This window comes from Nonomuraea sp. NPDC049419 (assembly GCF_040676995.1).
Classification (GTDB): Bacteria; Actinomycetota; Actinomycetes; order Streptosporangiales; family Streptosporangiaceae; genus Nonomuraea; species Nonomuraea salmonea.
This window is the reverse complement of record NZ_JBFAQB010000021.1, coordinates 39,230-95,869: the sequence shown is the minus strand read 5'-3', so window position 1 is coordinate 95,869 and position 56,640 is coordinate 39,230. Positions and strand designations below refer to the sequence as shown.

Sequence of the window (56,640 nt, the reverse complement as noted above, 5' to 3'; positions counted from 1 at the left end):
GGTGGACGTACCCCCTGGCCGCCGTCATCGTCGCCGGCGCCACCCTGATCGGCCTCGCGGGATAAATCACTCGCCGATCGGGCGGGATTCCGATGTAATCCCCTGCCATGCGCATCACCTCGGACACCGTGACCGACGGCATCCGCGAGCAGCCGTTCACCATCGGCGAGATCCCCGGGGTGCTGTGGACGCCCGCCGGCGCCTCAGGGCCCCGTCCGCTGGTCCTCATCGGGCACGGCGGCGGCCAGCACAAGAAGGGATGGGAGGTCGTCTCCCGGGCCTTCCCTTACGTCACCACCTGCGGCTTCGCGGTCGCCGCGATCGACGCCCCTGGCACCGGCGACCGGCCCGAGCACCCGGAGATCCGGCGGCTCGTCGCGCAGATCCAGGAACGCGAGGCCGCCGGTCTGCCCTTCGGCCCGGCTTGGCCCGCACTGAACGAGACCGTGGCGGCGCAGCTCATCCCCGACTGGCGCACCACCCTGGACGCGCTGCAAAAGCTGGACCACGTCGGCGACCGCCATCCGGTCGGCTATTACGGCTTGTCCGCGGCCGGCGAGATGGGCATCCGCCTCGTCGCCGCCGAGCCCCGCATCACCGCCGCCGTCCTCGGCCTCATCGGCAGCGAGTGGCTCATCGACACCGCGGCGCGGATCACGATCCCCGTCGAGTTCGTGCTGCAGTGGGACGACGAAGGCCAGCCGCGAGACTCGGTCATGAGGCTGTTCGAGGCGCTCGGCTCCGCCGAGAAGACCCTGCACGCCAACCCGGGCGGTCACTTCCGGGTGCCGTCCTTCGAGATCGACAGCTCGATCCGCTTCTTCACCCGGCACCTGACCTAACGGTGAACGGCCCGGCGGGCCTCGTACCAGGTCTCGCCGACCGGTTCGCCCGCCATGTTCCAGCTCCACGAGATCGTCGGCGTGATGCGCAGGTAATGGCCGGGCCCGACCATGCCCACCCGCTCCACCGGCCCGTCCGCCTCCCCGTAGACGCGGACGCCCCGCGCCACGAACGGGTTGAAGGACACCATGTCGTCCACGACGAGGGAGACCTTCGTACGGCCCTGGCCGACGTTGCGGAACTTGCGGGTGTGCAGGACGGACTCCCCCGAACCTCCCACCCAGAACAGGCTCCCGTCGAACTCGAAGGCCACCGGAACCACGTCCGGCTGATCATCGGCCGAGACGGTGGCGAGCCGCGCGAGCGGCTGCGACTGCAGGAAAGCGATCTCTTCCTCGGTGAACGACACGACCTATCCCCTCGGACTGTTCAGGATCACGCCAGACTAGCCGAGCCCTCTGACGATCCTGGCGCGCAAGGAGTGCAGGGCCTGGCGGAGTTCGGCCGGCTCGATGTCGGTGAGGTCGGAGTCGAAGGTGAGCAGCAGACCGGCGATGCCCGGCCAGGACCAGGCGCCCAGCGTGAGGCGGCAGGTGGTCTCCGTGACGGAGGTGACCATCGACCCGCCGGGAGCGTAGCGGGCGACGGTGGCGGCGGGCAGCGCGAGGGTGGCCGAGCCCCGGCACGGCCAGTCGGCGAGGGCGTCGCCCCGGTCGGGCGCGGTCATGACGAAGGCGACCGGATCGCCGTGCGGGATGTCGCGCCGGTCGAAGGGGATGTGCGTGGGAGCGTGCGCCTGGATGCGGTCCATGCGCATGGCCCGCCAGCGGCTGCCTTTCAGGTCGAAGGCGACCAGGTACCAGCGCGCCGCCCACACCACGAGGTCGTGGGGTTCGAGCGTGAGCGTGACGGGCCGCTCGCCGTCGCCGGTGTAGTCGACGCGTACGAGGTGCCGCCGGTTGATCGCGCTGCCCACCGCGCGGACGGTCTCGGCGTCGATCGGCGGAGCGGGGAACTCCCAGTAATTACGGGCGGATGAGACGGTGAACGCCTCGGCGTGCAGGCGGCTGCGCGCGGGCATCGCCTGGTGCAGCGTGGCGAGCGCGCGGGCCGCGTTCTCCCTGATGCCGGACAGCACCGCGGGGACGGTCTGCAGCGCGACCGCCGTCGCGACGGCCTGCTCCTCGTCGAACACGACCGGCGGCAGCCGCGCGTCGGGGCCGAGCCGGTAACCGCCGCCCGTGCCGCGCACGGCCTCGATCTCGTACCCGAGCTCCCTGAGCGTGTCGATGTCGCGGCGCACGGTCCGCACCGACGTGCCGAGCCGGGTGGCGAGCTGCTCGGCGGTCAGGGTCGCGCCGATCCCGAAAATGGACAGCAGCTTGAGCGTACGCGCGGAGGTGGCAGCCATGGTTCTCCGATTCTCTCCCCAATAGTTGCCACTCGGCGGCAACTATGTCCGCCATGGTTCCGGGTCATGACTACTTCTCGGACTTCGTCCGTACCCATGGCGGCGCTGCTCGTGGTGCTGTTCGGGTCGTTCATGGACCTGCTTGACGCGACGATCGTCACGGTCGCCGCCCCGGCGATCTCGCGGGACATCGGCGCCGACGACGCCCAGATCCAGTGGACGATCGCCGCCTACACCCTCGCCCTCGGCGCTGGCCTGATCACCGGCGGCCGGCTCGGTGACCAGTACGGCCGCAAGCGGCTGTTCCTCATCGGCCTGGCCGGGTTCATGGTGACCTCGGCGCTGTGCGCGCTGGCCGCCGACCCGGCGATGCTCATCGGCATGCGGGCCGCGCAGGGACTCACCGGCGGCATCATGGTGCCGCAGGTGTTCGGGATCATCCGGGCCTCGTTCCCCCCGGAGGAGCGGGCCAAGGCGTTCGGCGCGTACGGGGCCGTCCAGGGTCTCGCCTCGGTCGCGGGGCCGCTGCTCGGCGGGCTGCTCGTCGAGGCCGACCTGTTCGGACTGGGCTGGCGGACGATCTTCTGGATCAACGTGCCCGTCTCCGTCGTGGCCCTCGTCGTCGGCGCGAAGGTGCTGCCCGAGTCCCGCTCCGCCTCGACCGCACGCCTTGACCTGGCAGGCGCGCTCCTGGCCGCCGCGGGCATCCTGCTCCTGCTGCTGCCGATCATCCAGTCCGAGACGTGGAGCTGGGGCTCCTACGCGCTCCTGGCGGCCGGGGTCGTCGTGCTCGCGATCTTCCTCGCGTACGAGCGCCGCCTCACCGCCCGCGGCGCCGAGCCCGTCTTCGACCCCGCCCTGCTGCGCATCCGCGCCTTCGCCGTCGGCTTGGCCGCTTCCGTGCTGTTCTTCGGCGGCATCGGGCCGTACTTCCTGACCCTCTCGGTCTACCTGCAGAACGGCACCGGCCGCACCGCCCTGGAGGCCGGTCTGGTGATCCTGCCGTACGCGCTCGGCTCGATGGTCACCTCCGGCCTCGGCGTCGCGCTGGCCGCCAAGGCCGGCAGAACGCTGCTGGTCGCCGGCTCGCTCACGATCGCGGCCTCGCACCTCGTCCTGTGGTACGTCGTCAAGGACGGCGACGATCCCGGCTACTGGCTGCTCGCCCTGGCCCTGTTCATCGGCGGTCTGGGCCTCGGGCTCGCCGCGCCGATCCTCGTCAACGTCGTCCTGGCCGGCGTTCCAGGCCGCAACGCGGGCGCGGCGGGCGGCGTCCTGTCCACCGTCACCCAGCTCGGCGGCGCCGCCGGCATCGCCGTCCTCGGCACGGTGTTCTTCACCGCGGCCGCCGGTCCGGCCGGCTTCAGCCACGCCCTCGCCGTCGTCCTGCTCGCCTCAGCCGCGCTCTACCTGATCACGGCCGTGGTGATGCTGGCACTCCCGAAGACCGCTTAGAGGCCGGCGCCCCCGGCTGGTCGGTCGCCCGAATGCGCTCGATCAAGGCGTGCAGCCGTTGGGCGTCGCGGAAGCTCGGGGCGTGCCGGGTGTCGTCGTGCACGTCGGCGGCCCGTCGGCCGGCCGTACCGGAGATCTCCGGCCGGGTAGCCTGGCCGCCGAACCCGACCGATGGCGACGCAACCTCGCCGTCACCCTTCACGGCCTGCGCCCGTCATCGTCCAGCACCGCATGACGCGTCTGCACAAGCCGGCGCGGCCGATCGCTTCAGCTCCTGGTGGTGGTCAGCCATCGGCGTACGTCGGACATGGCGGTGCCGTCGCTGTCGGCGTCGATGCCGGCGGCCAGGTCGGCGATGGAGATCTCGGCGAGTGCGCGTGACCAGGCGTCCTGGGCGGCGGCCATGGCGCGGGCGATCGCACACGGTCGTGCGCACCGTTCGGCGGGGATGCCGAGGGGGCCGCGCTGCCTGATCTCGGCGCATCGGTACGCGGGCTCGTCCCCGTCGATGGCCCGCACCACCTCCAGGGCGCTGATCTCCGCGGCGGGCCTGGTGAGGGTGTAGCCGCCGACCTGCCCCATGGTGGAGCGGACGATCCCGGCCCGCGACAGCGCCTGCAGGTGCTTGGCCGTGTACGCCGGCGGCGTGCCGTGGAGTTCGGCCAGCCGTGCCGCCGGCACCGGTTCGTGGCTCTGGCTGAGCGTGACGCAGCTGTGCAACGCCCACTCCACCCCGCTCGACATCTTCATGCCCCCACCCTACCCATCCCGGACAACAGATATCCGAGTTGTGATATGAACTCGGATAGAAAACATCCGAGAAGAAGGAGCGGAGTGCCCATGACGCAGACAGCACGGCAATCCAGCCGCACCTCGCTGGGAGTGGCGGCCTTAGCGTTGTTCGTCGCGGCGGCGAACCTGCGACCGGCCATCGCGGCCGTCTCGCCGCTCGTCGACCAGATCCGCGCCGACCTGGATCTGTCGGCGACCGGGGTGTCGCTGCTGACCACCGTCCCGACGCTGGCCATGGGCGTGTGCGCGCCGCTGGCCGCATACGCGGGCCGCCGGTACGGCCTGCAGTCCGGCGTGCTCGCCGGGCTCGTGATCATCGCCCTCGCCACGGCGGCGCGCCTGCTCGGCGAGTCCACCTGGCTCCAGCTGAGCAGCGCGGCGATCGTCGGAGCGGGGATCGCCATCGCCCAAACCCTGCTGCCCGCCGTGGTCAAGACGCGCTTCGCCGCCCGCGCCGGGCTGGTCACCGGCCTCTACACCGCCGGGCTCGGCCTGGGCGGCGCGGTGGCGGCAGGAGTGAGCGCGCCGCTGGCCGGCGCCCTCGGCTCCTGGCCCGGAGCGCTCGCGTCCTGGGCGGTGCTCGCGCTGGCGGGCATCGCGTTGTGGTCGGCCGCCAAGGGTCCCCTGGGCCTGGACGACGTCCCCGCCCCCGCCGGGCCCGTGACCCGGCAGATGCCCTGGCGCAGCGGCGTGGCCTGGCACATCACCATGTTGTCGGCCGTCAACTCCGCCCTGTACTACTGCGAGCTGGCCTGGGTGACGCCGCTGCTGCACGACGACGCCGGTCGCGACGCGGCGGCCGCCGGAGGCATGCTGACCGTGATGATCTTCATTCAGGTCGTGGCGATGCTGGCCGTACCGGCGCTGCTGGGAGAACGCCGCGGCCCATGGGCGGGCCTGGCGCTCACGATGACGCTGACCGCCGCCGGCTTCCTGGGGCTGGCGTACGCGCCGGGCACCGCGACGTGGGTGTGGATCGCGGCGCTCGGCGTAGGGCACGGCGGGCTGTTCACGCTGGTGCTGACCCTGCCCGTGCTGGCCGGCCGCGATCCCGGCGAGGCCGGACGGATCAGCGCGATGGCGTTCTTCGTCGGCTACGGCTGCGCCGCGCTGGCCCCCCTTCTGGTGGGCGCACTGCGCGACGCCACAGGCGACTTCACCCTCGCCTTCAGCGTGCTGGGCGTGCTCGGCCTGCTCATGCTCGTGCCCATAGCCCGCCTGCGCAGCACCGTGGAACGCTGACATGCAGGCCGACCGCGTGACCCTCGAACGTCTCACCGGCCAGGAGGCCCTGGCCCGCACCTGCCACCTGGCGAACATCTACCGGGCCGCGTTCGGCGGCCCGCCCTGGCACGAGGACGAACGCGCCGCCGCCGCCTTCGCCGCACGCCTGACCGCAGACGCGCGACGCCCCGGATTCGCGGCGGTGCTGGCCTGCGACGACGGCGAACCCGTTGGTCTCGGTACGGCATGGCGCACCCCCAGGCCCTTCCCCACGGGCCGCGCCTACGACCTCGTCCGCGCCGAACTCGGTGACGCGGTGGAAACGCTGCTGGTCGGAGCGGTGGAGGTGGACGAACTGGCGGTGAGCCCGCACGCGCGCGGACAGGGCCTCGCGGGACGCATCCTCGACCTCCTGTGCGGCCGCACCGACCCTTGCTGGCTGCTGACCGCCCCGCACGCGACCGACGCGATCAGGCTCTACGAACGGCTCGGCTGGCGGCGCCTGACCGGGCCGAGGGCGACCATCGCGGTGTTCCGGCGTTCGCCGTGAACGCACTCACGCTGAGCCTTGCGCCGAGGCCCGGCCACCTCCCCGGCTCAGGCCGCCGACCGGAGCCCGGCGGGACGACGCCGGAGCGCCGGGTCGAGCAACGCCGGGGGCTTGTACTCCTGGTCGAGCGCGGTGACGTCGGTGCCCGGCGGGACGATCTTGTCGATCCGGTCGAGGAGGTCGTCGGACAGCTCGACGTCGGCCCCGGCCAGAAGGTCGTCGAGGTGCTCCATGGTGCGCGGGCCGAGGAGCGCGGCGGTGACGCCCGGGTGGGCGATGGCGAACGCCATGGCCAGGTGCGTCATGGGCAGGCCGGCCTCCTCGGCGAGCGGGATGAGCTGTTCGACGACGTCGATGCGGCGCTCGTCGGACAGGTGGCGGGAGAACTGGACGCGTTTGAGGTCGTTCGCACCGCCCTTGCGCACCCGGCCGGTCAGCAGGCCCTGGCCGAACGGGCCCCACACCATGACGCCCATGCCGTACTCCTGCGCCAGCGGCAGGACCTCCCGCTCGATGCCGCGGTTCAGGATCGAGTACGGCGGCTGCTCGGTACGGAACCGCTGCAGCCCGGCGCGTTCAGCCACCCACTGAGCCTGGACGATCATCGAGGCGGGCGTCGTCGAGGTACCGATCACGCGCACCTTGCCGGCCCTGACCAGGTCGGTCATCGCGGAAAGGGTCTCCTCCAGGTCGGTGTCCGGGTCGGGCCGCTGGAGCTGATAGATGTCGATGTAGTCGGTGCCGAGCCGGCGCAGGGAGTTCTCGACGGCGGTGGTGATCCAGCGGCGGGAGGCGCCCTGCTGGTTCGGGCCCTCGCCCATCGGCATGCCGGCCTTGGTGGCCAGGACCACCTCGTCACGGCGGCCCTTCAAAGCCCTTCCAACGATGTCCTCGGAGTCGCCATAGCGGTCGGCGGTGTCGATGAGGTTGATCCCGGCATCCATCGCCTTGTGGATGATCCGGACCGATTCGTCCGGATCATTGCCCATCTGGCTCGCGAACATCAACGTGCCAAGCGCGTAAGGGCTGACCTTGATCCCGGTCCGCCCGAGATTGCGATACTTCATGAACGTGCTCCTTGGGTCCCGGCGGCGAGTGGTCCCCGCCGGCCGGCACGCCCACCTTCCGCGGACCCGCGGGAATCAACCAGTACCCGCCTCAACCAGTGGACCCGGAGTACCACGACGGGACGCTGCCGAGTGCCCCATACTGGGGAAATGACCGGATCCACGGATCTTGGCAAGGCCCTGCACGCCTGGCGGGATCGTACGAAACCGGCCGAAGTCGGCCTGCCGGACGAGGGAGGCCGGCGCGCGCCGGGCCTGCGGCGTGAGGAGCTCGCCCAGCTCGCCGGCCTGTCCGTCGACTACATCGTGCGGCTCGAACAGGGCAGGGCGACGAACCCGTCCCCCCACGTGCTGTCCGCGCTGGCTCGGGCCTTGCGGCTGACGACGGCGGAGCGTGAGCACCTCTTCGTACTCGCCGGTCAGGCGGTGCCGGGCTCCGGGCAGATCTCCGACCATGTGCCGGCCGGCGTCCAGCGCCTGCTGGATCGGCTGACCGGCACCCCGCTGAGCGTGTACGACGCCGCATGGAACCTCATCACGTGGAACCGGTTGTGGGCCGTGCTGTTCGGCAACCCGCCCGCGTCGCGCGGCTTCGCGAGGAACGCGGTGTGGTGGTCCTTCGTGGAACCGCCCGCCGGATACCCCCAAGCGGTGAGCAGGGAGACGGGCCACCAGGCGGCTTTCGTGTCCGACCTGCGGGCGGCGTCGGCTCGCTATCCCAAGGATGCCGGACTTGCCGCACTGATCGACGAGCTCCGTACCCGAAGCGGTGACTTCGCGGCGCTGTGGGACTCAGGCGTGGTAGGCGTGCACGAGCCCCTGACCAAGACGGTCCGGCACGCCAGCGTCGGCGAGCTCACCCTCGACTGCGACATCCTCGCGGCGCTCGGCGCCGACCTGCGGATCATGGCCTTCAGCGTGGCGGAGGGCAGCGAGACCGCCGAGCGGCTACGACTCCTGGAGGTCGTCGGCGTCCAGCTCTGACGGACGTCGCCGCGTCCGGAACGGACACGGCGCTTGAGAGCGGGCAGATCAGGCCCTGACGCCCCTGGCGACCAGCATCACCTCAGCGCCGGCACTCGTCGGCAGGATCACCGGCAAGGAGATCGACCGCGAGTGGCTGAACGGCAGCCACCCCTGCATGTCGATCTATGTGGCGATGTGCTCCGGACGGACGCCCATGCCGATGAAACGTCCCAGGAGGTAGCGCAGCGGCGGCAGCGTTCGAAACGCTGTGAAGATCGGGGGCGCGTGCTGGGTGGGCACGGCTGACGCAGGGCCGGACTGGCATGTTGCGCAAGACAGGCTGCCGGGTTCGACGCCGGCAACGCCGCGCACACCTCGATGCCCACCAGGCTCGCTGGCTATTTGGAGCGGATGTACGGCGTCGCTGAACGCCTGGCCGACTCCGGGGTGGGGGCGAAGCGCGGCGGGCGGTAGGTCGTTCCTGCCTCAGCGGCTCACTGCGGTCTCCCGCTCCACGCGCGACAGCTTCTCGGGATTGCGCACGTGGTAGGCGCCGGTGACGTAGCCGTTCTCCACTCGCACCGCCACCACGCCGTCGATCTCGCCGTTGACGCGGACGAGCAGCCCAGGGCCGCCATTGATCTGCACCAGCTCAGTCGACCTTTCCGCGTCGCGTTTCCACCACCCGAGGGCCAGCAGGCGTGCCACGTTGTCGATCCCCACGACGGGCCGCAGCAGGGCATGCTTGACTCCGCCGCCGTCGCTCAGGGCGACGACGTCCGGCGCGAGGACGTCGAGCAGGCTCTGCAGCTCGCCGGTTTCGACCGCTCGCTGGAAGGCCTCAAGCGCGGTTCGGTGCTCGGCCGGGGAGCCGGTGCCGCGTGGCCGTCGCGCGGAGACGTGTGACCGCGCCCGGTGGGCGATCTGGCGTACCGCCGCCTGGCTCTTGCCGACGGCCTGGGCGATCTCCTCGTAGTCCAGGTCGAACACCTCGCGCAGCACGAACACCGCCCGCTCGGTCGGGCCGAGCGTCTCCATGACCAGCAGCATCGCCATCGAGACGCTGTCGGCCAGCTCGACATCCTCGGCCACATCCGGCGCAGTCAGCAGCGGCTCCGGCAGCCACGGCCCGACATAGGACTCCTTGCGCCGGCCCAGCGTACGCAGCCGCTTCAGCGCCTGCCGGGTGACGATCCTGATCAGGTACGCGCGCTGGTCCAGCACCGGGTCCAGATCGACGCCCACCCACCGCAGCCAGGTCTCCTGCAGGACGTCCTCGGCGTCGGCGGCGGAACCGAGCATCTCGTAGGCGAGGGTGAACAGCAGGTTGCGGTGGACGACGAACGCCTTGGTGGCCGCGTCCATAGCTGGGCCCGTCGGTTGCTCGCTTCGTTCGCTCGTCACTGCTTCCTGCCTGTTCCTTCGCGACGGTGGCATATCCATACGATCCCGGCCCCCCTTGCTTTGTGACACCAACGGCCGGTGGTCTATGTCACATGGGCCTGCCTGTCACAAGGATCGAATCGCCGGGATCTCTTGCTCGTAACGACGTGACACCACGAGTAAGGAAGTCCATTCCATGTCCCAACGTTCGCGTATGCCCAACCCCCTGTCCTTCCTCCCCGAGATGGCGGAAGTCGCCGGCCCCCTGCACCAGTCCCTCACAAATGGTCCGATTCCCCCGACGACCATCAGCCTGCTGCAGCTGCGCGCCGGGCAGATCCTCGGCAGCACGTACTTCACCATCCGGGAGACCAACAACCTCCGCAAGATCGGTGAAGCAGAGGAGCGCATCACCGCGGTGGCCACCTGGCGTGACGCCACCTACTTCACCGATGCGGAACGGGTCGCGCTGGAGCTGGTGGAGGCGGTCCTCACGCCGAACCCGTCCGGGGAGCGCGTCCCTGACGAGCTGTACGCCAGGGCGTCCACGCACTACGACGACCGGGCGATGTGGTCGCTCATCATGGCGATCGCCCACATCGGCTTCTTCACCCCCGCCGCCCTCATCGCCAAGCCGATCCCTGGCATGCCCCCCGGCCAGAACTACAGCGACTAGGCCCTCCGGCCAGAACTACAGCAACCAGAAAGGGATGGACATGAGCAAGATCGCAGTGGCCGGAGCAACCGGGCGGCTGGGCCGCCACGTCGTCGACGTCCTGGGAGAGTTGGGATACCAGGTCGTGCCGATGTCCCGAGCCACCGGCGTGGACATCATCACCGGTGAGGCTCTCGCCGAGGCCCTCACCGGGGTCGAGACCATCATCGACGCCGCCTCGTGGCACGCCTCCGACCAGGAGGCGGCGACGGAGTTCTTCCGCACGTCGGCCCGCAACCTGCAAGAGACGGGTCAGCAGGCGGGGGTGGCTCGGATCGCCATGGCGTCCATCATCGGCGTCGACAAGGCCACCGCCGGTTTCCTCGCCGCCAAGAAGGTGCACGAAGAGGTCCTGCTGTCCGGCCCGCTGCCCGTCCGCATCCTGCGGGCCGCGCAGTTCCACGAGTTCGTCGGTCAGCTCCTGGATTGGCAGCAGGGCGGCGACGTCGCCTACATCCCCGCCCTGCCCACCCAGCTTGTGGCCTGCCGCACCGTGGCCGAGACACTGGTGGACCTTGCCCTCGCCCCCGACGCGCCCGCCCCGGGAACACCGATCCCCGAGATCGCCGGTCCCCGCAAGGAGACCATGGCGGAGGCGGCCCAGCTCCTCGGCGCCCGCCGCGGCATCAAGGTCGTCGGCGTCGACGGCTCCAGCATGCCCGATGCCCAGATCGCCGCCAACGGCGGATTCCTTCCCAGCCCGCACGCCAAACTCGCCGGACCCACCTTCCAGGAGTGGCTCGACGCCCAACCCTGAACAGGCGTACGGCACCACCTCGCCCTTGTCCTCGAAGCTCCACGACCCGGAGCCTCGAGAACAAGGGCGGCGCCAGGATTCATCAGAAAGAGGCACACTCATGCCCATCACCACGATGGACACCACAACTGCACTGGTTCTCATCGACCTGCAGAACCTCGTCGCCGGCCTCCCCACCACCCCCTGCACCGCCTCTGAGGTGGTGGCCCGTGCGGTCGAACTGGCTGACGCCTTTCACCACCACGGTGCTCCGGTCGTCCTGGTCCGGCTCACGGCCAGCGCGGACGGATCAGATGCTGCTCCAGGACGCACCGAGATCCCCCGCCCGCCCGGCCCCCTGCCCGCAGCCTGGGACGCCATCGTCGATGAGCTGACCGGCCACCCCGGCGACATCACCGTGACCAAGCGCACCTGGAGCGCCTTCCACGGCACCGACCTCGACCTGCGGCTGCGCCGCCGCGGCGTCACACAGCTCGTGCTGGCCGGGATCGCCACCAGCATCGGCGTGGAGTCCACCGCCCGCGCCGCCTACGAACACGGCTACAACGTCACGCTGGTGACAGACGCCATCGCCGATCGGGATGCCGAGACGCATCGCCACAGCATGGAACGGATCTTCCCGCTCCTCGGCGAGCGCGCCTCCACAGCCGAGGTCATCGACCTGCTGGCCAAGACCCGCACCATCACCAGACGAAAGGACAGATGATGACAGAAGCACTGGAATTGCCGCTGCACATGTGGCGGAACGGGCTCAACCCGGTCGAGGAGCTGGCCCGGCTTCGCGACGGCGAGGGTGTGGTGCGGGTGGAGACCCCGTTCGGCCTGCCCGCGTACCTGGTCTGCCGCCACGAGGACGTTCGCCAGGTGCTGGCGGATCCGGCCCGCTTCAGCAGCGCCCTGACGCCGTTCCCAGGATCGGGGCAGATGAACGCCGACGAGCTGGCCAAGATGCGGGCCGGGCAGCTGATCGGATTCGACCCGCCCGAGCACACGCGGTTGCGCCGGATGCTCACCCCGGAGTTCACGGTACGGCGGATGCGCAGGCTCGAGCCGCGGATCACCGAGATCGTCCAGGCGGCTCTGGACGATCTGGAGCGCGCGGGCAAGCCGGCCGATCTGGTGGAGCACTTCGCGCTGCCGGTGCCGTCGCTGGTGATCTGCGAGCTGCTGGGTGTGCCGCATGCCGACCGTGACGAGTTCCAGGAGCGTTCCGTGCGCATGCTGGACACCTCCTTACCGATGGAGCAGCGCGTCGCGGCGCAGCGGGAGGACCGCGCCTACATGGCCGGCTTGGTGGGCCGCGCCCAGGCGGACCCAGGTGAGGACATGCTCGGCATGCTGGTGCGCGAGCACAGCGACGATCTCAGCACCGACGAACTGATCGGCATCGCGAGCCTGCTGCTGCTGGCCGGGCACGAGACGACCTCGAACATGCTCGGCCTGGGCACCCTGGCTCTTCTCCGGCACCCGGACCAGCTGGCGATGATCCGTGAGGATCCAGCCCAAGTCGAGCCCGCCGTCGAGGAGCTGTTGCGCTGGCTGTCCGTTGTGCAGTCGCTGCCGCCGCGCACGACCACGACGGAGGTGGAGATCGCCGGGCATGCCATCCCCGCGGGATCGCTCGTGATCTGCTCGTTCCCCGCCGCCAACCGCGACCCCGCCTTCGTCGGCGATCCCGAGACCCTCGACATCACTAGGGGAGCCGCCGGTCACGTCGCCTTCGGCCATGGCGTGCACCACTGCCTCGGGGCGCCGCTGGCGCGGATGGAGATGCGCATCGCCTTCCCCGCACTACTTCGCCGTTTCCCCGGCCTCGCCCTGGCCGATCCGAACGAGCAGGTGGACTTCCGCGTCTTCAGCCTCGTGTACGGCGTGCACACGCTGCGGGTGACCTGGTGAGCCCACGGCGGCCGAAAGCCGACACCGCACCCACCCGGTTCTTCGGCCTGACGAAGCGAGCACGGTGTTCCTTGCCGCCGCGCTGCTGATGCCGGGGATCACCGCCGGACAGCCCTTGTCCGGCGACGCCAGCCGCCAGTTGCACCATGCCACGGGCGGCGTCGTCTCGGCCGCGATGCTCATGCAGATCATCACCGCGCTCCTGGTGTGGCGGGCGGGCCATGGATCGGCGCGGTACCTGGCCGTCCGTGCGCTTCTGTTGGTGCTGATCGGCGTCCATGCTCATCGGGCTTCCGGGTACAAGAACCTGCGCACCCTCGGCATCTACGTCCGACCCAGCACCGATGCCGTCGCAACTGCGCTTGCCGACCTGGACCCACCCCGGCGACGACGCCGTTGACATAGGCCGGCTCAATCGCGTGTAGCGGGTGGTTCGATTCTTACCGACGCCCGCTACACCCTTAAGGCCAGCACCAGCCAGGGCGGGCATTGGGAGAGCTGTACCGAAGTGCTGTGATCCAACCACCCTCTCAACACCCACGAGGCCCTGTTCGACCCGCTTAGCGAAACTCCGTACCCAGCGCCGCGCCAGCGGCACCATGTAACGAAATGCCGTGCGAGGCTCCCGAAGGCGGGCTCATCGTGCGCCAGCCTGCGACGGGACGTCGCCGTCGCTACTGCCCGCGGGTGTGGCAGGGGCTGCCCGCCGGCGCGGCACACATCGGGCAGTCGAAGCGTTCGACGGCGGTGGCCGGGTCGGCGGACGCGGTCACGTCGCAGAACCTCTTGCCCGCCGGGGATGGAGGCGGCGGCACCCAGCTCAGTGCGGATGAAGGCCTTGCGGTTCACATCCCCCACTTTCATGACCGCGGGCGCGGCAACTGTCCTGCCGGTGCGGCGGACGCCGAGATCCGCGTCGGTTCACGCCGGCGTCTGCGCAGTGTCAGCAGGGTGCGCACGCCGGTCGCGTAGATGAGCACGCTCAGCCCGATCAGCAGGATCGCGACCGGAACGGGCAACGGCTCGGGCAGCCGCGTCGCGAAGGTCCACAGCGTCCGCGAGGTACCGCCTTGGGAGATCAGGATCAACGAGATCACGCCGGAGGCCATCGGAACCCACCCACCGCCGAGACACAGACTGACGGTGAGGCGCATGCCGGTCCCGCCTGACGGCTCGACCAGGACGACCTTGGGCTCCCCGGGCCGCAGGCGGAGGTTCGGGTTCCCGCCACGCAGCTTCTCCAGCAGTTCGGGCCCGTTCGTCTCGAGCCTGCGGTAGGCCAGTCGCCCGAACAACCACATGCACAGTCCGCCGATGGCCAGGCCGAGGGGGAGACCGGACCACCGCAGCAGCGGGTCGTCGCGTAACGTGCCCACGAGCACGAGCGCGGCGACGGGCAGCGCGGCCGCGACCGAGGCGCCGATCATCGTCCAGACCAGCCCGGTGAGGTTGCCGCTGTCGGTGGCGGGGTTCGCGCTGCGGCGGTGGGCGTCGGGCATCCGAATGGGTACCATGACCGACAGCAGCGCCAGCAGGCCGGCTCCGGTCCCGATCGAGCTGGCGAGGATGCCGAGTGTCCACGGCCAGAGCCAGCTCTGCCCGTCGATCAGGACCCCGATCACGGTGAGCGTCACGGCCACCGGCACGGTGACCAGCAGCCACGCCGTCTGGCGGCCCCGCACGTCCGCCCGCTCGACGCCCGGGGTCATCAGCGTCAGCCACAGCGCGCTGCCGTCGGCGCTGTAGAGGTTCGCCGAGCACGCCGCGGCGATGACCACCAGCGCGACGCCTGCCCAGGGCAGGTAGGCCGTGACGCCCGCGAGCAGCGGCAGCGCCGTGTAGGCGATGCTGAACCACAGCGCGAAGAACCAGAAGTATGTCCGCAGCATGTCCCTCGCCCACGTCCGCAGCTCCTTGCCGATGACGGCACCGAGCCTGGTCGAGGGCAACCGTCCGAGCAGGGACCGGGTGGACACCTTCGGCCGGACGGCCGGCGCGCCAAGCGCACCCGTGATGCGGCGATGCAGCAGCCTCGACCACAACGACAGCAGGCCGCCGACCAGCGCGATGAGCGAGACCAGGGCACCGCCCGCCACCAGCCAGTCGGATCGGCTCGCCGCCTCCACGGCCGCGATGCCCCAGCCGGAGGGCAGCACCCGCAGGATGATCGGCAGCCAGGCCGGCCAGCCGCCACGCAGCAGCTGGGACTGGCCGAGCACGACGAGCAGGATGCCGATGTTCGAAGCGCACGCCACGATCACCGCCCACGGCACGGCGATCATCGCCGCGCCGAGCCGGGAGCGCATCGTCTCGCCGACCAGCGCGACCACGACCCGGGAGCAAAGCACCAGCGTCGCGAGCATGGCCGGCACCGCAACCACCGCGACCAGCGTCGGCCCGGGACCGAGCCGGGCGCCGAACACGACGAGGGCGAGGAACGCGAGCAGCGTGACCGCGGCCCCGATGCTGCACAACGACACGCCGAACAGGCCGCTCGCCATCGTCCTGGACGTCATCGGAACGCGGCTGAGGTGCTCGGGGCGCACGTCGTTCTTCTCACCGCCGGCGAACATCGGGCCAAGGACCCAGCCGAGCGCCCACCCGGCGAACACGGCCGCGAGCACATCGGCGGAGATGGCCGCGTCGTTCACCGCCACCATGATCGTGCCCGCCGCGGTCAGCAGGCCCAGCACGGCACCCAGGGTCATCTCTGCCGCGTGTCCCGCGGTCATCGAATTCCGGAGCATCGCGAGCTTCATCCGGATCAGAACGCCAACCACGAGAGTCCCTGCTCACCCGGGCTCGACGCGCCGACCAGTCGCACGAAGGTGTCCTCCAGGCTGGCGCCGTCGCGCACCTCGTCAAGGGCGCCCTCGGCGACCGTCCTGCCCGCGGCGATCACCGCTACCTGGTCGCAGAGCAGCTCGACCAACGCCATGGAGTGACTGGAGACCACCACGGAGCCGCCCCGGCGGACGAACTGCTGGAGGATCGCCTTGATCGTCATCGACGAGACCGGGTCCACCGCCTCGAACGGCTCGTCCAGGACCAGCAGCCGAGGACCGTGCAGCAGTGCGGTGGCCAGGCCGATCTTCTTGCGCATACCGGCGGAGTAGTTGCCGACCAGCGTCCGCTCGGCGCCGTCCAGCTCCATCACCGTCAACAGCTCGTCGGCGCGCGCGGCGACCACGGTGGCCTCCAGACCGTGCAACAGCCCCAGATACGTGAGCATCTCTCGGCCGGTCAGCCGTTCGGGCATCGCCAGGCCGTCCGGCAGCACGCCAAGCATCGTCTTGGCGCGCACGGGGTCGGCCCAGACATCGACGCCGAACACCCGTGCCGCCCCGGCGTCGGGCCGCAGGAGCCCGACCGCCATGGACAAAGAGGTGGTCTTGCCCGCCCCGTTCGGCCCGACCAGCCCGAAGAACGAACCACTCGGCACCGTCAGGTCCACCCGTGTCACGGCGACCACGTCACCGAACGCCTTTCGCAGCCCCCGAACCTCCAACGCGGGTGTCTGCTCATCGCCCGCTGGCGGTTGGGCATTCGCACTACGCTCTTCAGTCATATGGCCACCGATGGGGTTGTGGCAGTCAATTGACGAACATCCGATACCAGAGCCGGCTGGCGCCATGATCGGAGTGTCTCCACTGTAGCGAGCACCCGCCGCGGCGAGGATGGCACCGGCACGCTGCCCCACCGGGGTAGGCCTCTGCCGAGCCTCAGATACCCCCTCTTCCTTGGAGAACTTCCGCTTCAACAGTCCCTGGACCGCGCAGCAATCACACTCACCTCCTGCGGAAGACTTCGCCGGCCTTCGACGGGCGGCGCGGTTGGAGCCCGTGGAGCAGTGCTAGCTCATGACCCACTTGCTCAACCCCTCCGGCGACACCGAGACCACCCGTCGCATTGTGTTGCCCACCGAGCTGTTCGCGCCGTTCTTCTTCGGCGGGCGCGGCATCGCCGTCGCCTTGCCGCTGCTCGGCGCCGCCTGGATCCAGGTCCAGGTGTCGGTTCATGTCCAGCTCCAGCCTGCCGTACAGGTTCAGGTGGGTCCAGAACAGTGCGGAAAGGCCGCGCAGATCGATCGGGGTCGGTTTCCTGCGCCCCTTCGCATCGCGCACGACGGTCTGGATCAGGATGGTGTTCAGGTAGGTGATCGAGGCCTGGACCAGATGCGGCGCGAGCGCGGACACCTCGACGCTCTCGCGGTCGTCGCCGGTCAGGTCGCTGCCTTGCCATAGAAGATGTTCGCCGCAGCGCCGCCTCGCTGTCGGCGTTCTTGCCGGGGGCGGACGCGGCCACCCTTGTGCGTCCAGCACAGCCCGGCCAGCAGCGTGATCCGCACCCTGCCGGGGGCGGCCGCGAAGTCGGAGGGGTACATCTTCATCGCGCGGGCCCGCCACCCGGCCACGATCTCCTCCGACACGGGTCCCGGTAGCAATAAGGAAATTCCGAAGAAGTACCACCTAACCTGCAGAAACGGCCGTGTTTGACTCGTTGGTGATCACTGCCGAAACGTTCGTTCCGGTTTCGTCCGGTACGGCAGGTAGAGGTGGTGCGTGGTCCGAGAAGATGTTCTCCGAGGAGCAGCTGGAGCATCTGCGCTCGTACCCGGAGATCCACGGCATGAACTTCGAGGCGCCGGCATGCCGGAGCTGCGCTGGGCCTACGGCTACCCGTTCGCCCTCGGCCTGATGGTGCTCACCTGCCTCGGCCTGTATGCGATCTTCAACGCCGCAACTGGCTGTAAGCCGCATACGGGCGGTGCCGGGTGCTGCCTGCCCTCCTGGCCGGGCTCCAGCGAGGTGACGACCTGCCAGGTCTCGGCGTGCGGGATGGGGCGGGCGACCAGCATGTGGCCGTCGGTGCCAACCCACAGGTGCGTGCCGCTATCGCGGTCCAAGCCGTCGATGCGCACGTCGGCGATGAGCGCGCGCATGTCCTCGGCCGTGGAGCCGGCAAAGGGCAGGCCGAGCGTGCGGCGGATCAGACTGCGTCCGCCGTCCGCGGCGACCAGGTAGCGCGCCCGGAGACGCTCGCCACCCTCCAGCGTCGCAGTCACGCCCTCATTGTCGGCGTCGAATCCGGTCAGCCGCCGCCCGAACTCCACCTTCCCGCCGAGCTCGGCGAGCCGGTCGCGCAGGATCGCCTCGGTGCGCCACTGGGGCAGCGCCACGGTGTTGGGGTATGGGCGCGCGGGGTCGGCCGGGGCGGGTGGCAGGCGCAGGTCGAAGAGGGGTTCGGTGCCAAGGTGGAAGCGTAGCCAGCTGCGGATGTCGCCCGCCGCCAGGATGCGATCAGCTCTGTGGCGTGAGGGGGCCAAGCTCGCGGACGACCTCGGCCAGGGCGCGGATGGGTTCGTTGTCCGTTTCGCTGCTGCGCCATACCAGCGCGTACGGCAGCGGTCCCATGTCGGTGACGGGCAGGTAGGTGATGTCCGGCCGTATCCAGTAGCGAGTCATGTGGGAGGGGAAGAGCACGACGATCTCGGCCATGCTGGCGAGGGTGATGGCTTCTTCGGTGTTCCGCACCACGGGGCCGCGCTCGATTGTGCGGCCGCGACGGGTCTCGCGTGGGATGAAGGCGTCGTACCAGTAGTCGGGCGGGGTGTCGGAGTGCGGGTGCTGGAAGTCGGCGGCCATCTCCAGGGAGACCGAGGTGCGGCGGGTGAGCTCGTGGCCGGTGGAGACGGCCAGCACCCGGGGTTCGGCGAGCAGGACCGGTCCGACGGTGAGGTCGGGCTCGTCGATGGGCAGCCAGGTGATCAGGACGTCGATGTCACCGCGGCGCAGCGTGACGAAGGAGTCGCTGAACTGGGTGCTCTGGACGCGCAGCCTCCACTGCGGGTGCCGGAGGCGGAAGACGTCCCAGTAGGCGCGCAGGTCGTAGGCGTTGGCGGGCAGCATGCCGACACGCAGGATGCCGGTGATGCCCTGACCGGCTAGCTGAGCCCGCTCCACGCTGTGCTTCAGCCCGGCGTAGAGAGGCCGCAGGTCGTCGCGGAGCTGCCGCCCGACCGGTGTCAGCCCTACCGTGCGGTTGGTGCGCTCGAACAGTGGCGCGCCGATCTGCCGTTCCTGCTTCTGGATCGCCTGGGTGACGCGAGCGGGAGACAGGCACAGCCGGGCGGCGGTGCGGCCGAAGTGCAGTTCCTCGGCCAGGGTCAGGAAGATCTCGATGTCGCGCAGCTCCACGCCCGACCTGCTCCGTTTACTCCCGCTGAAGGTGATCTTTCAGCATTCATCATTGTTCTGGGTGCTCACCGTACTTGATCCTCGAACCGCACGATTCATTGGTTCGATGGAGCAGGGTGATGGACGTCCTCATTTCCGGCGCCGGCCTCGCCGGGACCGCTCTGGCGTACTGGCTGCGCCATCACGGTTTCACCCCCACCGTGGTCGAGTGGGCCCCTCGACTGCGTGCGGGCGGGGGAGTGACGGGCTTGCGCGGCGAGGCTCTGGACGTGCTGGACCGCATGGCCCTGCTGGAGCGGATTCAGCAGTTGAACACGCGGCCGGGCGGCGCGGCGCGTGCAGACCGTGACGGGAGCCCGTACCACCTGGAGATCCTCAGGGCCGACCTGATCGGCCCGCTGTACGAGGCCACCCGCCAGGAGGTGGAGTACATCCTCGGCGACTCGATCGCCTCGGTGGAGCAGGACCCTGCCGGCGTGCGGGTCACCTTCGAACGCGGCCGGCCGCGCCGCTTCGCCCTGGTGGCCGGCGCCGACGGGCTGCACTCGCGCACCCGCTCGCTGGCCTTCGGGCCGCGCGAGCGGTTCTTCCGGCACCTGGGCATCTACACGGCGACCTTCAGCCTGCCCCTCGACCTCGGCCTGCCCGGCTCCGACCGGCTTCCCGGCATGCCGGGCAAGGCGGCCGACATCCTAAGAATCCGCGACAACGCCAAGGCGTACGCAGCGCTGCACTTCACCTCCGGAGCGCTGGCCTACGACCGTGACGACGTCGCGCAGCACAAGCGCATCGTGGCCGGACAGTTCGCCGGCGAAGGCGGGCCCATCCCGCTCCTGCTGGAGGAGATGAGCAGGGCGCAGGACTTCTTCTTCGACGCCAACGCCCAGGTGGAGATGTACCGCTGGTCCTCGGGCCGGGTGGTGCTGCTCGGGGACGCCGGCTACTGCGCGGCGCAGATCTCGGGACTGGGCGCCTCCCAGGCGCTGATCGGCGCCTACATCCTGGCCGGCGAGCTGGCCGTCGCCGGCGGCGGGCACCCGGCGGCGTTCGCCGCCTACGAGCGGGAGATGCGCGGCTTCGTCGCCGAACACCAGCAGATAGGACGCGAAGGCGCCGACCGGTTCTTCATGGGCATGCCTACCCAGGAGGCGCCGGGCATGATCGCAGCCGGCACACGGGAGACGGCCCGCACGCACCTCGTCAGGCTGAAGGACTACGCGCCCAGCTTCGCCGCACGGTGGCCGCCGTGACCGGTGGCAACCGAAGGCCCGGTCCCCACCGGCGTGCACGCGCTCCCCCACGGCGCGGACAGCCATCGTGCTTACCGCCGACCAGACGCTGCCATGTCAGCGGCGACGCCAGGACGGCCACCGGGCGGTATCCCTTCGGATCCAGACCCCGCTACCCATCAGCACACCCTTCCATCATGTGTCCGTTCATGTGAAATTTCACCTTTAGAAGGAATACGTCACCATGTCCCTCACCCTTACCGAGCAGGACCGGCTCACCCTGCAGACCGCCGCGTGGGGCGCCGTGTCGCTGATGTCCGCGGCTGGTGCCGCCGGCTCGGCGCACCGGGCCGCCACCGAAGGATCTGTCGCCCTGACATCGGCGACCGGCCGCATCGGTCATGTGCTCGCCAAGGCGCCCAAGGGCGTGAAGTACGGCAAGACCGTGGCCGACCTCGCCGACCAGGTGCTGCCGGCCCTGACCGCGGCCATGACCCTGCTCAAGCAGCAGGATCCGGCCGAGGCCGGCGATTTCCGCCGCACCGTCCTGATCGCCGTCGAGGCAACCACCAGGGGCGAAGCCGGCCCCGCCATGACGGAGATGGCTCGCAAGATCACCGAAGCCCTCGACGTCGCCTCGGCCACCTCCGGCAGCAGGGGCGTGCCGACGGACGCTGCCGCCCAGGATCGCCCGGAACTGCAGAAGGTCATCCAGGAGATCGTCGATTCCGGTTTCACCGGAGTGTCGCTGCGAGTGCACGACAAGCGGGGTGAGTGGGCCGGCAGCGCCGGAGTGGCCGAGCTGGGCCAGAACACCGAGCCTCCGGTTGACGGGCATGTGCGGATCGGCAGCAACACCAAGACCTTCACCGCCACCGTGGTGCTGCAACTCGTCGCCGAGGGCCGGATCGCCCTGGACTCCTCCGTGGACGACTACCTGCCCGAGTTCGGGCTGGACCGGCGCATCACCGTGCGGATGCTGCTGCAGCACACCAGCGGGATCTTCAACTTCACCGGCGACTTCGACCCCGACGGCACGTTCGCGCCGGGAATCCCCGCCACCCCCGCGGGCAAGGAGTGGGTGGACAACCGCTTCCACACCTACCGGCCAGAAGAGCTGGTCCGGCTGGCGCTGTCCAAGCCGGCCCGGTTCGAGCCCGGCACCGACTGGAGCTACGCCAACACCAACTACGTGCTGGCCCGCCTGCTGATCGAGAAGGTCACCGGCCGCCCGGTCGCCGAGGAGATGCACCGGCTGATCCTGGGGCCGCTTGGTCTGACCGGCACCGTCCAGCCGGCCGGCGAGACGGACATCCCCGAGCCGCACGCGCACGCCTACTACCGCTACGAGGAGGACGGTCAGACCCAGACAGTCGATGTCACTCGGCACAACCCGTCCTGGATTTCCAGCGGCGGGGACATGATCTCCACCACCCGTGACCTGCACACGTTCATCTCCGCCCTGCTGGGCGGCAAGCTGCTACCGGCCGAGCTGCTGGCCGAGATGTGCACCCCGGAGGCCAAGGCCGGCTACGGCCTGGGCGTGTTCGTGCAGGAGGCGCCCGGCGGCGGCACCGTCATCACCCACAACGGCGGCATGGCCGGTCACGCAGCGCTCCTGTACAGCACCCCTGACGGCAGCAAGACCCTGACCGCCGCGCTCAACTACGTCGACGACGCCGCCCTGTCCCTGGGAGCGGCCTTCCAGCAGGCGACCCAGCGCCTCGTCGCGGAAGTCTTCGGCAACGAGCAGACCGGACCGGCTCAGTAGCCCCATCTGAGCGCCAAACACGCCGGGCACGTGTCGGCAGGCGAGCCGACGAGCACGCGGCCGCCTACCGGCACCCGGCCTGCCCGCCCCCGCAGTGCCCGGCGAACGGTTCGCCCTGAGCACGATAGTGAAGACGAGGAACCATGAAACCCAACCCCCACCCACGATCAAGGCCCTGCGGCGCGTAGCCATCACAGCGCTGGCCGCCGCGCTGCTGGCCGGGACGGCCACCCCCGGGCCAGCCACCGCGGACAGCAGCGCGACCGAGCCGAAGGCCGCTGCCAGGGAGGAGCGCCCGGAGCTGCTGAAAGCCATGCAGGCGTTCGTCGATGCCGATTTCACCGGGGTGCAGCTGAGCGTGCACGATGAGCGCGGCGAGTGGACCGGCAGGGCGGGGGTACCCTCCCAAGAGGAGCTGGTCGCCCGTATGGTGCGCACGGTCGTCGAGCATGACTGGACGGAGTACGGCGGCGAGCACCCCCTGGTCGCCATGCTGCGTTCCTCGGCCCACGAGGACGCCCGCCAGCGCATCCGCACCGAGGTCTGCGACACCTACGTCAACGCCCTGCGGGACCTGGCCGAGGGCGAGGACGCCGAGCTGCGGGCCGAATTGCTCAGCGCCTGGATGGTCGGCATCGGCATCCTGCGCTCGGTCGTGGCCACCCCCGCCCTGGCCGAAGCGCGGGCCTCCGGCCTGGCCCCGCATGTCGCGACCGTTGCCACGGGCCTGCTGGGCCGTCCCATGTCAGGAACGGTGGATCAAACGGGCGAGTCCAGCCGAACCTGACGACTCCCGGCGCGAGAGAGTGTTCTCCGCGGGGCCCGTTGCGCGAACCTCGTGGTAAGCCTGCATCAGCTCCGCGCTGCAAAGCCGGCCGCTCCGCATCGAGGCCGGCCTGCACCAACCCCGCGCGACGGGGCCGGCCCGCTCCGCACGGGGCCGGCCCGCATGGCCGCACGCGACAGAGGCGGCCACATCGCATAGATGTCGGCCTGCGTAACGGCACGCGGGCCGGCCTGGCCGCTCTCGCGCCCGGCGTCCCCAGGAGCGGACGCGGGACCTCGAGTGTCTTGAGATTTCTCGCGTTGACCCCGATGCCCCGCGTGCCGGCCCCGACGGCTCGTGCCCGACCCCGGGCAGGCCGCCTATGACGACCGCAGTTCCGCCGCCACCGCTCGTTCGCGCAGTTGCGCGGCCTCGCCCCGTACCGTCTCCAGCTCCGCCCGCAGGTCCTCCAGCCGTACCCGCTCCAGCCGCAGCTCCGCTTGGGCCCGGTCGCGTTCCTTGACCGCCGCATCCGCGCGCGACCGCTCCCGCGACGTCAGCTTGCGCTCGCGCGTCAGCGCGGCGGTGCCTTCCTCCTCCAAGGACGCCAGCCGCTCGGCAAGCTGCTCGGCTTCGGCGGCGGCTCGGGCGGTGTCCTTCAGCGCCACCGCCCGATCCCGCTCTGCCTCGGCAGCGGTACGTTCCGCGGTGACGGCGCGCTCGACGGCCCGTTCACGCTCCTGCACCGCCACCTCCTCCCGCGCCTTGGCGCCGGCGGCCTCCCGCTCGGCCTGCTCCCGCTCCCGTACGGCCGCCGCCGCCTCGTCCCGCGCCCGATCCCGCTCCTCACGCGCCGACGCCACATCCTCCTTCGCGCGTACGACCTCCGCCCGCGCCTCGTCCTTCACCCGCGTGACCCGCGCGTCCGCCTCCTCCCGCGTCCGAGCGACCTGCGCCTGCGCCCGTTCCTCAGCCTGTACGACCTGTGCGTCCGCCGCCTGCCGCGCCCGCAGGACCTCAGCCTGAGCCTCCTCACGCGCTCGCTCGATCTCGGCCCGGGCCGCCTCCTGGGCCTGCGCGACCTCGATCCGGGCCGCCTCCTTGGCTTGCGCGATCTCCACCTGCGCCCGTTCCTCGGCCTGCTCGATCTCGGCTTTGGCGCGCTCCATGGCCTCGGCGGCCTGGGCCTGGGCCTCGGCGATCTGGCGGTTGGCCAGCTCGACGCGTTCAGCGAGCTCCTGGACGGCTTGGTCCCTGGCCAGCGCGTTCTGCTCCGCCTCACGGAGCGCCTCAGCGGCGCGCCGCTCGGCCAGCTCAGCCCGCCGCTTGGCTTCCTCCGCCGTCTGCAGCGCCTGCCGTTCGGTGCTGGCCGCCTCCCGCAACGCCGCCAGCGCCTGCTCCCGAGCCCGCTCGGCGTCACCCAGCGCGGTCTCCCGCTCGCTCTCAGCCTCCTCCAGCCGCTGCCGCATCTCCGCCGTCTGCCGCCGGGCGTGCTCGGCCGCCTCACGTGCCAGGCGTACCTGCTCGAACGCCTGCTCACGCTCCGTACGCGCGATCGCCACCCGGGTATGCGCCTCGGCCTGCACCGCACTCAGCTTGGCCTCGACCCCGGCGGGGCTGAGCTCCTCGGCCAGCGCCTTGGCCAGCGGCTCAATGGCCGCCGCCAGCCCGCTCTCCATCCGGTCGTACAGCTGCTCGGCCCTGGCCAGCGCCCCCTCAAGCCCTGGGGTCGCCCGCCGCAACTCCCGCTCCCGCTTGGCCGCCGCCTGACAGTCCTTCTCCGGACAGTACGCCTTCGGCCGCCCTCTCCCCCGCCGCTGCTCGATCGGCGCTCCACAGTGCTTACAAGGCGTTACGACACTGGTCTCCGCAGTCACCCAACCAGCGTACCATTTTCGATTTTCCAGAAAATAAAAATCAGAAAACACGATCTGTTGCGCCGCACTAGTCTCCGAGCTACTTGCGAGAAGGCAGAATTCCCGCAAGTAGCTTGCAGTGAGCTTCCCGCTACGGGTTCGCGCTAGGTCGCTGTCGTCCTGTCCCGGGATAGAGCAGCATGCGAACGAAAAGTCGCGTTAGCGGACGGAGCTGATGCGGCTTGGCGTGACATTTCGGTTCGGACTCTCTGGACGATGCGTTCTTGGAGGGTGCCGACCAAGAACGACGGCAGGAGGACCCGAGCGGAGCAGGTTTGCTCAGCGGCTCGTCCGGACGCGATGGACGCCGGCGTCATCCGGGTGATCAGTAACCGAACGCCGCGGTGGCGCGAGGCCAGCGTGCCGCCCGGCAGGCGGCGATGGGGTTGTCCTACGCTTCGTTCAGTTGGTCCGGTTCTGACCGGTCATGTCCGCGCCCATGTCCATCATCTGGTGGCAGTCGGCCATCATGCGGTCGTGTTCGCCGGTAGTCGGCGGGTCAGCTGGCATGTGGGCGAGCGTCCAGGCTGCGGATGGGACTCCAGTGAGGATGCCCACGGCTGCTCCGATGGTGAGCGCGGCGGCGGTGCTGCGGATGTGCATGCAGACCATCCCCCTCCTGTAGTCCATGCTAGTTGGCCAGGTCACAACAGGGCAGTGCTGGCAGGTAAGGCTGGTTCGATCAGCGGCTCGTCCTGGCGCGGTGTCGGCGTCGGCGACTTCGTCGTCCAGCAGCGCGTACAACTGCGTGGTCTCGGTGGAGGCGTGGCCGAGCCGGCGTCGCATGGCCTCGATGGACACGCCGGCGTTGACGAGGTCGGTGGCGTGGGCGTGACGCAACTGGTGCATGTCGATCTCGACGCCGGCCTGTGCACAGTAGGTCTGCCAACGGTGGTGGGCGGCGTCGTAGGGGTGCCGTTAACCAACGCGCCATCAGCCGCCAAGTAGACGCTGACCTGGGATCTAGCCGCCCGTCTCCAGTTCGACTCGTGCTGCTGATTGTTCGATGGCAGGGCGGCCCGTGGCGAGTTCGGGCACGTACTTGTAGATCGTGGAGCGGCTGACGTTCAGCAGCCGGGCGATCGAGGAAACGGTGGCGTCGGGCTGGGTGAGCAAGGCGCGGGCGTGCCGGACCTGCTCGGGGGTCATCGCGGGCGGGCGGCCGAGCCGCACGCCGCGAGCCTTGGCGGCGGCCAGGCCCTCGTGCGTGCCCTCGACGATCAGCTCGCGGATGAACTCGGCAAGGGCGGCGAAGACGTGGAAGACGAGTCGACCGCCGGGGGTGGTGGTGTCGAGCGCCTCGTGCAGGGAGCGGAAGCCGATGCTGCGCTTACGCAGCCCGGCCACGATGGAGATGAGGTCTTGCAGGGAGCGGCCGAGCCGGTCCAGCGAGGGCACCACAAGGGTGTCGCCGGCGCGTATGTAGTCGAGGGCCTTCCACAGCTCCTCACGTTCGACGTTCTTACCAGACTTCTTGTCAGCGAAGATGCGAAGGCAGCCCGCTTCGGTCAGGGCGGCCAGTTGCCGATCCAGGAGCTGCCCGGCGGTGGAGACGCGGGCGTAACCGATCAAGGCGCCGGTGACGCCAGCGGGTTCGGCAGTCAGAGAGTCATCGACGACAAGAGCTCCACTGCGGTTCCCGGCGCCGGGCGGAGTGATCGTCACCCCGGAATCGTACGAGAAACGGCCATGGTGAAGTTGTTGGACACCCCGACTTCTCGACACGTTTCTTGGACACTCTGGCAGCGTCGATCACTGGACCGAAGCCGTTGTCAATTTCCGAAGTCGTCTGCACCAATGTCAGAAGTGGTCTGCATCAACGCGAAGGCATGGATGGCTGCCCCTTCCCGTTCAGAGGAGGAAGGGGTCCGCCCGCCAGGCGTAGTGCTCGGGTGGGCGGAAGTCGGTCAAGGGGATCACTCGGCTGGTGGGCGCTGTGCCGCGCAAGATGACTGGTCTCAGCCGCTTCTGGCATAGCTCGGTCGGAGGTTGGCTCAGGACGAGATTGGTGTAGCCCTCTTTCTGCAGTTCGAAGCAGAGCGCCGTGATCAGCCGAGCGGGCTGCTTCGGACGGTGGTGACGCGGTTGGACCAGGTGGATGTAGCGGAGTTCGCAGGCGTCGGGGGTCGGATGCCCCAGAACGGCGCCGATGACACCGAACAGCTCGCTTCGATGGTCTTGATCGAGGACCAGCAGGAGGCGCTGCTTGCCGGTGCCGGCGTCTTGGAAGATCTGATGGCGTAGTTCAGCGACGCTGCTCGCGCCGGTCAGCTCGGTCACCAGCGGTTCGTCCTAGGACGTGTTTCAAAGGATGATGAGCCAGTCGTTGATGGCGGCGATGTGGATGGTGGCTTCGTAGCGGACAGCGAGCTTGTCGAAGCGGGTGGCGATGGCGCGGTGTCGTTTGAGCCGGTTGATGCCGCACTCGACGGCTGAGCGGGCGCGGTAGTCGATGGGGTCGAAGGCAGGTGGCCGGCCCCCGCGGGCACCGCGCCGTTTGCGGGCGGCGATCCGGTCGGCCGGTTCGGGGATGGTGCAGCGGATCTTGCGGGAGCGCAGGTGCCGTCGGATGGCGCGTGAGGAGTAGGCCTTGTCGGCGCGGACGGTTTCGGGCCGGGTACGTGGTCGGCCGGGCCCGAGCCGGGGCACCCGGATCGCGGCCATCACGGCCGGAAACTGCGGCGCGTCGCCGCGCTGCCCGCCGGTGAGCGCCACCGCGAGCAGGCGCTGGCCCTGCTCGCAGGCCAGATGCAGCTTGGTCGACAGCCCGCCCCGGGAGCGTCCGAGAGCATGGTCGGCAGGCTCGGCTCGCACGCCGCCGGGCGGCTCGGCCTGGAGCTCGCCGTGCCGGGCGGCGCCTGCGGCGTGCTGATGGGCCCGGCAGATGGTGGAGTCCACGCCGACCTGCCAGCCGAGCAGGCCCCGCGCGTCAGCCTCCGCCTGCAGCCGGGTGAGGATCTGCTGCCAGATGCCGGCGCGCTGCCAGCGGCGGAACAGGCTGTAGACCGCCCGCCAGGAGCCGTAGCATTCGGGAACGTCACGCCACGGCGCGCCGACGCGTACCCGCCAGCGGATTCCGTCGATCAACTGGCGTTTGCTCCACTGCGACGGACGACCTGGCCTTTTGGGTGCAGGCAGGAGCGGTTCCAGCCGCGCCCACTGCGCATCGGTGAGGTCGAAGCGCCGCGTCACCGCTAAGGTGGCCACGAGGTCTCCGGTTACAGGTTCTTCTTGGTCGATGAACCCTTTACCGGAGGCCTCTTCGCCTGTCCGGCTCCGACACGCCGTTGATCAACACTTCGAGACAGACCCTAGGGCTCGTAGTCGCGGACGCGGTCTGCGTAACCGAGGCGGAGGTCCAGGTACTCCTCGTGAGCGCAGGGCATCATTAACCCGTGCTTACGACTGCAGGCGGGGTCCCCGGGGTCGAGGAACCTGCGGACAGCCGTTGGCGGTACCCGCGAGTAACTCAGCGCCTGTCTTTGAGCCCGGACTTCGATCTCTAAGTGGTCACCTCCTGTACAACCGACTCCTCCTCGCGGCGGTGGCGGTGAGGGTGACGATGAGCGCTCGGTCATGGTGTTCTCTTTTGGGTGGGCGGTCAGATGGCCTGACGGCCCTCGCGGTGCAGGTTGGTGAGCATGCGCCGCAGCAGCTCGGTGGCCAGTTTCTGCTCATCCGCCGAGAACCCGGCCATCAGCCGCTCTCCCGCCTGCCCGAAGACGGGAAAGACACGGGGCAGTAGGTCCTTGCCCTGATCAGTGATCTCGACGATCTGTGCTCGCCGGTCAGACGGATGCGGACGTCGCCGTATGAGTCCCTTGGCCGCCAACCGGTCGAGCAGCCGTGTCATGCCCGCCGTGTCGGTGCCGACGAGCGCGGCCAACTGGTGCGGGGCGTTCTCCCCCAACGCCACGCGCATGAGTACCGCGCCCTGTTGCGCGGTCAGGCCCAGGGGCGCCAGGGACGTCTCCACTCGCGCGCGGAGTTCGCGGGCCAGCTGCGGAATCAAGGACGGAACTCCCTCTCCAAGCATGCCTAGACATTAGCTGTCATGACAGTTACCGTCCAAGCATGAATATTGTGATCATAGGTGCGGGAATCGGAGGGCTTTGCCTGGCACAGGGACTCAACCGGGCCGGCATCCCCGCCACCGTCTACGAACGCGGGTACGACCAGAATCAGGGGTGGCGCCTGTCGGTCAAGCAGGACGGCAGCCAGGCGTTGCGCGAATGCCTCCCCGATGAGCTGTTCAACGAGATACGCGCCAGCGCCATCGCACCCGCCACCCGACTCGTCTTCACCGACCACTTGCTCAATCCGAAGTTCAGCAAGCCCATCCCACCGGCCGAAGGGCACTTCGGCATCAACAGGCAACGGCTGCGCGATCTGTTGACGACCGGACTCGACGTGCGGCTCGGCAAGCAGTGCGTCGGCTTGTCCGGCAACACGGCCTCCTTCGCCGACGGCAGCACCGCGACGGGCGACCTGATCGTCGGCGCCGACGGCACCCGATCTGTGATCCGAGCCCAGGTGCTTCCCGAGGCCGCCTTCGAAGATTTGGGCAGCGCTCTGTACGGCGTGACGCCCTTCAGCACCCTCGACTGGGTGCCGGATGTCCTCATGGACACCTTCAACCGGATCACCGACCCGGCCGGCACCTCCATGGCCATCGCCACCTGCCGCCCCGGCGACTACTTCACCTGGACCATTACCCCGGCTGACGGCGCCATAGAGGACTGGCATCCGGCCGTCCGCCGCATCGTCGCCGAGGCCGGCACCACCTTTCCCATCCAGTTGCACAGCGCCCTGCCAGTCCAGCGCTGGCACAACCCGCACGTCACGCTCCTCGGCGACGCGATCCACACCATGACGCCGGGCCGCGGCGACGGAGCCAACACCGCCCTACGGGACGCGCGCCTGCTCACCATGGCCTTGACCGAGGTCGCGGCCGGACGGGTTCCGCTCGGCCCGGCCAAGAAGCTCTACGAGCAGGAGATGCTCCGCTACGGCTTCGAGGCAGTGGCCGCCTCGCGATCGATGCCGTTCACCCCAAGATCCAGCGCGTTTAGCTGAGACAGCGAATCGCGCAGAACGCGCCGGACGGTGACGTTATCCGCAACCCCCTCTTAGCTGGACGCTCCGGCCGGGCCCTCGATCGGGATGGGCACGGGTCGACCCGGCTGGCCGGGTAGGAGCCGACCTGTCGTTAACGAAGCTGGCACCAGGTACACGCGATCGCATTGGCCCTGGTCAACCCGTCGGAGCGGTGCCTGGCATCAGCGTCGGATGGAGCAGGTTTGCTCAGCGGCCCATCCGGTCGCGGTGTCGGCGGGCGGCGCGGATCTCGGCGTCGGCGATCTTGTCGTCGAGCAACGCGTACAGCTGGGTGGTCTCGGTGGAGGCGTGGCCGAGGCGGCGGCGGACGGCCTCGATGGAGACGCCGGCGTTGATGAGTTCGGTGGCGTGGGCGTGGCGCAGCTGGTGGATGTCGATCTCGACGCGTGCGGCGGCGCAGTAGGTCTGCCACCGGTGGTGGGCGGCGTCGTAGGACAGTGGTCCGCCGCGGCCGTTGATGGAGGCGCGAAACAGCGGTCCGGCGGTGTAGCCGGCGCGGGCCAGGTAGAGCTTGAGCAGGGTGACGTAGCCGCGGTCGTCGAGCAGGACGGTGCGCACGCTGCCGCCCTCGCCGTGGATGCGGACGTGTTCGTCGTCCAGGCGCAGGTCGAGGTCTTCGACGTAGAGGCCGCAGACTTCGGAGGCGCGGGCGCCGCACACGTAGGCGGTCTCGAACAGCACCCGGTCGCGCAGCCGGTCCAGCGGCGTCTCCTTGCGCGGCCGCCGCGAGCAGATCACCGCTAGCACCTTGGCGACGTCGGCCGCGCTGGCGGGGCGGGGCAGGTTCTTGGGCACCTTGACGGTGTCGATGCGGTCCATCGGGTTGGCGGCCAGGAGGTCGTGGCGGACGGCCCACTTGGTGAAGGAGGCGACGGCGGCGCGCTTGCGCTTGCGGCTGGCCGGCGACAGGTCGGCGAGCTCGGCCAGAAAGGCGCGGACCGGCGCGGCGGTCAGCTCGCCGATCTCCTCACCGTGGTGGGCGGCGAAGGCGATCAGGTCGCCGCGGTAGGCGCGCCGGGTGTGCGCGGAGGCGCCGGCGTTGGCCAGGTCGGTGAGGAAGTCGTCGAGATGGCGGGCGAGCGGGTGGGTGCGGCCGAGCTGCTCGGCGATGACCGGATCCACCGTGCCGACCTCCACCACTCGCGCAGTTGCCAGATAGGGGTGTAGCCAAGGTAAGCCCAAAAGCCACAATCGCGATCTTGAAGGTTCCCCCGGTTGCGGTTTGGTGACTTTGGGGCGGGCGGGATGAGACCGCCGCTACGGTGAGCGCGGTGGATCGGGGGTTGAGGCCGGGCTTTGGGGAGATTGGCGGCGGCGGGTGACCTCGATCGAGCGGACGGCGTATCCGCGGTTCAAGCGGCTGATCACGGCGCGTGAGCTGCATGTGTTCTTCTCGCCGAGCCAGGCGGAGGCCGAGTGGGCGGCCGAGCGCACCCAGTCGGAGGACCATCAGCTCGCGCTGCTGGTGATGTTGAAGTCGTATCAGCGGATGGGCTGCTTTCCCAAGCTGGCCGATGTCCCGGAGATGGTGGCGGAGTTCGTCCGGCGGGTGGTGGAACTGCCGGAGGGAGCCGTACCGGTGCACGCGTCGCCTCGCACCGGGGAGCAGCATCGGGCGTTGGTCCGCCAGCGAGTCGGGCTCACCTACGATCAGGCGCAGGCCCGCAAGGTCGCCGATGAGGTGATCCGGACCGAGGCCGCCGCGAAGAACGACCCGGCCGATCTGATCAACGCCGCGTTGGAGAAGCTGGTGGAGACCGGGCTGGAGCTGCCCGCGTTCTCGACGCTGGATGCGATGGCGTCGGCGCTGCGCGCCGAGGTGAACAAGGTGATCTGTGGAGGAATCTACGAGCGGCTGAGCGAGGCGCAGCGCGAGCGGGTGCTGAAGTTGCTGACTGAGCGTGGCCCGGATGGCAAGACGCTGTTCAACCGGCTCAAACAGAGCGCCGAGCGGGCCAGCTGGTCGCATTTCAAGAATCTGGCCAAGCACCTGGCTTGGGTCGATGGGCTGGGTGACAGCACGGTGTGGCTGCAGGAGGTGGCCGCGGGCAAGGTCACCGACTTCGCCGGGGAGGCGGCCGCGGCCGATGCCGGAGTGCTGGGCGATTATGCGGTGATGAAGCGGGCGGCGTTGCTGGCCTGCCTGGTGTATAAGGCGCGGATGCGGGCCCGGGACGAGCTGGCCACGATGTTCGTCAAGCGGGCGGCGGCGAAGGTCAAGCGGGCCAAGACGGAACTGGAGGAGATTCACCGTCGGCAGCAGGCTCTGGTGGAGACGTTGATCGCCAACTATCACACGCTGCTGCGGCAGGTTGATGACAGCGGTCCGGTGCAGGCCGGGCGGGCCAAGGCCGCAGAGCTGAGCGGTGAGGTGGTGCAGGCGCTGGCCGGGCTGGACGATGGGGCCGACGTGGCCGAGGCCGCGCGCCGGTTGAACGGCCGCCTGGTGGAGGCCCTTATGGCGTTGACCGGTGCGGTGCGGGCCCAGGCCGGCGCGCTGGGCGCGGTGAGCGCCGCGGTGGACGGGCTGGGCGGGTTCGCCCAGCAGTACGAGCAGATCGAGAAGGTCTCGGCCCATCACGGGGACAATTGGGAGGTGCTGCTGTACGGGCAGCTGCGCAAGGACCGGGCGGTGATGTACGAGCTGACCGATCTACTGGAGCTGCGGGCCACCAGCGCCGATGACCGGGTGCTGCGGGCGCTGGAGCACGCGCGGCGGCATCGCACCGCCCGCGACTACCTGCCCGAAGTGGACGCCGACGGCCAGGTGATCGACGTCTCCTTCGCCACCCAGAACTGGCAGAAGGCGGTGCGGGACCGGCACCGGCCCGGGACGCTGGTGCGCCGCCATTTCGAGGCGATGGTGTTCTGCTACCTGGCCGAGGAACTGCGCACCGGAGATGTGGTGGTGATCGGGTCGGAGGAGTACGCCGACTGGAGCCGGCAGCTGCTGAGCTGGGAGATGGTGGAAGCCAAGCTGCCGCAGTACCTGGTGGACGTGGGCCTGCGCGAGGCTGGCGATGTGCGGCCGTTCGACGCCGCCGCCTTCACCGCCGAACTGCGCGACAAGCTGACCGCGGCGGCGGCCGCGGCCGACGGCGACTACCCCGACAACGAGGACCTGTTCATCGACCCGAAGACCGGCGTGCCCACGCTGGCCGCCCACAAGGCCGATGAGCAGCGGCCCTCGGCCCGCAAGCTGGAGCAGGCGATCAAGGCTCGGATGCCGGAACGCTCGCTGCTGGGCATCGTGGCCCGCACCGCGTACTGGATCGAATGGTGGCACCGCTTCGGCCCGGCCTCGGGCAGCGACCCCAAGTTGAGCGACCCGTTCGGCCGGTACGTGATCACCACGTTCGTCAAGGGCACCAACATGGGCCCGTACGAGGCAGCCCGGCACATCCCCGGGGTCAGCGGGCACGAGCTGTCCATGGCCGCCAACCGGCACTTCTCCATCCCCAAGCTGAACGAGGCGATCGCGGATGTGGTCAACGCGCACGCCCGGCTGGACATGTCCCAGGCGTGGGGCAACGGCACCACCGTGGCCGCCGACGGCACCCACATGGACACCTACCTCAACAACCTGCTCGCCGAGACCAGCGTCCGGCACGGAAAGCCCGGAGGGATCGCCTACCACCACGTCGCCGACACCTACATCGCCTTGTTCACCCGATTTATCCCCTGTGGGGTGTGGGAGGCGGTCTACATCATCGACGGGCTGTTGCAGAACGCCTCGGAGGTCAAGCCGACCACGATTCATGCCGATACCCAAGGTCAGAGCTTCCCGGTCTTCACGTTGGCGCACCTGCTGGGGTTTGAGCTGATGCCGCGCATCCGCAACTGGAAGGACCTGACCTTCTACCGGCCCGGCCGCGCCACCCGCTACCGGCACATCGACGCGTTGTTCGGCGAGCCGGGCAAGAACGTCATCGACTGGACGCTGATCGAGACCCACTTCCGGGACCTGCTGCGGGTGGCGGTCTCCATCCGGGAGAACGCCATCTCCTCCACATTGCTGCTGCGCCGCCTGCGCTCCGGCCCCGCAAGAACGCCCACTACGCCGCCTTCCGCGAGGTAGGCCGGGTGATCAGGACCGTGCAGTTGTTGCGGTACTTGTCGGACGCCCCGCTGCGCCGGCGGGTGACCGCGGCGACCAACAAGGTCGAGGCCTACAACGGCTTCGCCGAGTGGCTGCACTTCGGCCAGCGCGGGGTGATTGCCGACAACGACCCCATTGAGCAGGAGAAGGCGATGAAGTTCAACTCGCTGCTCACCAACTGCGTGATCTTCCACAACACGCTCGACATCGCCGACGTGGTCCGGCAGTTGCAGGCCGAGGGGTGGAAGATCGAGCCGGAAGACCTGGCCGAGGTCTCCCCCTACCTGACCGAGCACATCATGCGATTCGGTGAATATTCCACCCACGAGCTCGGCATTACGCCCGAGGCGTATGAGTCCCGCCTGGACATCGACTTCACCCGGCTGCACGATGGGTCGGCTGACACGGCTTGAACGTCAGCCAGACGTCGGCTCCAGTGATCTGTGCCAGTTCATCAGATCAGAGGCCGGTAGACGAGCCGGTGGCGGTGCTGGGTCCGAATGGGCCATGCTGTTATGCAAAGGCTACTTCCGGGCGTTGCCGGATTCGGGCGTGTGAGGCTGGCTGCCGGGAAACGCGGTCATGAGATCCAGGGTGCGGCTTGAAACCGTCCCATGGAACGGGACCACGGCTTTCGTGTTGTTGCCGGGAGCCGATGACACTCGCGACCGGCCGCCTTTTCCTGAACGGCGGCCGGTCGTCATTCAGTTACCCGTCCTGTGACGTCGGTAGTCGAGTTTTCGTCCGATCACCATGGACCGGTGTCCGGCATGGTCGCGAGCCTGTCGTTGTACATGAATCCCGCCTCCCATCCATTCCGATCGTGACTGACAAGCTAATCTGCACCTCTCATTGTGTCAAGGAATTGGATCATGGCATACCAAACCCATTTGAGTTTGATTCATGTCGACTATGGAGTAGACCATGGCACACAGCGAGCAGCCAAAGAGGGCGTTACGGACAGTCCTCAATCCTCATAAATGCGAGCCGGAAATACAATGGAGGATGGGCGGAGTATGTGGAAAGCCGGACGGAGGATTCCCGTTCCCGACGTCACGGTGCATAAGCTGGTAGAAGAGCAGGTGCGCCGGCGGCTGTCCGAGGTGGCACTGGTCGGCAGCGCGAAGCGGACGACCTATGGGCAGCTCAACAACTACGCCAATGGCCTAGCGGCGACATTGCTGCGAAGAGGGGTAGGGCAAGGGAGCATAGTGGCGATCGCGCTGCCGCGCGGTCCGCACATGGTCGCCGCGATGCTGGCGGTGCTGAAATCGGGAGCTGCCTATGTGTTCCTGGATCCGACATATCCGCAGAGTCGCCTGAAATTCATGCGAGAGAACTCTTCCGCCAACGTTCTCATCACGGCCGAGGAGGCGGCTTCTCACATGCCCTTCGCTCATCCCAACACCATTCTCCTCGACCTGGATGCGGCGCCCGGCCACGCACCGGTAGTGCCCGATCCGAAAGAGAAAATTCCGCCCGGCCGCGTTGCCTACATCGTATACACCTCGGGTTCGACGGGGGACCCAAAAGGGGTGCCGATAACACATCGCAGCCTCGTAGACTACCTGGTAGCAGGTGCGGATGAAACCGCACCGCATGCTGCGGACACTGTGCTGCAGCTCGTCAATCCTTCCTTCGACCCATGCCAACGAGAAGCATTCGGAGCCCTGTCGGCAGGGGCGAGCCTCTACCTCCTCGATCGGTTGGACGAAAGAACACCAGAAGCGGTGGCGAGACTTCTCTCCTCAGGGGAGATCACCGTCCTGGCGGCGATGGCGCCGACCATGCTCGAGGCGATGTTGGCGGTGGCCGAGGAAGAGGACCTCCGATGGCGGTTGCGGGTGATCGCTATTTCCGGCGAACCGCTGTACATGCCTACGCTTCGCCGGCTGAGGTCACGGGTGACGGATGATTGCAGGATCTTCAACCAGTACGGCATGGCGGAATGCACCATGATCTCGACGCGGTGGGAGGCCCTCCGGTCTGATCCTCTCATCGGTTCGCAGGCACCGATCGGACGGCCCATCCCCAACGTGGAGATTGTCTTGTTGGACGATGAGGGCAGGCCGATCGGACAGGGCACCGGCGAGGCTGGTGAGCTCTTGGTGAGCGGTGTCGGCGTGGCCGGCGGCTATCTCGGCGATCCGGTGTTGTCCCAGCGGAAGTTCGTCGCCGATCCTTTCGGCTCGGGAAATACGGTGTACCGGACGGGTGACCTGGCGCGTTGGCTGCCGGATGGAAACCTCGAATATGCCGGACGGACTGATCTTCAGGCGAAGCCGCGTGGCACACGCTTGGAGATGGGTGAGATCGACGCGGGGCTGCTGTCATACGACAAGATTCAGCAGGCCGTTGCGACCACGGCTCCGGACCCGCACGGCGATCTGCGACTGGTGGCATACATCGTACCCGCTCCCGGCAGCGGCCCGCTTTTCGTGGACGAACTACGTGCATATCTGCGGACAAGGCTGCCGTCGTCGAGGATCCCCGAGATCTTCGTGGAGATCAGTGAGCTCCCGGTGACTCCGCACGGAAAGGTTGACCGATCGAGACTCCCGGAACCGGCGAGAGAGCGGCCTCCTTTGACTTATCCCCTTGTGCTGCCGTCCACTCGGGTGGAGGAGACGCTCAGGTCGATCTGGTCCGACGTGCTCGGGAGGGACTCCATCGGCGTAACCGATGACTTCTTCGACTTGGGCGGTCATCCCTATCTTGCCGCGCGCATCGCCATGAGGGTCCGCACCTGTCTACGCGTGTCGATCACCACAGGAGACGTGCTCCAGGCGCCCACGATTCAACACTTGGCGAAGTTGCTCGAAGAGCAGGCATAGGCAACCCCTCATGCAATCGGGCCCCCACGAGAAACACCTGCCGGTCGAAACCTCCAGTGCGCGAACCGGCGCGCCGCCCAGACCCCGTCACCTGACAATCACGCCCGTCGTCCTCGGCGTGGTTTTCGGAAGTTGTCTCAGTGCGCTCAACGTCATACTGGCCTTCAAAGTGGGGACTGGGTTCGGCGGTGCGATCGTCACCGTCCTTCTCGGCGGCGCCGCTCTGCGCCTGCTGCGGAAGCTGAACTGGCGGACCTTGTTCCTCACCTACGCGATCGCCTCGGGGGGCACCTTGGCGGTCACCGCGATCGACACGAGCATCGGCGCCGGCCTCCTGGGGGGTGCCCCACTGCCATCTTGGATGTTTCTCATCGGCGCCGGACTTCTGGCGAACCTCCTGGGCCTCCTTCTGGGCATCGCCTTGGCCCCTTCGATCATCAACGACCGCAGCCTGAAGTATCCGGCTCTGTGGCCGGTCATCGACCTCATGCACGCTCTTACCGGTTCAGGCGACCGCGAGGCCGGTGTCAAGGAACAGCGTCTCATTCTTGTCGGCGCCGTCGTCGCGGCCGGCCTCTCGTTCGCGGCCGCACTCGTCGGCCGCGACTCCCTGCCGTTGGCTCCCGGCGTGTCGCCCTACCTCGCTCTGTCGTTGTCGCCGATGCTTTTCGGGCTCGGTATGCGAATATCCGGGAGCGCCACGGTCTGGATCGGTGTCGGGGCGGTCTACTCCCTCATCGTCTGGTCCGCCAATGTGTTGTGGGGATCACCTCGACCCGGGGCTGCCTATATCGAGCATCTGGGTTCGCCCTGGATCCTCGCCGTCGGAGTAGGCCTGCTATTGGGCTACGCCTGTGGCTTTCTGGCAAAACTGGTAGGCGGGAAGCGCAGTGTGGTCACGGGGGCGATACGTGGGAGAAGCGTCCGGTGGAGGGTCACGGCGGCGGGTGGAGCCGCCGTGATGGCGGGATGTGTCGTGGCACTGTCCCACTGGCTGCCGCTGACCTACCTGATGACCGCCCTCATCTTCGCCGTCCTCGCCCCTCTCTTCGCTGTCCTCATGAACCGGGTCAACGCTGCGATAGGAATAGCGCCTACGGGCGTCTTTCAGTACCTCACGCTCGTCATTCTCGCGTTGTTACACGTGCCGGCGGGGTCGGCGTATCTGCTCATCGGCCTGATCTGCTGCTCGGCGCTGGCGTCGGCGTACTTCATCGAGGCTGCCAAGGTGGCTTCCACGGCACCAGCGCCCGACGCGCCACGCACCCGCCAGCTCTTCAGCTACCAGGTGATCGGCAGCATCGCCGGCGTGGGAACGGGCATCACCCTGCTGTTCCTGGTTAGCGAACTGGGCAACATCGGCACCGCCGCTTTTCCCGCTCCCACGTCGACGGCCCTGGACTTTCTGAACTCCCTGCTCAGGGGGTCGCAGGACTATGCGCAGTCGACGACGGTCTTCCTCGCTGCGGCGGGTCTGGCTGGCATGGCTCTCGCCTGGTCACCAGCGCTTCCTACCATGCTGGGCCTGGGGGTGTTGCTGCCGGCCGCGACCTCCATCGCCATCCTGCTCGGCAGTGTGACGAAAATGGCGACGCAACGCCATAAGAGGGATCAGGGCGCTTTCGCGTCCACGCTGGGCTCCGGCCTGATCCTAGGCGGCGGCATCGCGAACGCGTTACTACTGCCGATTCAGGTTCTCACCTCATAAGTGCAGCAAAGGACGGAGTGCCATGGATTTGGAGCCGAGCGAAGAGCGCGTGGGAGTAGACAGCAGATACAGCTGGCGCTACCCGCTCCCGCCCTCGACGGACGGTCGTCGAGGTGAACGGCTCAGAGAAGTGCGCTCTGTCTGGTATCTGGGACTTCCGCTCACCTCCGCTCATCGAGGCAGCCACTCCGGCGGCGGCGCCCTGATCGCAGGGGGTGGCGACCAGACTCGATACGAGAACGAGGGCACGGTCTATCCGCACGCCTCGCTGGTCGAAATGATCACCTATCATCATCATTGCTTCCCGGACGTCGAATGGCGCTACCTTGACGTGAGCCATCTCGGGTGGGCGGAGATACGCGATCTCATCCACCGCGATCCGCCGGACGTGGCCGCATTCAGCGTTTACTCCGCGACGGCCGTCTGGGCCCTGATAATCGCGGCCGAGATCAAGCGGGTGAAATCCGCGGCGATCGTCGTGTTCGGTAACGACCATGCCGGGATCATGTACCGGGAAGTGCTCACCGACGCGTACGGCGGGAAAGTTGTCGATTTTGTGAGCACCGGAAACAACGGGCCGTTCACGATGATGGGGTTGTTGTACGCCTTGCGTGGCAGCCTAGAACTTCGCGAGGTGCCGTCCCTTGCATATCGGAATGGCAACAGTGTGCACAACCAGCCCGCCAGCACGTATCCCTTGACCCTGCGACGACTGCCCGACTACAGGCTCATCAAGGCCGAGCTCGAACAGTGGTACGACCCCGCCTTCGAGGTCTGGTATGCACAGCATTATGAACTCAAGAGGATGATCACACTTCCCATCGATGGCGGCTGCCATTGGGGGAGCAGGCCGAGCAGGCGATGCAAGCACTGCTCGATCCAGGGGCTCACGCCGAAGGTGTCGGACGTACAGAGCACCGTGGCGGCCCTGGAGGTCACGGTGGGAGACCTCAACTCCAACGTGTACGCCGCAGGTGATTCGACGCTGGGCATGTCACGCAACCAGTGGAGCGGTCAGATCCATTTCCTGGACGACCTGGCCGAGGCATGCGAAGCCTCGAGCATACTGCGTGGCAAACGTTTCATGCTGGCCTACGGTCTTGTCCAGGAATTCCTCCAGTCCGCCGAACTCTGCAAGGGCTTCGTCCGAACGTGGAACGTAGGACTCGAAGCATTCGACCCCAAGCTACTCAAACAGGATTCCAAAGGAATCAACAAGGGCCCGGACCGGGTATATGAGGCGCTCGAATTGGCCCGCGCCCTGGACTACAAGTTGTACATCTCCGGCATTCTTGGGCTCCAGGGAACCACTATCGGGAAGCTTCGTTCGGAGGTGGATCAATGGCTGGCACTGGCAGCGGAATACCAGGACAACATCACCACCGTCTCGGTGGCCGCACCAGCTGTTATTCCGGGCTCCAGGATGTACTGGGAGTCCTATACGGGCAGCACCGAGCTGAGACGGCAGCATCGAGAGATACTGCCTGTACGCCACCTGTCCCAGCGCTACGTGGAGACAAATTCTGACGTCGCCTTTGCCGATGTCGAGCGGGCCATTCAGGATGTTGCACAAGGGATCATGAGCCTGGACGCCGGTCGGGGAAAGCTGAAAGTGGGCGGATACATGTTGGGCGGGAACGACGAAGAGGAAACCAGGGAGCTACGACTCTTGGACGAAGTGTTCAAACGGTCATGAGGTCTTCCTATCACGCGCCCCCGGCGCCGTTGCGCACCGATCCCCTCGGACGTACATGAAAGCCTGTGCCGCAGCACACTTATCGCGGAGCCGCGGACGGCTATGCTGAAACGCCATTCACAGCAAGCCAGCCGCGACGTGTGGCAGTTCACCGAGCGCGACCTCATCACCTTCGCTCAGGTCGCCGAGGAACGCCATCTGCAGATCGCGCGCGGGGGATCGCTGACCAATGCGGAGGGTGTCCGACGGCGTCCGCCTGTCGCTCATCCCGCTTCGGAGACACCGTCGGAGGCCATAGCGTCGCCACAGATATCACTCTATTATCTGTGGTACCGCTGATCGCGACCTGCGGTGACGTTCAGTGGGCGGCGCGCGAAGCGGCCCTGTTATCTGTGGCAAGGAGGATGTGGTGCCCGTCGTGGCGCAACTGCCGACAGGCCAGCGTCTGACGGTCCGCGCTGCGGCTGACGCCTTCCTCGACACCGTGGCCAACCCCAACACCGTGCGCGCCTACGCCGCCGGCGTCGGCAAGACCGCGCTGCGGCTCGGCGAGCACCGCCCGCTCGCGGCGGTGGCCGACGACGAGATCGGCGAGGCCCTGGAGGCGCTGTGGGGAGGCGCGGCGGTCAACACCTGGAACGCCCGCCGCGCCGCGGTGCTGTCCTGGCTGGCCTGGTGTCGCGAGCACGGCCATGCCGCCCCCGCCATGCCCGCCTGGGCCAGGCGGCTGGCCGCACCTGACAGCCAGACCCCCGCCCGCTCCAGGACCGCGATCGACCGGCTGATCGCCCGCCGCGACGTCGGCGTCCGCGAGAAAACCCTCTACCGCCTCCTGTACGAGACCGCTGCCCGGGCCGAGGAAGTCCTCACCCTCAACATCGAGGACCTGGACCTGACCGCCCGCCAGGCACGGGTCAAGGCCAAGGGCGCCCGCGCCAAGACCCGCCGCCGCGGCCAAGCCCGCGAGGATTTCGTGCTGGAGACCGTCTACTGGGACGCCGGCGCCGCTCGGCTGCTGCCCCGCCTGCTCAAAGGCCGCACCCGCGGCCCGGTCTTCGTCACCCACCGGCGTCCCGGTCCCGGCAAGGTCGTCAGCCCTCGCGACGTCTGTCTCGACACCGGCCTGGCCCGCCTGTCCTATGGCCAGGCCCGCGCCCTGCTGGACGAGCACACCGCGCTGAACGGCCCCGGCACGGGCTGGGACCTGCACGAATTCCGCCACTCTGCGCTGACCCACCTGGGTGAGGCGGGCGCGAGCCTGCTGATGCTGATGGCCAAATCCCGGCACAAGAAACCGGAGAACCTGCGGCGCTACTTCAAGCCCTCACCGGACGCCATCGCCGAGATCACCAGCCTGCTCGCCCCTCGGACCAGCGGCTGACCTGCCCTCGACACGCTCAACCATGATCGCGATTGTGGGTTTTGGGCTTACCTTGGCTGGACCCCAGATAACCGTGAAACGAAGCCTGCGCGCCGGACGACGGCCGCCCAGCTCGCGCCATGCCAGTGATCACTATCTTGCCAGATAACGAAGGTTATCTAAGAAATGATCAGGCCCCGGCCTCAATCGCCAGAGGCGAGGCTGTGACAGCTGGCCGCCTGGAGTTCCGCACGAGCTGATGCCAAGCAGGTCCCTCGTGCGAGTCTCGCGGCTACGCCGGTGATCGCTACCTGCGGCGGTACATCAATCCGCCGGACGACATCGTGGCCGGTGGCTACATCGAGGACTCCTGTGGCCCGGCGCTGATTCTTAGCGGGCCACGCCCGGCGCGGGCCAACCGCGGCCGGTGCAGGCTACCGGGGAGGATCGGGCGCCAGGCTTCCGTCGGGAGCGATGTGATCGAAGATCTGGCCGATCAGCGTGATCACATGTGGGTCCTCCACCGCGTACAGCGTCCGGCGGCCTTCGCGGTGTGCGGTGATCAGGCCGGCCAGGCGGAGCTTGGCCAGGTGCTGGGAGACCGTGGCGATGCTGATGCCCGCGTGCGTGGCCAGCGTGCTGACGTCGTAGGAACCGTGGGTGATCAGCCACATCAGGTGCAGCCGTACCGGGCTGGCCAGCAGGGCGAACGTCTCGGCCGCCGCCCTCAGCTGCGCAGGGGTCGGCGGTGGGTGCTCGGCGCCGGGTGAACCCGGTGCGGGGGAGGTCGACATCGTCTGTCCATTGTCTCCCGGCGACGGCCTCCCCTCACCCTATGTTTCGACACTTGCGCGATTTCCGAAACGTGTGGGAGATTAGGGGCACTCCGAAGGGGAGTAGTCCGCAACGCCCGCACGTCGACACACTGAGAACCTCGCGTTCTCCGGCGGCGGGGACCGGTCATCAGCCGGTGGGCGAGACCTTCGGCCACGCAGTCATGCCTGGCCGAGCCCCCTCGCGGATGCCCGGCCGGGTCGTCCACCGCCCGGGAAGGACTCCGCCGCTTGGCTTCCACCACGCTGCCGCGCCCACTGCTGATCCGCGCGCTGCTCACCGTGCGCGCTGCTGCCCCTGCCCGCGTTCCTCGCCTGCATCCAGCCATCGAGCGCAGCGCCACCCGACCCGCGCTCTGGTGATCACCGGCCGCCGACGCCGTGACTCCTGCCGGGCCGTGCCCTGCCAGGCCGTGCCCTGTTGCGCCGTGTTCGGCCCCATCACCCACCAGCTGCGGCGCCCGCGGCGCCGCCGGTCAGAAGGGACACCACCCCACCATGAACACCTCGACGTTGCGGCTGCTGGCCGACGCCCGCTCCGCCAAGGCGGGCGGCGAAGCGGCGATGGCCGCCCGGCAGCGGGCCCGCCTGAGCGAGCTCGTGACCTGGGCGCGTACCCGCTCCCCCTACTACCGCCACCTGTACCGGGACCTGCCGGCCGGAGTGGCCGACCTGGCCCTGCTGCCACCCACCGGCAAGCGCGAGCTGATGGCCGCCTTCGACGACTGGGTCACCGACCCGGCCCTCACCCTGGCCCAGGCACGGGCCTTCGCCGACGACCCGGCGCGCATCGGCCGGCCGTTCGCCGGCCGCTACACGCTGTCCACCACCTCCGGCACCACCGGCACGCACGGCATCTTCCTGCAAGACGCCCGCGCGGCCGCGGTGACCTCCGCGATGATGGCGCGGATGCTGGCCGGCTGGCTGAGCGTGCGGGACATGGCCCGCATCGTGCGCGGCGGCGCCCGGATGGCGCTGGTGATACCCGAGGGCGGGCATTTCGCCTCCACCGTGGCCGCCGCCCGGCTGCGCGGCCGCTCCCGCGTCGCCGCCTTCAGCGTGCACCAGCCGCTGGCCGACCTGGTGACCGAGCTCAACACCTTCCGCCCGACGGTGCTGGCTCCCTACGCCAGCATCGGCGCGCTGCTGGCCGGCGAGGCCGAGGCCGGACGGCTGCACATCGACCCCGCTCTGGTGATGCTCACCGCCGAAGGCCTGCCCACGAGCGAGTACGCGCGCATCAGGGCCGCGCTGGGGGCGAAGGTGCGCACCAGCTACGCCTGCAACGAGTGCCCCTTCCTGTCCTACGGCTGCGCGCAGAACTGGATGCACCTCAACGCCGACTGGGCCATCCTCGAACCCGTCGACGAGCAGTACCGGCCGGTGCCGCCGGGCGAGCCCTCGCACACCGTGCTGCTGACCAACCTGGCCAACCACGTGCAGCCGATCCTGCGCTACGACCTCGGCGACAGCGTCCTGCTCAGGCCCGATCCGTGCCCGTGCGGCCACCCCGGCCCGGCCGTCCGCGTCCAGGGCCGCGCCGCCGACCTGCTCACCGTCCCCGGCCCCGGCCCGGCGGGGGAACAGGCGCCGGTCACCCTCGCCCCGCTGCCGCTGGCCACCCTGCTGGAAGCGGTGCCCGGCCTGGAGCTGTTCCAGATCGTCCACTCCGCGCCCACCTCGCTACGCGTCCGGCTGCACCCCGCCCCCGGCGCCGACGCCGAAACCCTCTGGCGCCAGATCGAGACCCGCATGCGCGACCTGCTGTCCCGCCACGGTCTCGAGCACGTGTGCCTCGAACGCGCCGCCGAGCCGGTCCAGCACAGCGCGGGCGGCAAGGTACGCGCCGTCATCCCGCTGCCCGCCACCGGCGGAGACCCGGCCCGCACCGCACGCCCCTGACCACCACACGCCACACCAGCGAAACCATGGCAGCCCAACACTGTCATTCCCCACGGCTCGGATCGAAGGGCGGGATCGATCACCCCGCCCTTCCCCGCCTCCCCTCCCACCGAACGGAGACGCCTTCGTGCTGCCCGACCTCCTGGCCTACAGCGTCCGGATCCTGCCCGGCCTGCTGCTGATCGGCGCAAGCTTCGCACTCGCGCGCGCCGAACGCGACCCGCTGCTGCGCATCCTGACCCTCATCTTCGGCTTCATTCTGATCAGGGATGCGATGACCCCCCTCGGATTCTGGCGCCTGGGCACCGCAGGAGGCATGCCGTGGCTGCGCTTCACCGACCAGGCGCCCGTCCTGTTGCTGTTCGCCCTAGGCACGGTAGCGCTGACCGCCGCCGTGCTCCGCGTGGACGGCGGACTGCGCTCGCTGGTGCGCTGGGGCCGCTTCACCCCGGTCACCCTCGCTGGAGGCATCGGCGGCGGCATACTGGCCGCCGCTCCGGCGCTGCTGCTGTCCCTGTCGACACCGCTGCCGGCGCGGGGCGGCGCTGTCGCGGTCACGTTGCTGCCAGTGCTGCTGCTGTTCAGCCTGGCGGGCAACCTCGCCGAGGAGGTACTCTTCCGCGGCTTCCTGCAGGGCCGGCTGGAGCAGCACGCCGGAGCACTTCGCGCGGCGTTGCTGTCGGCCCTGCTGTTCGCCGCCTGCCACGCCTTCCTGGCCTCGACCGTGACCGACCTCGGCTGGCCCCTGCTGGCCTTCACTCTCTACGAAGGACTGATCTGCGCCTTCCTGCGCCTGCGCTCCGGCGTCATCGCGGCCGCACTCGCCCACGGAACCGCGATCTTCCTGCTGGCCGGCGCGCTGGTCTGAAGCCCCCGACGGCACGCCGGTCGTGCTGGCGCCGCTGTCGCCGGCCACGCTGCTGGGGACGGTGCGCGGACTGGAGCTGTTCAGATCGTGCAGATCTCCCCCGGCACGCTGCAGTGCTGCACAGGCATGGCGGGCGGAGACGCCGTCCGCATCACCCCGGCTGTGCGTCTCCGCCGACGACGTAGGGTTTGCCCGGCGGTTCGGCGATCACGCGCGGCAGCGTCCGGATCATCAGGAGATGAGCGTAGCGCGCACAAGCTCTATACCGCTCCCTCTTGTGCTGATATGACCAAACTTGGCTATCATCGTCATATGGCGATTGATAGTGATGCCGGCCGCTGCGTCAGCGCCGACATCGCCGCCGGCGTCCCCCCGGCGGCCGCACTGTTTCACTCCCTGGCCGATGAGAACCGGCTGCGCATCGTGCAGCGCCTGGCCCGCGGCGAGGCCCGCGTGGTCGACCTGGTCGCCGAGTTCGGCCTGGCCCAGTCCACCGTCTCCAAGCACCTGGCCTGCCTGCGCGACTGCGACCTGGTGGACTACCGCGCCGAAGGCCGCCAGTCCTTCTACTCCCTGACCCGGCCCGAGCTGATGGATCTGCTGGCCGCCGCCGAGCAGCTGCTGGCCGCCACCGGCCACGCGGTCACGCTGTGCCCCGCCCCCACCTCCATTCCCAGTGCCGTCGCCTGCCCGGGCGGCCCGCAGGACGTGGGCGAGGTGGTGGCGTGACCGCGCTCAACCTGCCCGGCCTGGGCCCGTCCCCAGCCCGGCGCACGGCGCTGCAGCGCCGCATCCGGCTGCTGGTGGCCGCCACCATCACTTATAACGTGATCGAAGCGGCGGTGGCCATCACGGCCGGCACCGTCGCCTCTTCGGCCGCGCTGATCGGGTTCGGCCTGGACTCGATCGTCGAGGTGGCCTCCGCGGCGGCGGTGGCCTGGCAGTTCTCCGCCGCCGACCACGAACGCCGGGAGAAGACCGCGCTGCGCGTCATCGCGATCTCCTTCTTCGCGCTGGCCGCCTACGTCACCGTCGACGCCGTGCGCGCCCTGCTCGGCGCCGGCGAAGCCGAACACTCCACCCCCGGCCTGATCCTGGCCGCCCTGTCCCTGCTGATCATGCCGTTCCTGTCGCATGCGCAGCGCCGGGCCGGTCGCGAACTCGGCTCCGCCAGCGCGGTGGCCGACTCCAAGCAGACGCTGCTGTGCACCTACCTGTCGGCGGTGCTGCTGGTCGGGCTGGCACTCAACAGCCTGTTCGGCTGGTCCTGGGCCGACCCGATCGCCGCCCTGGTCATCGCCGCCGTCGCGGTCAAGGAAGGCCGTGAAGCCTGGCGCGGGGACGCCTGCTGCGCGGTCCCCGCCGCCACCGCGATCAACGCCGGCAACGACAGCTCCGGCGAGTGCTCGGACGGCTGCTGCTCGCCCACCACCTCGCAGCGGTGACGATCCGGCAACCGCCGCCCCTCACCGGCTCGGCACCGCCGGGCCGGCCAGTGCCGCACCGGCGCGGACGGGCGGCGATCACCACCGGCCGCCTCCACTACGGTGGCCGGATAACCGCGGCCCCTCAGCACAGGCAGCCGAAGACGAAGCCCACGACGAAGGCGTAGCTGTCATCGGATCAGATGCTCCAGGCGCTCGCCCCTTAGCGCCAATACCCGCCAGAAGGGGTTCCGGGGCCCCTGAACAGAACCCCTCGTACACCTTCGAGCTGAGCCGGGACATGTCACCGGCCGGTCATCAGAAGAGGCTGTGCTTCTCCGGCAGATCAACGACGCCCGCCAGCGCCAGCTCCGCCAACACGATCAAGGCAAGAGCGAGGACACCGAGCAGGAGCCAAGCAATTGGATGGCCGAGATTGAGCGTCCACGAGGAGGAGCCGAGACGGGCGTGCACAAGCAGAGCCGGGTCGCGGCGGTTGACATAGACGGCACCGGCGAGGAACCAGTGGCGGTCGTCGTCGCGCTGGCCGACCCCGGAGTCCTCCAGTTCCTCGCCCGGCAGAACGGGGAGCCGGTGCCCGGCCTGGCCCACCTTGATCTCCCACATCAGCCAGCCGCCCAGCAGCACGATGAGCGGGGCGTAGGTGGCCACCTGCCAGGCGATCACGGGGGTGACGATCTCCGACAGTTGCAGGGCTGCGAAGAACAGAGCCAGGTTCAGGCAGGCCGCGGACAGCAACGACGTCGCCGCAACGCTGCGCAGGTAGATGCGGTAGCGGCGGGCGGAGCCTTGGGGTCTGGCGGCATCGAGGTCGGGGCGGGCGTAGCGCGGCCAGGACTGTGGCCAGGATGATCAGGGTGATGGCGATCTGGTAGGTCACCGGCTGGAAGGCGTTCAGCACGGTTGTGGGTACACGCTGCGAGGAGGCTGTGTCGTACCCAAGAAATGGCGGCAGCGTGGCGGGCAGTCCGCCGTGGCGTGCCCAGCCGATGCCCGCGGTGAGCAGGAGCCGGACAGGGCAGGCAACCCCCACAACCACGGCACGCGGACAGGGTCGGTGCGGAAGGTGGTGTCCACGGTGACGACCTGACGCCGCTCGGTCGCCCACCGGCCGGCGAGCTTGGCGGCGCGGACCATGCGATGAGCGCGGTAGAACAACAGCAGGTCCACGACGATTACCACCGTCGTGGCGATGCCGATCGCGCCGGCGGATCCTGTGACCAGCAGCACCAGGACCAAGACCACTGCGGCGAGCGCGGCCACCAAAACGGTCAGACGAGCGTAGAACCGCCGCGCCGCAACGATGACGGGATCGTCCACCCGCTGGATGCCGACGCGCACTCCGAACGGCAGAGTGGGCCTGGCCAGCGTCGGCAGCGCCAGCATCAGGGACGTGACCAGCGCGATGAGGATGAGGCCGGCACTGAGGAACGGGATCACGTGCTCTCCTCGAAAGCGATCAGTAGAGCCTCGCACCGGCGCAGCACATCCTGCCGGTCGATGCCGTGGACGGTGGCTTCTGCCAGCAGCACGCGCATGCGTTCCTCCCAGTCGTCGATAAAGGGCGCCTCTGGCGGGCCGGTGGCGGCATCACGCCGTACGACCGCGCCGCTCTTGCGGTTGATCCGGATGACACCCTGCTGTCGCAGCAGGTCGTAGGCCTTGTTCACGGTATGGAAGTTGATGCCGAAGTCCGCGGTCGTCACCAGGACCAGCGCCGTGAGCGTGCCGCCGGCGGAGGTCGCCGAGGTGCATCTGCTCGAGCGGCCGCTTGCGGCTGCCACGGGCACGCACTACGGCCTGCTCGTCTCCGGCGTCATTAAGGTCGGCAGCTGGACGTCCCTGACCGGCGTCAAGCGTCTGGTCGCCGCCCGACGAGAAGTCACCGGCCTGCGGATCGTCCTGAAGAGCCGGGTGTCGGTCTACGACGAGCTGATCCTCAGTGTTCCGGATGCCGAACAGCTTCAGCGCCGGCTGATCGCGGTGACGGCATGAACATCGAGGTGCATGGCCTGACCAAGGCGTTCGGGTCGATAACTGCCGTCACCGACCTCAGTTTCGAGGCCGAAGCGGGGAACGTCACCGCATTCCTGGGGCCGAACGGCGCAGGCAAGACCACCACCATGCGGATGATGCTGGGCCTGGTCACGCCAGACTCCGGCACCGCCACGTTCGGCGGCAACCGCTACGCAAACCTGCCCCACCCGTCGGCCACCGTCGGAGCCGTGCTCGACAGCGCAGGCTTCCACCCCGCCCACAACGCTCACGACCACCTGCGGGTCTACGCCCGCATGGGCCGGTACGGCACGTCCCGGGTCAAGCAGGTCGCCGACCTGACCGGGGTGTCGGCCTTCGCCGACCGCCCCACGCGCACCCTGTCCACCGGCATGCGGCAACGCCTCAGCCTGGCCACCGCGCTGCTCGGCGATCCCCCAGTGCTGCTGCTGGACGAACCGAGCAACGGCCTAGATCCCGAAGGCATCGCCTGGCTGCGGCACTTCGTCCGCGAACTGGCCCGCGGCGGCCGCACCATCCTCATCTCCAGCCATGTGCTCGGCGAGATCGAGCACATGGCCGACCACGTGGTGGTGATCCGCGACGGCCGGCTGGTCACCACCGGACCTATCACCGGCTTGTACGGCACAGCCACCGTGGTGGTCCGCTCCCCGCAAGCGGACCTGCTCGCAGCCAGGCTGATGAGCAGCGGGAACAGCGGGATCAGGGTAGAACATCCGCAACCCGACCTCCTGCGCATCCACGGTCTGAGCACCGCAGAGGTCGCCACTGCCGCCGCTTCCCACGGCGTCACGCTGCACGAGATCACCCCTGAACGCCCCACCCTCGAACAAGCGTTCCTGCACCTCACCGGAGGTTCCCGATGACCGCCCTGCTCGCCGCTGAATGGACGCGCCTGACCAGCGGCAGGCTCTGGCTGTGGGGTCTGCTGGCCACGCTGGGCAGTGGAGCACTCGTGGGTCTGCTCGCCCTTGTCGGGCCGGAAAACTTCACGCCTCCGCTGCCCGGGCTGGACACCGCCCAAGGCACCCACATGCTGCTGGGCCTGCTCGGCCTCACCGTCTTTGCCCCAGCTCTGCTGGGCACCATCGCCGTGTCCTCGGAGTATCGGCACCGGACCATCACCACGACGACGTTGTTCGCTCCCAGGCGCTGGACCTGGCTGGTAGCGAAGCTGGCGGTCTACACAGGAGCGGGGCTCGCCTACGGCGCGATTGCCGCGGCCGTGGCCGGCGGCGCTCTGTTCGGCGTGGCCATGCTCAAAGGCATCACGCTCGGTCTACCGACCGCCATGGTCGCGGCCTTGTTGGCCCGCATCGCGCTGACCATGGCCGTCTACACTCTGCTGGGCGTCGCCGTGGGCGCTCTCCTTCGTAACCAGGTGACCGCTCTCGTCGCCGTCGGCGCCTACTTCTACATGATCGAGACCGTGTTGATGCTCGTCCCGGGAATCAACGTGCTCTATTCCTATCTCCCGGGCGGCGCCACTGCCGCACTGACCGGCTTCACCTACCTGGCGGATGCCGTGGCCAGTCAGACCGATACCTCCGCGGCCCGACTGCTGTCCGCGCCGGCAGGTGGTGGCGTCTTGGTCGGCTATGCCCTGATCGCGGCTGCCATCGCCGTCGCGGCCCCGTTGCGGCGAGACATCATGTGAGCGGCCCGGCAGACCCACTCCCTCTTTCAGGGCATTCTCGGCCATATTCGGCTCCGTGGAGCCAAGGCTCAGGGCACTAGAACCGCTGGTCGCCCAGGTCACCGGAGGTGAGGAACCCAGGAACAGCCGTTGGCGCTGAAAATGATCTTGCGCGGAACGCGACGTTCGGTTTTCGGCGCGAGTCGGTGTGTGATCGCATCAGCTTCGAGATTCGGACATATAGCGCGATCGTCGCTTTGACGGTGATCGGTGATATCTCTAAGGGCTTCACGTGGCCATCCTCTGGGACCAGCCACTTGAATGGGGCCTTCCGCCACACCCATGCAGTGGGTTGGTCGCCTCGTCGCAGCGCTCAGAAAGGACAGATCGTCTCGAAGCGGTCGTTTCCTCTCCTGTGCGAACCCTGAGCCCGCTCCTCCGGCCCCACCGCGAGGGATGCCGACCGACAGCCGGGGTGCCTTGAGAACTATGCGATGGCCCCCTGAACCGGATCTGACCTGTGGTTTCTTCGAAATTCGCGGCCAAACCGACGCCCGCGCTCGTCGGCGACAGCAGTGAGGTGGATGCTCGGCGAACGAGGTGATATCGGGGCGGGATGTGCGAGCCGAGCCGGCGGCGGTGATCAGGGCGGTTCAAGAGGTGCTTTGCGAATCGCCTGAGCGGTTTCCACGTATCTTCATTGACCCCGGTCGTCGTTGGTCAGGGTAAGGGCGATCATCCCGTGGTCGCGGCTGCGGCCGGCAGCTGAATGTCAGGGAAGGCATGTCCTGTTGACAGCCGTTCGATAAGGGTGAGTACGGCCTCTCTTCCGCCGTTCGTCGATACCCAGCGACTTACCTGGCAGGCGGCTTCGGCGTACACATGGGGATCCGCTGATCCCGCGCGGAGCCAGGCGTCGAGCGTCGCCGGCAAAGCTCGGCGGGAGTCGAGCAGGCAACGGTCGCCGGCCGGGGCGAGGTAGCGGGGATCATCACTGACCAGGACGGCCAAGCCCTCATTGAACCACTGCGGGACTTCGGCGCCGTCCAGACGGGCGTGAAGCTCCACATGGGTGAGCTCGTGCGAGGCGATCACGGGATCGACGCCGCGCGGAGACAGCATCACCGACCGGCTGAGTACGGCAATGCCGCGTTCCCGGCCGCCGCCGATCCTGCGGTAGCAGTCGTCGGACAGGCAAACGAGGATGTCAGGGGTGCTTGCCCGTCCGCCGAAGAAGGCACGTACCCGCTTGTTCGCCTGCTCGACGACCTCAGCCACGTGCCGGCGCTCGGCCGGCGCCAGGCCGGGTTCGGCGTACACGCCGGCCTGGAGCCGCTCCAGGCCATAACAGCCAGGACAGGTGGTGGCCGCAACAGACGGGAAGGCGATCGCGGTCAGCGCCACGGCCGCGGTGAGGAGAACCGCGGTGACCGTGCCCGCGATCCACCAGCCTCTCCGGCGCAGGCTTGCCTTCCGAAGGATCAAGGGCATGTGAATCTCCTGGGAGATCGGGTGTCTGAGTGGCGCGGTGCCAGGCCGTGCTCGTAGGCATAGATGACGGCGCGCACCCGCGTGGGCAGCCCGAGTTTGCGCAGCAGACTCGCGACGTGGTTCTTGACCGTGCCCTCCTCGATGGTCAGGGCTCGGGCTATCTGCGCGTTGCTCAGCCCGCGAGCCAGGTGCCGGAGCACCTCAAGCTCACGAGCAGTGAGCCGCTTTTGCGCGTCGGCGGGGGAGGCGGGCGACAGGCTCGCGAATCGGTGGATCAACCGGGTGGTGACCTGGGGGTCCACCAGCCCGTGCCCGCGGTGCAGCGCTCGCACCGCCTTTAGGAGCAGTTCGGGGTCGCTGTCCTTGAGCAGGAACCCCGAAGCCCCCGACTGGAGTGCCCCGAAGAGGTACTCGTCGGTGTCGAACGTGGTCAGCGCGAGCATCCCCGGCGGAGCTTCCAAGCCGGCCAGTTGCCGGATCGCGGAGAGCCCGTCTACGTACGGCATGCGCAGGTCCAGCACCACCACGTCGGGGCGCCGCCACAGCGCCTGGTGGACGGCTTCAGCTCCGTCGGCCGCCTCACCGACCACCTTGATGTCGGGCTCGCCGTCCAGTGTCACCCGCAACGCGTCGCGTACGGCCGGCTGATCATCGGCGATCACCACTCGAATCGTCACGCCACCCTCCTTGAACCGACGGGCCCGATCGGCACGACAGCCTCCACCTGCCAGCCGTGATCCTGCCCCGGGCCTGCCACGAACGTGCCGCCATGTTGGTCGACGCGCTCGCGCATGCCTCTGATGCCCCGCCCCTCCGCTCCGGCACGGCCGTGGCCGTCGTCGATGATCGAGACCGTCACAGCGGCCGGGTCGCACATCACGTGCACGTCCACGTGGCCGGCTCCGGAATGGCGGACGGCGTTGGTGAGCGCTTCTTGTACGAGGCGGTAGACCGTATGGCCGACAGCGGGCGGCAGCGTGATGCCGGCCCCGGCGCGGTGGACCGAGATCGGCAGCCGTGGGGTGGAGAGCCGCCTGGCCAGGTTATCGATCTCTTCCAGGTCCGCTCCAGTGGCTGCCTCACGCAGTGAGTCGAGAAGGGCGCGCACCTCGTTCAACGCGGTTGCGGACAGCTCGGCGATGGTGCCCAGCGCCTTGTCGGCGGTCTGCGCCTGGCCGCGCAGTGCTCGGCGGGTGGCGGTGGCCTGCATGCGGATGGCGGTGAGGTGGTGGCCGACGCTGTCGTGGACGTCGCGGGCGAGCGCGGCGCGTTCCTCAGCCATGGCGCGGCGGGTCTCGGCCTGGTCGAGCCGTGCCGCCTGCGCGGCCCGCTCACCGTACAGCTGCAGGGCGAGGCCGATCGCGACCGGAGCGACACCCATGATGACCAGGTCAGTGACCACGGAAAGCCCCGCCTGTGCCCGCGGGATGAGCAGGCCGTAACCGGTGGTCCAGACGATGGACAGGCTCATCACCAGCCAGGCGCGGCGCGGCAGGCGGAAGGACGCCGCGCCGAACATGACCATGGCCACCAGCCGGCCTTGCCACCCTGGGATCGCCAGCCCGAGCAGAGCTATCGCGGCTGACAGCAGCGCTCCTGCCAGCGGAAAGCGGGCACGCAACGTCAGCGGCAGGGCAGCGGCGAGGCTGGCACCCACCAGGAGGGGCAGCTCAGGCCACGGTGGCGGCTCGCCATCGAGTATGGCGAATGCGGTGAGCGCGGCCGTGGCCGCGAGCACGAAGAGTCCCTCTCTGGCGTACACAGCGGCAACGCTACTTCGCCGGTCCGCAGGAGGCGCCGCGCGGCGGCATCTGGCCCGTGGTCAGGTAGCGGTGTACGTGCTGGCGTACGCACGGGTGGCCGGAGAGGTAGAGCGCATGCCCGCCGATGGCCGGCAGGAAGCGGGCCCCGGGAAGCTGGGCGGCCAGCCGTCGGCCGTCCGCGGTCGGGGTGTTGTCGTCGTACTCGCCGCCCGCGATGAGCACGGGGGGCAGGCCGGGCTCCTTGATGGGGTGAGGCGCGTACGTTCTGGTTGGCGGGAGGCCGGCGCAGTGATTGGCCATCGGCCACACGGCCCGCCACCCGATGTGGGGCGTATCGCGACGCAGGACGCTCTCCAGCTTCTTGACCTTTGCGTACCCGGGGTAGGGCAGATCCGCGCAGAGGATGACGCGCGACAGGTCGGGGTCCGGCGCTCCTTGCACCTTGGCGAAGAACGAGGCGTCGCCGGCCTGTGCCCGCGCGAGCCCGGCTGCCAGGCGCTCCCAGGTGGCCTCGTGGGTGAAGTGGGCGCGGGAGGCGATCTGGGTGTCGCTGATGCGTACGCCGGGACCGGCTTCGGGGGCGGGGATGGGCTCGCGGCGGGCCTTGGCCATCACCTCTTCCCAGACGGCCACCGGATCCTTGCCGTGCAGCGCGCAGGTGGCGGTGCTCTGGCACCAGGCGGCGAAGCGCTTGAAGTTGGCCTCCAGGGCCTTGGCCCGTGGCTTGAGCCAGGCGCGCAGGTCGGGGGTGGTGTGGTCGAAGACGCTGTCGAGATACATCCGGCCGACCTGGCGGGGGAACAACTCGGCGTAGGCCTGCCCGAGTACGGTGCCGTGCGAGTTGCCCAGGTAGGTCAGTTTAGCCTGTCCCAGGGCCTTTCTGATCGCCTCCATGTCGTGCGCGATCTGCCAGGAGTTGAGGTTTCCCGACAGCGGCCCGGCCTCTTTGGCGCATGCTTGCCCGAAAGCGCGGTTCTTCGCAGCGTACGCGTCGTATGCGTCCTCGTTCGGAAACACCCACTCAGTGGCGAACGGTGCGGAGATGGGGCAGTTGATAGCGCTGGACTTGCCGAACCCTCGCGGGTCGAAAATCACCACGTCGAACCATTTGGTCAGATCTGCGAAGGACTCCTTCGCCTGACGGAGAAGCGCGATCTGCTCGCCAGGCCCACCGGTGTTGACCAGCAGCACGCCCTTCTTGCCGGCCTGGTCCTGAGCAGACAGCTTGGCGAGACCGATCGTGGCCTTCTGCCCTGTTCGGCGGGCCCAGTCGGCCGGCACCTGGATCTGTGCGCACTGCAGACCGTCCCCGCAGTCCTGCCATGACAGCGGCGTGGCCGTGACCGGAGCGACGGCGGTGACGGCGCCGACGACGAGTGAGGCAACGATGTTCATGCCGGAAGGATCGCCGGAGCCGCTCCGCCCACGCGTCCCCCTTTCTGCATATCTTTGCCGCGCCCGGTCCAGGTCCGCCGCGACACCCCGCCCAAGCTCGCCCCATGCGCTGGACGCCTGGGAGCAGAGGCGCTTCCTGCGCGTCATGGAGGTCCGCAACGATGGCTGCGGTGAGCCTGTCAGGATCGAGGGCGGCAGCGTCGGGTGTCATCCAAGAACGGACGCGGTGGCGAAGGTGCGTCTCGCCGGCGAATGCGGAGGTCTCGACGCGTTCGGGGTCGATGCGCTTTCCGATGCCTGCGAACAGCGAGACGCCCTCACCCAGCAGAATCGGCAGGATGTGCAGCTGGACTTCGTCGACGAGCCCCAGTGCGAGGCACTGTCTTGAGATGCTGCCTCCCAAGAGACTGGCCCGCTTGCGGCGAGCTCAAGGCCGCCCCCCGGATGATGACTGACCAGCGAAAACGCTTCGACGAGGCGTATCCGAACGAAAAGTCACGGTAAGCCGCTTTACGGAGTCCGCTTTGCGGGTCTTTCGTTCCGATACTCGTATCAGGCCCCCGTGAAGCCCGCTCAGATACGTGCGGATCTTAGCCGACGTTCAGATGAGCGCATGAGGATGACCTGGTTGATGTGGTCATCCGCCGCTGTCTGAGGATCGTTGCCGTGGTCTCGTCGGCGGGGAGGAACGCTTCGAGGCGCAGCTCAGACAGCGTGACGTCGACAGCGGTCGCGAACGTCGTCAGCGTGGTGATGAGGCGCAGTTCGCCTTCCGGCACTCGCAACCGCAGGGGCACGGCGAAGCCGAGGTGCTCAGCCGGTGGATCCACGTCGGGAAGGTAACCGTCCAGCTCGGCGATGAACTCCTCCAGGCCCGGATTGGGACTCTGCCGCACCTGGTTGCGCAGGCTGCCGGTGATGTGGCGGCCCCACTCGGCCAGGTTCTCGACCCGGCGGGCCATCCCATCGGGATGCAGGGCCAGGCGCAGCACGTTGACCGGGGACTTGAGCAATGCGGGCGCGGTGCCCTCCGCGAGAACGTCGAACGCCGCATTGGCGGCGACCAGTTCGCCGTACGGCCGGACCACGAGAGCGGGGTACGGCAAGTGCCCGTCGAGAATGCGTTCCACCGCTTCGCGCACTGGCCTGAGTACGGGGGCGTTGAGGCTCGACTCGGCATAGATCGGCGCGTAGCCCGCGGCGAGCAGGAGCTCATTGCGTTCCCGCAGCGACAGATCCAGGGACTCGGCCAGCCGCACCACCATGGCGCGCCCCGGCCGCGAGCGTCCCTTTCGAGAAAGCTCAGGTGGCGCTGGGTCGTATCGGCTCTGATAGCCAGATCGAGCTGGCTGAAGCGGCGGCGCGTCCGCCAGCGCCGTAGCTCACGGGCAAATTGGCCAGACTCCACCAATACCGTCATGCCCCTATTCATACTGGACGCCCGCGGTGGGGGGGGGGGGGGCGGGGTGTGGGCGGGTCCCCCCCCGCCGGCGCCCGAGCGGCCGAGAGCCGGCACGTAAGCAAGACAAGAGTCT

At 68.8% G+C, this 56,640-nt stretch carries 53 protein-coding genes and 3 pseudogenes (1 of these 56 running past the window's edge); 27 read left to right on the top strand and 29 right to left on the bottom strand.

The genetic code is table 11. The features are described 5' to 3' along the window. Both AB0K12_RS39945 and AB0K12_RS39940 read left to right on the top strand, forming a co-directional pair. Positions 1-65, top strand: partial view of a hypothetical protein gene (locus tag AB0K12_RS39945; RefSeq protein WP_364572930.1) — the 3' portion only. 631 nt of this gene lie to the left of the window's left edge; 65 of the gene's 696 nt are visible here — the last part of the coding sequence; its start codon lies beyond the left edge, outside the window; its stop codon occupies positions 63-65. A 42-nt stretch (positions 66-107) separates the two neighbouring features. Beyond that, positions 108-842: an alpha/beta hydrolase gene (locus tag AB0K12_RS39940; protein ID WP_364572928.1), complete on the top strand. Its 735-nt coding sequence runs from the start codon at positions 108-110 to the stop codon at positions 840-842. Here AB0K12_RS39940 and AB0K12_RS39935 read toward each other — a convergent pair. Further along, positions 839-1,252 (bottom strand): PPOX class F420-dependent oxidoreductase, encoded by a 414-nt coding sequence (locus AB0K12_RS39935; protein WP_364572926.1) that lies wholly within the window; start codon positions 1,250-1,252, stop codon positions 839-841. The genes AB0K12_RS39940 and AB0K12_RS39935 overlap by 4 nt on opposite strands. Before the next feature lie 36 nt (positions 1,253-1,288). Further along, positions 1,289-2,254: a WYL domain-containing protein gene (locus tag AB0K12_RS39930; protein ID WP_364572924.1), complete on the bottom strand. Its 966-nt coding sequence runs from the start codon at positions 2,252-2,254 to the stop codon at positions 1,289-1,291. A gap of 66 nt (positions 2,255-2,320) precedes the next feature. On the opposite strand from AB0K12_RS39930, the gene AB0K12_RS39925 reads away from it, so the two are divergent. Beyond that, positions 2,321-3,709 carry an MFS transporter gene (locus AB0K12_RS39925; RefSeq protein ID WP_364572922.1) on the top strand — a complete coding sequence of 463 codons (1,389 nt, stop codon included), beginning with the start codon at positions 2,321-2,323 and terminating at the stop codon, positions 3,707-3,709. Between the two features lie 267 nt (positions 3,710-3,976). Here the strand turns inward: AB0K12_RS39925 and AB0K12_RS39920 are convergent, their stop codons facing one another. Continuing rightward, positions 3,977-4,459, bottom strand: a complete 483-nt coding sequence (locus tag AB0K12_RS39920) for an Rrf2 family transcriptional regulator (RefSeq protein ID WP_364572920.1) — start codon at positions 4,457-4,459, stop codon at positions 3,977-3,979. Positions 4,460-4,549: 90 nt separating this feature from the next. Here AB0K12_RS39920 and AB0K12_RS39915 point away from each other — a divergent pair, with 90 nt between their 5' ends. Together AB0K12_RS39915 and AB0K12_RS39910 are read left to right on the top strand one after the other, a co-directional pair. Further along, on the top strand, positions 4,550-5,743 hold the full coding sequence (locus tag AB0K12_RS39915) for an MFS transporter (protein ID WP_364572918.1): 1,194 nt from the start codon (positions 4,550-4,552) through the stop codon (positions 5,741-5,743). A 1-nt stretch (position 5,744) separates the two neighbouring features. After that, on the top strand, positions 5,745-6,275 hold the full coding sequence (locus tag AB0K12_RS39910) for a GNAT family N-acetyltransferase (RefSeq protein WP_364572916.1): 531 nt from the start codon (positions 5,745-5,747) through the stop codon (positions 6,273-6,275). A gap of 47 nt (positions 6,276-6,322) precedes the next feature. Here the strand turns inward: AB0K12_RS39910 and AB0K12_RS39905 are convergent, their stop codons facing one another. Beyond that, positions 6,323-7,342, bottom strand: a complete 1,020-nt coding sequence (locus AB0K12_RS39905) for an aldo/keto reductase (protein WP_364572914.1) — start codon at positions 7,340-7,342, stop codon at positions 6,323-6,325. Positions 7,343-7,492: 150 nt separating this feature from the next. On the opposite strand from AB0K12_RS39905, the gene AB0K12_RS39900 reads away from it, so the two are divergent. Continuing rightward, positions 7,493-8,326, top strand: coding sequence for a helix-turn-helix transcriptional regulator (locus AB0K12_RS39900; protein WP_364572912.1), 834 nt, complete (start codon positions 7,493-7,495; stop codon positions 8,324-8,326). Between the two features lie 468 nt (positions 8,327-8,794). Here AB0K12_RS39900 and AB0K12_RS39895 read toward each other — a convergent pair whose 3' ends face one another. Continuing rightward, positions 8,795-9,673 carry an RNA polymerase sigma-70 factor gene (locus tag AB0K12_RS39895; RefSeq protein ID WP_364573084.1) on the bottom strand — a complete coding sequence of 293 codons (879 nt, stop codon included), beginning with the start codon at positions 9,671-9,673 and terminating at the stop codon, positions 8,795-8,797. Positions 9,674-9,905: 232 nt separating this feature from the next. Here AB0K12_RS39895 and AB0K12_RS39890 point away from each other — a divergent pair, with 232 nt between their 5' ends. The 5 genes from AB0K12_RS39890 to AB0K12_RS39870 all read left to right on the top strand — a co-directional run bounded on the left by AB0K12_RS39890 (position 9,906) and on the right by AB0K12_RS39870 (position 13,462). Then, on the top strand, positions 9,906-10,367 hold the full coding sequence (locus AB0K12_RS39890; RefSeq protein WP_364572910.1) for a carboxymuconolactone decarboxylase family protein: 462 nt from the start codon (positions 9,906-9,908) through the stop codon (positions 10,365-10,367). A 40-nt stretch (positions 10,368-10,407) separates the two neighbouring features. After that, positions 10,408-11,163: an NAD(P)H-binding protein gene (locus AB0K12_RS39885; RefSeq protein ID WP_364550228.1), complete on the top strand. Its 756-nt coding sequence runs from the start codon at positions 10,408-10,410 to the stop codon at positions 11,161-11,163. Between the two features lie 100 nt (positions 11,164-11,263). Then, on the top strand, positions 11,264-11,869 hold the full coding sequence (locus AB0K12_RS39880) for an isochorismatase family protein (RefSeq protein WP_364572908.1): 606 nt from the start codon (positions 11,264-11,266) through the stop codon (positions 11,867-11,869). Further along, entirely contained in the window at positions 11,866-13,062 is a 1,197-nt protein-coding gene (locus AB0K12_RS39875; protein ID WP_364572906.1) for a cytochrome P450, read from the top strand. Before AB0K12_RS39880 ends, AB0K12_RS39875 begins: the two co-directional genes overlap by 4 nt. Before the next feature lie 64 nt (positions 13,063-13,126). Then, positions 13,127-13,462 (top strand): hypothetical protein, encoded by a 336-nt coding sequence (locus AB0K12_RS39870; RefSeq protein WP_364572904.1) that lies wholly within the window; start codon positions 13,127-13,129, stop codon positions 13,460-13,462. A gap of 460 nt (positions 13,463-13,922) precedes the next feature. Here the strand turns inward: AB0K12_RS39870 and AB0K12_RS39865 are convergent, their stop codons facing one another. From AB0K12_RS39865 to AB0K12_RS39840, 6 genes are all read right to left on the bottom strand, one after another. Then, positions 13,923-15,794, bottom strand: coding sequence for a hypothetical protein (locus tag AB0K12_RS39865; RefSeq protein ID WP_364572902.1), 1,872 nt, complete (start codon positions 15,792-15,794; stop codon positions 13,923-13,925). Between the two features lie 32 nt (positions 15,795-15,826). Then, a complete protein-coding gene (locus tag AB0K12_RS39860; protein WP_364572900.1) occupies positions 15,827-16,630 on the bottom strand; it encodes an ABC transporter ATP-binding protein in 804 nt (267 codons plus the stop codon). A 220-nt stretch (positions 16,631-16,850) separates the two neighbouring features. Then, positions 16,851-17,258 carry a Tn3 family transposase gene (locus AB0K12_RS39855; protein ID WP_364572898.1) on the bottom strand — a complete coding sequence of 136 codons (408 nt, stop codon included), beginning with the start codon at positions 17,256-17,258 and terminating at the stop codon, positions 16,851-16,853. A gap of 26 nt (positions 17,259-17,284) precedes the next feature. Then, a complete protein-coding gene (locus AB0K12_RS39850; protein WP_364572896.1) occupies positions 17,285-17,491 on the bottom strand; it encodes a hypothetical protein in 207 nt (68 codons plus the stop codon). Between the two features lie 246 nt (positions 17,492-17,737). Then, positions 17,738-18,388, bottom strand: coding sequence for an FAD-dependent monooxygenase (locus AB0K12_RS39845; protein WP_364572893.1), 651 nt, complete (start codon positions 18,386-18,388; stop codon positions 17,738-17,740). Continuing rightward, positions 18,363-19,259, bottom strand: coding sequence for a LysR family transcriptional regulator (locus tag AB0K12_RS39840; RefSeq protein ID WP_364572891.1), 897 nt, complete (start codon positions 19,257-19,259; stop codon positions 18,363-18,365). The genes AB0K12_RS39845 and AB0K12_RS39840 overlap by 26 nt, the downstream gene beginning before the upstream one ends. A 119-nt stretch (positions 19,260-19,378) precedes the next feature. Between AB0K12_RS39840 and AB0K12_RS39835 the strand changes: the two genes are divergently transcribed. From AB0K12_RS39835 to AB0K12_RS39825, 3 genes are all read left to right on the top strand, one after another. Continuing rightward, positions 19,379-20,509, top strand: a complete 1,131-nt coding sequence (locus tag AB0K12_RS39835) for an FAD-dependent monooxygenase (RefSeq protein WP_364572889.1) — start codon at positions 19,379-19,381, stop codon at positions 20,507-20,509. Positions 20,510-20,732: 223 nt separating this feature from the next. After that, positions 20,733-22,259 carry a serine hydrolase domain-containing protein gene (locus AB0K12_RS39830; protein ID WP_364572887.1) on the top strand — a complete coding sequence of 509 codons (1,527 nt, stop codon included), beginning with the start codon at positions 20,733-20,735 and terminating at the stop codon, positions 22,257-22,259. A 127-nt stretch (positions 22,260-22,386) separates the two neighbouring features. Next, complete coding sequence (locus AB0K12_RS39825) at positions 22,387-23,046, top strand: hypothetical protein (protein ID WP_364572886.1); 660 nt, start codon at positions 22,387-22,389, stop codon at positions 23,044-23,046. A gap of 359 nt (positions 23,047-23,405) precedes the next feature. On the opposite strand, the gene AB0K12_RS39820 is transcribed toward AB0K12_RS39825, so the two are convergent. The 6 genes and pseudogenes from AB0K12_RS39820 to AB0K12_RS39795 all read right to left on the bottom strand — a co-directional run bounded on the left by AB0K12_RS39820 (position 23,406) and on the right by AB0K12_RS39795 (position 28,953). Further along, the gene (locus tag AB0K12_RS39820) at positions 23,406-24,767 is read right to left on the bottom strand and encodes a hypothetical protein (RefSeq protein WP_364572884.1); all 1,362 of its coding nucleotides are present in this window, start codon (positions 24,765-24,767) and stop codon (positions 23,406-23,408) included. A gap of 576 nt (positions 24,768-25,343) precedes the next feature. Then, positions 25,344-25,832, bottom strand: a pseudogene (locus AB0K12_RS39815) (tyrosine-type recombinase/integrase); the annotation flags it as partial. A 72-nt stretch (positions 25,833-25,904) separates the two neighbouring features. After that, positions 25,905-26,513: a recombinase family protein gene (locus AB0K12_RS39810; RefSeq protein WP_364572882.1), complete on the bottom strand. Its 609-nt coding sequence runs from the start codon at positions 26,511-26,513 to the stop codon at positions 25,905-25,907. 279 nt (positions 26,514-26,792) lie between these two features. Further along, complete coding sequence (locus tag AB0K12_RS39805; RefSeq protein ID WP_364572880.1) at positions 26,793-27,221, bottom strand: hypothetical protein; 429 nt, start codon at positions 27,219-27,221, stop codon at positions 26,793-26,795. A gap of 24 nt (positions 27,222-27,245) precedes the next feature. Further along, positions 27,246-28,133: an IS5 family transposase gene (locus AB0K12_RS39800; RefSeq protein WP_364573082.1), complete on the bottom strand. Its 888-nt coding sequence runs from the start codon at positions 28,131-28,133 to the stop codon at positions 27,246-27,248. 409 nt (positions 28,134-28,542) lie between these two features. Beyond that, positions 28,543-28,953, bottom strand: a complete 411-nt coding sequence (locus tag AB0K12_RS39795; RefSeq protein WP_364572878.1) for a MarR family transcriptional regulator — start codon at positions 28,951-28,953, stop codon at positions 28,543-28,545. A 62-nt stretch (positions 28,954-29,015) separates the two neighbouring features. On the opposite strand from AB0K12_RS39795, the gene AB0K12_RS39790 reads away from it, so the two are divergent. Continuing rightward, complete coding sequence (locus AB0K12_RS39790; RefSeq protein ID WP_364572876.1) at positions 29,016-30,017, top strand: NAD(P)/FAD-dependent oxidoreductase; 1,002 nt, start codon at positions 29,016-29,018, stop codon at positions 30,015-30,017. 228 nt (positions 30,018-30,245) lie between these two features. On the opposite strand, the gene AB0K12_RS39785 is transcribed toward AB0K12_RS39790, so the two are convergent. After that, entirely contained in the window at positions 30,246-31,181 is a 936-nt protein-coding gene (locus tag AB0K12_RS39785) for a tyrosine-type recombinase/integrase (protein ID WP_364572874.1), read from the bottom strand. 196 nt (positions 31,182-31,377) lie between these two features. On the opposite strand from AB0K12_RS39785, the pseudogene AB0K12_RS39780 reads away from it, so the two are divergent. The 4 genes and pseudogenes from AB0K12_RS39780 to AB0K12_RS39765 all read left to right on the top strand — a co-directional run bounded on the left by AB0K12_RS39780 (position 31,378) and on the right by AB0K12_RS39765 (position 40,396). Continuing rightward, positions 31,378-34,571, top strand: a pseudogene (locus AB0K12_RS39780) (Tn3 family transposase). A gap of 603 nt (positions 34,572-35,174) precedes the next feature. Continuing rightward, positions 35,175-36,992 (top strand): non-ribosomal peptide synthetase, encoded by a 1,818-nt coding sequence (locus tag AB0K12_RS39775; protein WP_364572872.1) that lies wholly within the window; start codon positions 35,175-35,177, stop codon positions 36,990-36,992. 10 nt (positions 36,993-37,002) lie between these two features. Further along, entirely contained in the window at positions 37,003-38,700 is a 1,698-nt protein-coding gene (locus AB0K12_RS39770; protein ID WP_364572870.1) for an OPT/YSL family transporter, read from the top strand. Between the two features lie 22 nt (positions 38,701-38,722). Beyond that, positions 38,723-40,396, top strand: a complete 1,674-nt coding sequence (locus AB0K12_RS39765; protein WP_364572868.1) for a hypothetical protein — start codon at positions 38,723-38,725, stop codon at positions 40,394-40,396. Positions 40,397-40,513: 117 nt separating this feature from the next. Here the strand turns inward: AB0K12_RS39765 and AB0K12_RS39760 are convergent, their stop codons facing one another. Next, the gene (locus AB0K12_RS39760; RefSeq protein WP_364572866.1) at positions 40,514-40,663 is read right to left on the bottom strand and encodes a hypothetical protein; all 150 of its coding nucleotides are present in this window, start codon (positions 40,661-40,663) and stop codon (positions 40,514-40,516) included. 142 nt (positions 40,664-40,805) lie between these two features. Between AB0K12_RS39760 and AB0K12_RS39755 the strand changes: the two genes are divergently transcribed. Beyond that, positions 40,806-41,777, top strand: coding sequence for a site-specific integrase (locus tag AB0K12_RS39755; protein ID WP_364572864.1), 972 nt, complete (start codon positions 40,806-40,808; stop codon positions 41,775-41,777). 413 nt (positions 41,778-42,190) lie between these two features. Here the strand turns inward: AB0K12_RS39755 and AB0K12_RS39750 are convergent, their stop codons facing one another. Further along, complete coding sequence (locus AB0K12_RS39750; RefSeq protein WP_364572862.1) at positions 42,191-42,550, bottom strand: metalloregulator ArsR/SmtB family transcription factor; 360 nt, start codon at positions 42,548-42,550, stop codon at positions 42,191-42,193. Between the two features lie 537 nt (positions 42,551-43,087). Between AB0K12_RS39750 and AB0K12_RS39745 the strand changes: the two genes are divergently transcribed. From AB0K12_RS39745 to AB0K12_RS39730, 4 genes are all read left to right on the top strand, one after another. Then, positions 43,088-44,491: a hypothetical protein gene (locus AB0K12_RS39745; protein ID WP_364572860.1), complete on the top strand. Its 1,404-nt coding sequence runs from the start codon at positions 43,088-43,090 to the stop codon at positions 44,489-44,491. Between the two features lie 127 nt (positions 44,492-44,618). Continuing rightward, a complete protein-coding gene (locus AB0K12_RS39740) occupies positions 44,619-45,359 on the top strand; it encodes a CPBP family glutamic-type intramembrane protease (protein WP_364572858.1) in 741 nt (246 codons plus the stop codon). 312 nt (positions 45,360-45,671) lie between these two features. After that, positions 45,672-46,088, top strand: a complete 417-nt coding sequence (locus AB0K12_RS39735) for a metalloregulator ArsR/SmtB family transcription factor (protein WP_364572856.1) — start codon at positions 45,672-45,674, stop codon at positions 46,086-46,088. Beyond that, entirely contained in the window at positions 46,085-46,804 is a 720-nt protein-coding gene (locus tag AB0K12_RS39730) for a cation transporter (RefSeq protein WP_364572854.1), read from the top strand. Before AB0K12_RS39735 ends, AB0K12_RS39730 begins: the two co-directional genes overlap by 4 nt. Before the next feature lie 297 nt (positions 46,805-47,101). On the opposite strand, the gene AB0K12_RS39725 is transcribed toward AB0K12_RS39730, so the two are convergent. The 3 genes from AB0K12_RS39725 to AB0K12_RS39715 form a co-directional block, all read right to left on the bottom strand. Beyond that, positions 47,102-47,542, bottom strand: a complete 441-nt coding sequence (locus tag AB0K12_RS39725; RefSeq protein WP_364572852.1) for a hypothetical protein — start codon at positions 47,540-47,542, stop codon at positions 47,102-47,104. A gap of 156 nt (positions 47,543-47,698) precedes the next feature. Continuing rightward, positions 47,699-48,244 carry a hypothetical protein gene (locus tag AB0K12_RS39720; protein ID WP_364572850.1) on the bottom strand — a complete coding sequence of 182 codons (546 nt, stop codon included), beginning with the start codon at positions 48,242-48,244 and terminating at the stop codon, positions 47,699-47,701. After that, the gene (locus tag AB0K12_RS39715) at positions 48,241-48,510 is read right to left on the bottom strand and encodes a hypothetical protein (RefSeq protein WP_364572848.1); all 270 of its coding nucleotides are present in this window, start codon (positions 48,508-48,510) and stop codon (positions 48,241-48,243) included. Before AB0K12_RS39715 ends, AB0K12_RS39720 begins: the two co-directional genes overlap by 4 nt. A gap of 13 nt (positions 48,511-48,523) precedes the next feature. On the opposite strand from AB0K12_RS39715, the gene AB0K12_RS39710 reads away from it, so the two are divergent. Genes AB0K12_RS39710 through AB0K12_RS39700 form a run of 3 tightly spaced genes read left to right on the top strand, consistent with a single transcriptional unit; the run spans position 48,524 to position 50,477 of the window. Further along, positions 48,524-48,799 (top strand): hypothetical protein, encoded by a 276-nt coding sequence (locus tag AB0K12_RS39710; protein ID WP_364572846.1) that lies wholly within the window; start codon positions 48,524-48,526, stop codon positions 48,797-48,799. Beyond that, on the top strand, positions 48,796-49,686 hold the full coding sequence (locus tag AB0K12_RS39705) for an ATP-binding cassette domain-containing protein (RefSeq protein WP_364572844.1): 891 nt from the start codon (positions 48,796-48,798) through the stop codon (positions 49,684-49,686). Before AB0K12_RS39710 ends, AB0K12_RS39705 begins: the two co-directional genes overlap by 4 nt. Next, positions 49,683-50,477 (top strand): ABC transporter permease, encoded by a 795-nt coding sequence (locus AB0K12_RS39700; RefSeq protein ID WP_364572842.1) that lies wholly within the window; start codon positions 49,683-49,685, stop codon positions 50,475-50,477. Before AB0K12_RS39705 ends, AB0K12_RS39700 begins: the two co-directional genes overlap by 4 nt. 714 nt (positions 50,478-51,191) lie before the next feature. On the opposite strand, the gene AB0K12_RS39695 is transcribed toward AB0K12_RS39700, so the two are convergent. The 6 genes and pseudogenes from AB0K12_RS39695 to AB0K12_RS39670 form a co-directional block, all read right to left on the bottom strand. Then, entirely contained in the window at positions 51,192-51,947 is a 756-nt protein-coding gene (locus AB0K12_RS39695; protein WP_364572840.1) for a hypothetical protein, read from the bottom strand. Beyond that, on the bottom strand, positions 51,938-52,624 hold the full coding sequence (locus AB0K12_RS39690) for a response regulator transcription factor (protein ID WP_364572838.1): 687 nt from the start codon (positions 52,622-52,624) through the stop codon (positions 51,938-51,940). Before AB0K12_RS39690 ends, AB0K12_RS39695 begins: the two co-directional genes overlap by 10 nt. Beyond that, the gene (locus AB0K12_RS39685; RefSeq protein ID WP_364572836.1) at positions 52,621-53,685 is read right to left on the bottom strand and encodes a sensor histidine kinase; all 1,065 of its coding nucleotides are present in this window, start codon (positions 53,683-53,685) and stop codon (positions 52,621-52,623) included. Before AB0K12_RS39685 ends, AB0K12_RS39690 begins: the two co-directional genes overlap by 4 nt. A gap of 34 nt (positions 53,686-53,719) precedes the next feature. Continuing rightward, a complete protein-coding gene (locus tag AB0K12_RS39680) occupies positions 53,720-55,105 on the bottom strand; it encodes an alpha/beta hydrolase (RefSeq protein WP_364572834.1) in 1,386 nt (461 codons plus the stop codon). A 316-nt stretch (positions 55,106-55,421) separates the two neighbouring features. Then, positions 55,422-55,508: pseudogene (locus AB0K12_RS39675) on the bottom strand (deaminase); the annotation flags it as partial. Positions 55,509-55,695: 187 nt separating this feature from the next. Next, positions 55,696-56,370 (bottom strand): transcriptional regulator, encoded by a 675-nt coding sequence (locus AB0K12_RS39670; RefSeq protein WP_364572832.1) that lies wholly within the window; start codon positions 56,368-56,370, stop codon positions 55,696-55,698. Positions 56,371-56,640 lie beyond the last annotated feature (270 nt).

What these genes read in the sequence shown, in the direction of transcription:
- AB0K12_RS39775 (WP_364572872.1), top strand. Translation starts at nt 35,175, where the DNA reads ATGTGGAAAGCCGGACGGAGGATTCCCGTTCCCGACGTCACGGTGCAT.
- AB0K12_RS39750 (WP_364572862.1), bottom strand. Translation starts at nt 42,550, where the DNA reads ATGTCGACCTCCCCCGCACCGGGTTCACCCGGCGCCGAGCACCCACCG.
- AB0K12_RS39790 (WP_364572876.1), top strand. Translation starts at nt 29,016, where the DNA reads ATGAATATTGTGATCATAGGTGCGGGAATCGGAGGGCTTTGCCTGGCA.
- AB0K12_RS39765 (WP_364572868.1), top strand. Translation starts at nt 38,723, where the DNA reads ATGGATTTGGAGCCGAGCGAAGAGCGCGTGGGAGTAGACAGCAGATAC.
- AB0K12_RS39830 (WP_364572887.1), top strand. Translation starts at nt 20,733, where the DNA reads ATGTCCCTCACCCTTACCGAGCAGGACCGGCTCACCCTGCAGACCGCC.
- AB0K12_RS39890 (WP_364572910.1), top strand. Translation starts at nt 9,906, where the DNA reads ATGCCCAACCCCCTGTCCTTCCTCCCCGAGATGGCGGAAGTCGCCGGC.
- AB0K12_RS39865 (WP_364572902.1), bottom strand. Translation starts at nt 15,794, where the DNA reads ATGACCGCGGGACACGCGGCAGAGATGACCCTGGGTGCCGTGCTGGGC.
- AB0K12_RS39760 (WP_364572866.1), bottom strand. Translation starts at nt 40,663, where the DNA reads ATGAGCGACAGGCGGACGCCGTCGGACACCCTCCGCATTGGTCAGCGA.
- AB0K12_RS39905 (WP_364572914.1), bottom strand. Translation starts at nt 7,342, where the DNA reads ATGAAGTATCGCAATCTCGGGCGGACCGGGATCAAGGTCAGCCCTTAC.
- AB0K12_RS39770 (WP_364572870.1), top strand. Translation starts at nt 37,003, where the DNA reads ATGCAATCGGGCCCCCACGAGAAACACCTGCCGGTCGAAACCTCCAGT.
- AB0K12_RS39735 (WP_364572856.1), top strand. Translation starts at nt 45,672, where the DNA reads ATGGCGATTGATAGTGATGCCGGCCGCTGCGTCAGCGCCGACATCGCC.
- AB0K12_RS39695 (WP_364572840.1), bottom strand. Translation starts at nt 51,947, where the DNA reads ATGCCCTTGATCCTTCGGAAGGCAAGCCTGCGCCGGAGAGGCTGGTGG.
- AB0K12_RS39940 (WP_364572928.1), top strand. Translation starts at nt 108, where the DNA reads ATGCGCATCACCTCGGACACCGTGACCGACGGCATCCGCGAGCAGCCG.
- AB0K12_RS39835 (WP_364572889.1), top strand. Translation starts at nt 19,379, where the DNA reads ATGGACGTCCTCATTTCCGGCGCCGGCCTCGCCGGGACCGCTCTGGCG.
- AB0K12_RS39680 (WP_364572834.1), bottom strand. Translation starts at nt 55,105, where the DNA reads ATGAACATCGTTGCCTCACTCGTCGTCGGCGCCGTCACCGCCGTCGCT.
- AB0K12_RS39880 (WP_364572908.1), top strand. Translation starts at nt 11,264, where the DNA reads ATGCCCATCACCACGATGGACACCACAACTGCACTGGTTCTCATCGAC.
- AB0K12_RS39900 (WP_364572912.1), top strand. Translation starts at nt 7,493, where the DNA reads ATGACCGGATCCACGGATCTTGGCAAGGCCCTGCACGCCTGGCGGGAT.
- AB0K12_RS39930 (WP_364572924.1), bottom strand. Translation starts at nt 2,254, where the DNA reads ATGGCTGCCACCTCCGCGCGTACGCTCAAGCTGCTGTCCATTTTCGGG.
- AB0K12_RS39910 (WP_364572916.1), top strand. Translation starts at nt 5,745, where the DNA reads ATGCAGGCCGACCGCGTGACCCTCGAACGTCTCACCGGCCAGGAGGCC.
- AB0K12_RS39915 (WP_364572918.1), top strand. Translation starts at nt 4,550, where the DNA reads ATGACGCAGACAGCACGGCAATCCAGCCGCACCTCGCTGGGAGTGGCG.
- AB0K12_RS39895 (WP_364573084.1), bottom strand. Translation starts at nt 9,673, where the DNA reads ATGGACGCGGCCACCAAGGCGTTCGTCGTCCACCGCAACCTGCTGTTC.
- AB0K12_RS39860 (WP_364572900.1), bottom strand. Translation starts at nt 16,630, where the DNA reads ATGACTGAAGAGCGTAGTGCGAATGCCCAACCGCCAGCGGGCGATGAG.
- AB0K12_RS39745 (WP_364572860.1), top strand. Translation starts at nt 43,088, where the DNA reads ATGAACACCTCGACGTTGCGGCTGCTGGCCGACGCCCGCTCCGCCAAG.
- AB0K12_RS39705 (WP_364572844.1), top strand. Translation starts at nt 48,796, where the DNA reads ATGAACATCGAGGTGCATGGCCTGACCAAGGCGTTCGGGTCGATAACT.
- AB0K12_RS39875 (WP_364572906.1), top strand. Translation starts at nt 11,866, where the DNA reads ATGATGACAGAAGCACTGGAATTGCCGCTGCACATGTGGCGGAACGGG.
- AB0K12_RS39885 (WP_364550228.1), top strand. Translation starts at nt 10,408, where the DNA reads ATGAGCAAGATCGCAGTGGCCGGAGCAACCGGGCGGCTGGGCCGCCAC.
- AB0K12_RS39925 (WP_364572922.1), top strand. Translation starts at nt 2,321, where the DNA reads ATGACTACTTCTCGGACTTCGTCCGTACCCATGGCGGCGCTGCTCGTG.
- AB0K12_RS39670 (WP_364572832.1), bottom strand. Translation starts at nt 56,370, where the DNA reads ATGGTGGTGCGGCTGGCCGAGTCCCTGGATCTGTCGCTGCGGGAACGC.
- AB0K12_RS39920 (WP_364572920.1), bottom strand. Translation starts at nt 4,459, where the DNA reads ATGAAGATGTCGAGCGGGGTGGAGTGGGCGTTGCACAGCTGCGTCACG.
- AB0K12_RS39700 (WP_364572842.1), top strand. Translation starts at nt 49,683, where the DNA reads ATGACCGCCCTGCTCGCCGCTGAATGGACGCGCCTGACCAGCGGCAGG.